The organism is Sphingobacterium lactis, from assembly GCF_051951495.1.
GTDB lineage: Bacteria > Bacteroidota > Bacteroidia > Sphingobacteriales > Sphingobacteriaceae > Sphingobacterium > Sphingobacterium lactis_A.
Genome location: NZ_JBNHAS010000001.1, coordinates 403,700 through 461,370, shown reverse-complemented (window position 1 = coordinate 461,370; position 57,671 = coordinate 403,700). Strand labels below are relative to the sequence as shown.

The following is a 57,671-nucleotide window of genomic DNA, read 5'->3' as shown; positions in this document are numbered from 1 at the left end:
TAATGGCTCATTCAGCTTTTCCAAAGCTTCTAAAGCCTTTTTACTGCGGTTATCTTGGTAGAAAGAAATAGCTGAAACAGCAACTATCGCCACAAACATAAAAGAGGCTTCAGCATAATCACCTATTATTACATAAATGATAGAGATGGCAAAAAGCAATATCAGCATGGGCTCTTTAATTATATCCAATAATAAACTAATCCAATTAGACCGTTTAATGGCCTCCATTTCATTGAGTCCATGTTTCTTTCTAGAAGCTAATACTTCAGCATTAGATAGCCCTATTAAGTTTTCAGGAATATTTAAAGACATAGGTAGTATGGTTTACAAGATTTATAAAAGTACTCATTCTTTTCGTTCAAGTGCTGTTCAATAGTATATTTAGAAGGTTTTAAAAGAAGCTAATCCTCAGCTTTGTTTTTCAATGCCATTAGTAGTGTGTAAGCCCCGGTATTTACTATTTTCTTGTCCTTTAATGCTGTTGTATTTTTAATTTCTGTCCAATTACCAGCTTTATTACCAGTTTCTACCTTTTTCATATGACATCTATATTCTTGTAATTTACCATGTTACAATTAATTAAACATTAATTACATATCCATAAATAGGGTTAATTAAAAAAGAAAAAGAATTGAAAAACAACTTAAATCGTAAGGCTATAAAAAAATGCGTAAATCATTTCCTACTTCTTCTCATGATATACACTCAAGTATGTATTTAATTTATTTTCCATTATTAGGATAATATTTAAATTGTTACGACTTTTTTTGTTAATAAATAATTTTTCTTTTTTAGCTTTACACTTCACCTAAATTTTTCGAATAAAGATTGTGCAAGACCTTCTACCATGCAAACAACCAAGGAACATAAAATCTATATAGGTAATGAAAAGGTATTCAATGAAGTTTACCAACTATTATATAGTCCTTTATATGGTTTTGCTTTAAAATTTGTAGAGAATGAAATCGCTCAAGATCTTATTGCAGAAGTTTTTATTAGTTTATGGAAAAACAAGAAACAATTTAACAGCTTGGATGAAATTCAAAAGTATGCCTTTGTAGCTGTAAAAAATAGAGCTATAAATAGCATAAATAAGCAGAAAAACATTCAATACAATAAACAGCTGCTTTTAAAAGAATTACAAGAGATTGATGAAGATGACATGGAACTAGCCATGTTACAGAATGAAATTCTCACCAAACTATATGAGGAATTAAATAGTTTACCAGAAAAAATGCGTGAAATATTTTTATTGTCTTTTAAGGATGGATTAAAACCTGGGGAAATCGCAAAGATGCTCCATCTGAGTGTACAAACAGTTCGAAACCAAAAAGTCAATGCTATAAAAAAATTGCGAGACAAATTAGGCCAAGACAATCTATTATTACTTTTATTACTTCTAACAAGTCACCAAACCATATTTAAAGTATAAATTGCTTTATTCCTTTATGGCAAGACACCCTCCTAACAAATCACTCCTAAAAATAATTTAAAAATTTCTTGAAATAACATAGTATGTTTTTGGATTCTCTGGTTATCTACATATAAAGCTAATAAAGATGACCAATTACGAAGACGAAATCAAACATATTATTTATCAATCTTTTCTTCGAAAGCTTAATAAACAAGAGAAGGAAACACTTACATTTTGGTTATCTGAATCAGAGAAACGAAGGAAGTGGTATTCAGAATTAACACATGATGCAGCTAAATTATCAGAATATCTTAAACACTATCACGAGGCAATAAACTCCCGAGATAAAACCTGGGAAATAATCAAGAATGGAATTTCACCCAACTATGAGGATTTTAAACCTAACTTGCTGTTGTTTTTTCAACAATATTGGAGAATAGCGGCAAGTATTCTATTAATTATGGGCCTTTCTTTCTATGTGTATACAATAAAAGACTCTGAAAATAAAGCAAGTCTTCTTTATAACGCTAGTATAGACCAATTCAATGGAACGTATTTAACGACCGAAGATGGAAAGAAAATCAACTTAGAAGAACAAGACAAAGATAATCAGGGTAATATGATCAACCTGAGTAGGGCAGAAATGAATCAAATTACGAATTCGACATCAAAAAACAATCTAGAACTACAATCCATTCAAACATCAGCTGGTAAACAAGTTCATTTCGAACTAACAGATGGAACCCTTGTCTGGTTAAACACGAATAGCAGCATCATTTTCCCTAAAAAATTCAACAACAAAGAAAGAAAAGTAAAAATAAAAGGTGAGGTTTATTTTGAAGTAGCATCTGATCCAACTAAGCCCTTTATAGTTGATGTGGATGATAAAAACGACATCAAGGTATTAGGAACTAAATTCAATGTTCAAGCTTATCCAGAAAATCGCAATATTAAAACCTCATTAATTGAAGGCTCTATCCAGTTATCTACCATAAACATGCTGGAAGGACCCATACTCCTAAAACCTGGAAGACAGGCAATTTATCAAGTAGCAAGTAAAACCAAAACGGATAATAAAAGTCCATTTAAGGTTCAATCACTTGTTAACCCTGCTTCTACTATCGCCTGGAAATCCGGAGTATTTAGCTTTGATGACAAAACGCTAAAAGATATTCTTATTGAAATTGGTCGATGGTACCAAATCAATATTTGGATTAAAGGGGAAGTTCCTGATAAGCTGCATCTAAACGGGGAGATTTCCAATGAAATCCAATTACTTGATCTTTTAGATGCTTTGAAACCCTATGGAATTACATATCAACTAAAGAAAAATAACCTAGAGTTAAAGCTTAATACGAGCATTTAACGACTAATCTAATCAATCTATTTAATTACCAATAATTAATTCACATTATGTCAAAAGTAAATGATGGTAAAGACATCAAACCAATTTCAGGTTATGATGAAGATTACCAAACTCTAAGCCCAGGAAAGGAGTATAAGTGGGCTTGGACCAGTCTTTTAGGCTTTAAACAAATATGGGCCATATTACTCACTGTCATACTCATTCAAGTCGCAAATGCTAGTAATGGACAAATTATCCACATGAACGTAAAGCGACAAAACTTGAGTCAGATTTTTAGTCAAATTAAACAACAAACAGGCTATGTTGTATTTGGCGATGAGGGTATTTTGAAAAACAAAAAACTTGTTGATTATTCATTGATCAGGATTGATCTGAATTCATTCCTAAATCTATTAGGAGATGATTTTGATTTCGATTATTCCATCGTTTCAAAAACAATATTTTTAACAAAAGAAAAGAGAGTATCCAGCACTAAAGAAGTAAAAAATCTTGAAAGAGTAAAACAGTCCGTCCTAAAAATACAAATTTTAGATAGCACTAATAATGCTATTCCTGATGCGAGTGTTAGTCTACAGCCAAAAGGAAGTACCGCTGTATTAAAATCATCACAAGTAAAAACAAATTCATCTGGTCAAGCAAGCATTGCAGCAGAATTAAGTGATCGCATATTTGTTAGTTGTATGGGTTATATAACTCGTTCATTTACTGTCACTTCAGAAATATTGAGCAGAGGAACATTCTCATTAATTCTTGCTAAAAGCAATGAAGTAATCGAGGAAATCCAAATAGTAAACACTGGATATCAACAGATCAATAGAGATCGTATGACCGGTTCATTTGTAACTGTAACTGCCAAAGATATTGAAAACAGTATGTTTTCAAGTATAGATCAAGCATTAGAAGGAAAAGTTGCAGGATTATTCTCTTCATCACCTAATGGAGCACCAGGTGCACAAGCAGAAATCAGAATAAGAGGAGACAATTCCATTAATGGAAATAAGGAACCACTGTGGGTTGTAGATGGATTACCATTGCAAGAAGGGGTAGCATCCATTAAAGATTTAACTTATGGTGATGTTCAACAATCTATATTAAATCATGGTATTGGAAACATTGCCCCTACTGATATTGAAACAATTACCGTCTTAAAAGATGCTGCAGCAACAGCAATTTATGGAGCTATGGCTGCAAATGGTGTTATAGTTGTGACAACCAAGAAAGGTGGTGAAGGTCCAGTTTCCATAAATTATCAAAGTAATTTCGCTTATAGTGAGGCACCAAAGTTGACCAATTTTGGCTTTATGAATGCCAAAGAGAAAATTGACTTTGAGATTGATTTAATGGAAGAATTTCTTCAACGTGATCAAATTGGAGGTCAAGGAGCTCGTACTTGGGACAAATGGAAATCTGGAGCCATCACTGATGAAGAATACCACCAGAAAATTGATGAATTAAGTGCTGTGAATGTGAATTGGTTCAATGAAATTTACAGACCTGGTTTTTCTAACAATCACAACATCTCCGCACGAGCTGGAACTAAAAAACTATGGTTTATGGGTTCCTTTAGAGCATCAGATGACCGAGGAGCACTTTTTACTAATCGGTATAATAATTACGGCAGTAATGTTAATGTAGGTTTCCAACCACACCCTAAATTAAAGGTCGATTTTACAGCTAATGGTTCTTATAGACAATCTAAAGACCATAACTCAGCTATTGATCCTTTTAAATATGCGGTTTATGTCAACCCGTATGAAAAACCGTATAATGAAGATGGAAGCTATGCTCCTGATCAATCTTGGCTTAATGACAAAAGCCGTTTATCAATAGGCTTTGCCAATCCGACATTTAACATGATAAGGGAGCTTTCTGAAACCTTTTCGGTTCAAAAAGCATCTGATATCACCACTAGTTTAAATCTTAGGTGGGATGTCATGAAAAACCTAAAAGCTGAATTTTTAGGCCGCCTGGGTTATGCCTTTAGTTCTGGTGAAAGTGGTGCTGGACCAGGTACATATACATCTCAAGTCAACTTTTGGGCTCCTGAAATTTTCAGGGCATCAGATGGGCAAAGACCAGAAATCCCAGCAAGGTACAATGAAGGATTTATATCACCTTATTCTGGAAATTCCAAGACTTTCTCTGGACGTATGGCCTTATCATATGACAAAACCATAAATGAGGATCATTTTTTAGCTGCATTCTTAGGATCAGAAATCAGAAGTGCAGAATCTTGGAACAATAGGTTTAAAATCCCTAAATATGATCCATCTAAATATTTAGGAGGAAATGTAGAATATCCTTGGAATCCAGAACTCAACAAAGAAATCCAGGTTAGCTTTAATCAGCTGGGATCATCTGTATATGGCAACAAAAATAGAGCGGCTAGTTTCTTTGGAACATTGACTTATAGTTTTCAAGACAGATATGTAGTCAATGCCAGTGCACGCTTTGATGGAGCAGGAACCATTGACCCAAAAAACCGATTTACACCACTTTGGTCCTCCAGTGTAAAATGGAATATTCACAATGAATCATTTTTGAAAAATTCCTTCATCAGCGAACTTGCGGTACGTGGTAGCTTTGGCTACACAGGTAATATTGATAAGAATGCACTCCCTTATTCTTGGATAATTTTATCCTCTGCTAAATATGATGATTTGTATGGGGCAAAGAAAATCAACTTCCCAAATCCAAGTATTAAATGGGAGCGAAAAATGGATCAAAATATAGGTCTTGATTTTGGGATTTTAAACAATAAAATTGGCGGTAGTTTCAACTATTACAATAACATTATCCGTGACTTATTAGGAGGGACTTTTACACCTCCATCCTTTGGTAATCCAAGATTGGTGATGAATGGACATGACCTGATCAATAAAGGCTGGGAGTTCAACATCAATATACGAACCATGTTTAATAAGGATTTTCGTTGGATCAACTCCTTTAACATTGCAAGAAACACCAACCGGGTAGAAAACTCCATTACTAGAAATCCAATGGAATTCAATGATCCAAATGTATTAAGTAAATGGACAGGTTTTACAGCTAATGATATTGAACAATATCCAACTGGTACCACCTTCGGTTATCGCTTTGCTGGAGTTAACCCTATGAATGGAGAACCAATGATTTACTTAAGTGATCTAGCTCGACAAACCTATGCCACAGCACATAAAATACCACTCGAGGAAGTACCTGAAATCTGGGAAATGAATAAAAATCCATTAGGTGGCTTGACCTTCAGCCCATGGTTTATGCAATCATTAACTCAAATTGGCAATACACAACCTACTTTCCACGGTGGATTTGCTACAACTGTTGGTTGGAAAGATTTAGAATTTAGAGCTTCTTTTAGCTATGTAACAGGAAAATATTTGAGAACATTTGATGGACGTAATTTCAATTATGCTACTTATGGCACCACCTCAGAGATTTATGGTCCACGTATCAACCAATTGAAGGAAACAGCTAATCGTTGGAGAATTCCTGGAGACATTACTAATATCCCTGTTATAAGCAAAGGAACAAGTCGATATTTTATGATGAATAGTGATGACCGCTTTCAAAATGCAGACTACTTAAGCATTAATGATGTCTCACTTTCCTATACACTCCGAAAACCATTAATTGAAAAGTACGGATTAAGCTATGTTCGATTTGGATTCATTGCTAACAATGTGGCCATTTTCTCCAAGTTTAGAAGTACTGATATCCGAAGCGGATCTGCATTTGGTTATCCACGAACAAGAAAATATGCATTAAATCTTCAAATTTCATTTTAAACCTCATGAAAAATAAGATATTCTTTTTAGCCTCAATCTTTATGCTCCTTTTCATTCTTGGGTGCAAAAAGTTTCTCGATATAAAACCTGTGGGCGCGCAATTCTTAACAGATATTACTACTGTAAAGAATACGATGGGCTCTTGGATGTACAATTTCAGCAAGAATGGACGCTGGACAATTATGGAAGATGCTCCAGAACCTTGGGCACCAATCCAATTCTCTTCAGACAATAGTTTTACTTCCTCCATAGATGTATGGGCTTTTACCAATTGGGATCAAAGCAGCAATACATTGACTCCAGCTCAAAAACGAGTAATTGATAGAGGAACTATTCGTTCTGATTGGACCGTATATTACAACCTAATTGGCCTTATGAACCTAATTATTACAGAGGGGAATCTGGCTACTGGGGATCCACAGACAAAGGACATTGTTGTTGGAGAAGCACTTATTCAACGTTCTTATTATTTCCTTAAGTTATTGCAATATTATGCTCCTTTGGACAATCCACAATTAGGTATTCCTGTATACACTGGCATTCACAATTCTTTAGATGAAGTAGATCTTTCCAGAAAACCGCAGCAAGCTGTATTTGATCAAATCATAGCGGATTTAAATGAAGCAGAGCTTAGAATAAAACGCACGCCATCGAGTAAGACGTTCAATATCATGTACAACATTGATTGTATAAACCGTGTAGCAGCACAGATCTATTATTGGAAAGCACAAACCCTTATTGCAGACGAATCTGATTGGCAGAAAGCGCAAGAATACAGCCAAAAGGCATGTGCAATTCCAAATACAAATCAAACAGTATATCCGTATTCAATTGAAAAATTAAATCAAGAAATTTTTAATTTGACATATTCATCAACCTCTGCTGGTTTGATAAACAATGGTTATCCTGAAGCCTATAAAATTGCAGCCAATTCTAGTACTTTTCTAAACAATACTTTTTCGTATGATATCAACATTTGGAATCAATTGTACAAGGATGGAGATAAGCGTAAAAAATTGTGGTTTTTAGATACACCAAATTATAATAAACCTGCCGATCAAATTACAATTAATGATTTAAGTCCTACCCGTAAGATGAAGGGTAATATCCGATTTTTCCTTTTCAGACTTGCAGAGCAATGGCTAATAAACATTGAAGCAAATGCGCACACTGGTAATATCGCTAAGGCACAATCGATGTTGAAGGAATGGAGAGAACTTCGATATGAACCCTCTGTTATCTCTTCACTTTCCGTACCAAGCACAGTGAAGGAATTTGAAGATGAATTGTACCTAGAAAGAAAGAGGGAATTCCTAGGCGAATCAGATATCCTTTGGCTAGATATGAAACGTAGAAGAGTTTCTGAAACAAGAACGGTACAGTCATTCACCGCCACTCTTCAATCTGATGATTTCAGATACCAATTTTCAATTCCACAAAGTGAAATTGATTACAATCCACAAATTATTGTTAACCCAGGATGGGTAGAATTATATTATTAAGATTATGAATATCAAGAGCATATTATTCCTCTGTATTTTTGCCATAGTTGGGTGTTCGCCAGATGACTTCAATTTTGCGCAAATGGAGTATCAGGTAGATAAGGTTGTTTGCCAAGCAAATGCCAATTATTTTACTACCGATGGGGTTTCCCAATTGGGACTCCAAGTTAAATTATACACCAAATCTGGAACCTATAAAGACGTCAATGGCCAGATTCAAAACCAATATAGTGAAATTCCAAAATCACGTTGGAGGCAACACAATATTAAATTCTTTGACAGAAGTGGTAAGGAATATCCAAGCAATTATACCACTACGGAATTCACTACTTCAACCTTAGATTTTTATGCTGAGGTAGACGGAATAAGATCCAGCAAACCAATTCTCCAAGAATTGGCAGAACATCCCTTAACAGGGAATGCCATTCCTGAAGATCCTAATCCGGTTTATTTCAGAATGAATATTCGTCAGCCTTACCCTACCCCGGCCTTAAAAAAGATTCCAATCGTATTCCATATTGTGGATCTAGAATCCGTTAGGGACAGATCACAAGAACTAAATTCTGATGCCATATATTATGTCATTCAAATGTTTAACAACGTATTTGGAAGAAAAGCTGCCAATGCTTCGAATGGAGCAAATACAAATATTGAATTTGTTCCTGTAATCCGAGATCCTAAAGGAAATATTTTATTTGAAAAAGGAATAAACCGTGTATACTTAACGGATGAGCAACATTTTGAACAGTTCAATGCTGATTATGTATTCAATAATCCTTCGATGTATTGGGATGTTGACAAGTACCTAAATGTATGGATTCTAAATCACAATTCTTGGGCAAACACATCGCAGTCAAATCGTTACTCAAGATCATTACCTTTTGTTTTTGCCAAAGGTAAATATGATGCTTCAGCATTCCCTCTTCCAAAATCCATCGCGATCAAAGAATTACAAAACCAACAAGAGGAAGACAATTGGGAGAAAAAACCAAATTATTTAGAAAATGTGGGTATTGTATTCCATAAAAGCAGTGATGGATTTGCGCAATTATATCCAGCTTATGTATCTCAATTATCCGCCTTTCTAGGCGTAATTCCGAATTCATCTGTAAATGATACCTCAGTACAATTTGGAAGCCCCAAGACATGGGTAGATGATTATTGCGATGACACATTTGCATATAACCAATATTATGCCGGAACCAGTCAAGGAGGTTTGGCCAGCACAGTTTTTGGCAACTCAAGGATAAAATATACCGTAGAAATTAATGCTGCAAAGAATGCTGGCAAACCAGGTTATCCTTGGATTACCTATGAATCAGTTAATACCGGCGAACAATCTTCAGATCAAAGTATTATTACCCAGGATCAAGCCAAAAGAATAGAATGGACATTGAATAATGCTTTTGCTAGACAAATGTGGAAGGATTCTTATGCTATTGCTCCATAATCTTAAAACAAACTTAAAAACAAAAATAACATGAAGTCAACGAAAATATTTGCCGTAATAATTCTATTATTGGTAAATGCTAATTTACTATTTGCTCAAGGGATAAATTTTGAAAATTTATCTTTCCAACAGGCTAAAGACAAAGCCAAATCTGAAAAAAAACTAATCTTTATTGATGTCTACACAGAATGGTGTGGCCCATGTAAAATGATGAGTTCAGAGATATTCACCGATGCTCAAGTTGGTAAATATTTCAATAGCTCCTTTATTAATCTTAAAATAGATGCAGAAAAAGGAGAAGGTATTGAAGTTGCAAAAGAATATCAAGTCAATGCCTTTCCTACTATGCTTATTATGGATTCTGAAGGAAAAGTGTACAAAACACTAGTAGGAAGTAGATCTGTTCAAAGACTCCTTGATGACACGAAAGATGTTCCAATTTTGTTAAAATACGGTGGTATAGATAAAATGAAAGAACAATTCCTTGCAGGAAAAAATGAAACAGAATTTCTACTGGATTTAAATAATCAATTGACTGCAAGAGATCCCCTTAAAGAGAAAATAGCCGTACAATATTTATTATCAGCAGACAAGCAAGACCTTGTATCAGAAGATGAGGACTTATTAAAGCTGAACAATAGCATGATAAATCAACTTTCTCAATTTTACCCAAATGTCTACAATCGGTTATTAGGATTCATTTCTGAAAAGTATAAAGCGACTGGTAAGTTTAGTAATGCATACAGTATGATGGTGATATTTTCCATTGAAGCCAGTATGGGTAAAATCATTGAGAGAAATATCCAATCAAATAATTTAAACGGTTTGAATGAAGCTATTCAATATAAAAACTCTTTTAAGGCTGCAACCAATGGAAAGTTGGATGGAGATCTTAATATTAGCAGCGGTAGAAACCTATTCTTTGCTTCAGACAAATTCATTAAATACAAGTTTCTACAGGTTCATGATGTAGAACGTAAGGACTTTAGAAATAAAATTATCCCGTACATAGATAGCTTAACCCAAGTGGTATCTATGGATAGCTTGAAAAGAAGAAATGTTATTACGGAAAGCATGGCCGAAAGAATGCAAAAGAACCATTTACTTGCTGAAAACGTTCTGACTAGATATACAAGAAAAAATGATTTGACTGTAGAACAGCTATTTAATTGGACCAGGTACTTTTGGAAAATATCCGATAATAGTAAAGAAACAAAAAACAAAGTGGGACAATGGTTATCGTATGCTTTTCAACTTAACCCACTAAATGCAAATCTTGTCCGTCGATCTATTCCAATCCTATTAAAAACGGACAACAAGGATATCGCAGTCCAAATGCTAAAGGATTGTATTACATTCTATAATTACAGCAACACATTCAATAAAGCACAAATAAGCGACTTTAATATTCTTCTTGAAGAAATCAATTTGAATAAAATCTAATTGACTAATCAGATTATTAACTACAAAATCTTTCATAATCAATTTCAATAGGTAGTTTGTTTTGACATGATCCTTTCGAGGATCATGTTTTTTTAACAGCTATCAAATGATTTTTAATGATCCCCATTCTTTAAAATTAAGGTCTATTTGAAAATAGAATGGTATAATTCTCCATTTACCACCTCTAAATCAACATCTTTTCTATTTTTACAAAAAATAAAATTATTGTGAATAAACTCCTATACCTAACCTATTTCTTATTAATAAGCAGCAGTCTTTTTGGGCAGCAGCATCAAATCAAAGGCAAAGTACAAGATTCCATTAGTAAGGAACCCATTGCATACGTCAGTGTTGCAGTATTGGATCAAAAAAACCAAATTATAAATGGTGTTATGACCGATTCATTAGGTGGGTTCAAGATCCCTAACACCAAAAATGGAAACTATGTACTTTTAGTAAAATTCATCGGTTATCAACAAAAACGTATTCCCTTCCAAATACATGGGGAAAAAGAAAAACTATTTTCAACAATATGGCTCTCACCTAGTACAGAATCCATTGAAACAGTTCGTATTTTAGGCGCTGACCCTGCACAGAAACACTTGGCAGATAAACAAGTTTACCAAGCCAATCAATATAAAAATGCTGTCGGAGGTACGGCATTAGATATTGTGAAAAACCTTCCAGCTGCAGCAGTGGATGCCCAAGGAAATATCAGCATTCGTGGAAATGCTGGCTTAATGGTCCTAATTAACGGAAAACCAACGCTGATGGATCCTGCTACCATATTAGGTCAAATTGCCGCAAATGATGTTTCTGAGGTAGAATATATCTCCAATCCCTCAGCACAATTCGACCCGGATGGAAAGGCCGGAATGATCAATATTAAAACAAAAACAAAACAGGTAAATGGTTTCTCCTGGTACATGAATCTACAAGGTGGTTTGCCAAGTATCCACGATTATGACAACCTTGAAAAACAACAACGCTATGGTGCCGATATTGCCTTCCAATTGAAGAAAGATAAATTGGAATTGAATGGCTCAGCCAATTACCTAAGAAATGACAATGCAGGCTTCCGAGATGGCGATGTAAATACCATTATTGGAGATAAACAAACATTCTTTCCATCAAAAGGTGAAAGAAGCTTTGACAAGTATAATTATGGATTACGTTTAAATGGATCTTACCAAGCTTCAGAGAAACATCGATTTGATTTAGGTCTACTTGCTTCAAAACGTTTCCAAGATCGCTTAGCAGATATTTATTACAACAATCGCACGATACAGCCTTCTACAGGAAATGAATTGCATAGACTTGACTACCATAACCCTAACCTTCAAAATAAACAAGGCGAGTTTTATTTGATTGACTTTAATTATCAATATCAAATCAATAAAGCGCATGGATTATCCTTAGGTGCTATTTACGAATATGCCGATATTCATGGTTCAACACTTAACTCCAACATACACGGGCAAGCAGATACGATACAATGGACAAGAAGCACCTATACCAATCCGCTTAAAGGGTTAAGACTTACTGCACAGCATAAATGGAATTGGGAGAACAGTAGCTTAACATCAGGATATCAATTAAGGCAAGATTTGCAAAAAGGCAACTTTGAATATTACGAATCTATTGGAGGAAAAAACAACCCTATTCTCAATACAGAGTTCTCTGGCAAGATGAATGCTGACAATATCGTTCATGCTGTATTTAGCCAATATGAACGTAAAGGCGATAAAACACAATATAGCCTTGGATTACGTTATGAATATTATAATCGAGATTTATTGTTGCTTCATACGAATCAAAAGTTCCCCTACTCCATCCATCAATTATATCCATCGATGAGCCTCATGCACGACTTAGGTCAAGGTTGGTCTTGGAAAGTAGCGGCAGCACGACGGGTACAAAGAACTAACAATTTCGAATTGAACCCCATACCTGAAAGAGAACACTCCGAAACATTGGAGCAAGGCGACCCAGAACTTTTACCAGAATTTATCAGCAATGTAGAAACAGGAGTAGTCAAAACATTCCCTAAAGGATCTGCATTCCTAAATGCTTATTTTCAACACAGCAAGAACCCTATTCAACGTGTAAACTCAGTTTATGCTGATACAATCCTTCATCGTGTATTCAGTAATGCTGATTATGCTAAACGTTGGGGTGTTGAAGCAGGTACAAATACCAAACTATTTCCTTGGCTACAATTTAATTTAGGAGCCAATGTTTATCATTATAAAGTTTCCGGGAAAGTATTGGATTACGAAAATATTCGATCTAACCAAGATTGGGTGTATTCCATCAATTCAGGATTACAAGCAAACCTATCCAAAGGTTGGAGCACCGGCCTACAAGTAAATTACCTATCTGAAAGACCTACTGTCCAGGGGATGGATTCCAAATTCGTAACACCTCATTTTAACCTTAGCAAGCAATTCTTACGAGGTACCCTGACAGCGCAATTGCAATGGCAAAATATTGAACTAGGTAAATGGGGTGTAAATGAACAACGAATCAGTACTTATGCTCCTGATTTTTATACCACGACGAACTATGTATATGAGAAAAACGTATTCTTAGTGAATTTAAACATCAATCTTCAACGATTAAATCAAATCCTGAAATTGCCTAAGAGTGAGTTTGGTGAAAAGGAATTTTAAGGTTTTCATTCCGAAAGTCTTTAGGACTTTGAAGGGTATAACGTTTAAAGTATTTCGAGAAATTTGACTTATCGGAGAAGCCTAAATCAAAGGCTACTTCGGAAATACTTTTACCAGTATAGATCAACAGTCGCTTTGCTTCTTGGATCAAGTAGTCTGCAAGTACATCAGAAGCTGTTTTAGAAGCTTCTCTCTTGCAGGCTGCATTCAAATTCTGTGGGCTGGTATGCAATTTCTCTGCATAGTGAGCAACATGATTTACAGGATGAACATCCGCACGCAGTAATTTTGTGAAACGCTTGTATAAATTATCCGGTAATTCAGCTCGTCTAGGAGAAGTAGAATTGGCTTCCAATAATTTTGCGATTAAAGCCTTAAATAATCCCTCTTGGCAGGTCTTATTTGTTTCATCCATCAATAACTGAAAAATAGTCTCCACCGCTTTAACGTTCAGTATAGGCAGTATGTCCAATTTAACGAGTTGATCCAAAAGCATATTGAGTTCAGGATCATAACTGGCATCTACAAAGTGTCTCTTTAATAACAATACATAGCCTAAGATTGGTTTTTCCAAATCCCAATGATGTACATTATCTTGCCTTATTACCAGTAAGCAAGGCGCTTCAATTTTGACCTCCCTCCCATCAATTACATGTTTACCAGACGTTTTCGTCAATAATACAAGTTCCAAATAGCCATTATGTTTATGTGGCTTTGTATTAGATTTACTTTGGTCAAAAGCTGCTACCTTAAGGCTACGGCTTGGCTCCAACTTATTCTTTACTTGTATTTCTTTTTCCATGCTTTCTCGGGTTGATTATGCTAATGAGTAGACCTTAAATCAGGATAGTGTCTACTTCTAATCATTAGCATTCTAAAATACCGGGTACAGCAAGGTAAAAATTAATAATCAAAAAAATCGCCTTGATTATTAATTTTCGTTTTCAATTTTTGTCTAATATTCTTTCTGTGGGTACGGATAGTCATGACACTACGATGCAACAGTTCTGCAATCTCTTGACTTGACTTACCTTCTTTGATATATTGGTAAATCTCGAGTTCACGATAAGTTAACCCAAAATCATTCACCATCACAGTCACTGAGTTTGAATTCTGTAAAATATCATGGCTATATTGTGTCTGACCAGCATAAACCTTACGAATAACAGCTAATAAATCCACCGAATCCAATTCTTTGGAAATATAACCTTCTACACCTATTTCTTCTAGTTCAGCAGTAAATACGGGGTTCACTTCTAAGGAAAGAATAATTATTTTGGTTTTCGGTCTTATTTTTTTAATCTCTTTAGCTATGGCAATCCCTGACTTTTCATTCAAATACATATCCAAGAGAACCATATCAGGTTCATGCAATTTAAGGCGATCTTTCATGTCCTTGCCATCAGAATACGCCTCTAAAAACAACATATCTTTCTCTTGAGAAATGATAGCTCGAAGCCCGTCACTAAACAATTTATGGTTATCAATGTTTATCAGCTTTATCATCATATCTTATCTACGTTGGTTTTAAACGGAATTATTACCTGAGCACTACAGCCACTTTTTGTTAAATAAAAATCAAATGTCCCACGGTAATAATCTACCCTTGAACGAATACTATGCATCCCTATCCCATGTCCATTTTCAGGTATACATGTTGCGACTCCCTGTCCATTATCGTGAACTAACAAACGAACTTCATGATCATCTATCGCTAAATCCACTTCGATGAGTGTTACGCCTATAGCATGTTTTAAAGCATTCGTTATCAGTTCCTGATATATCCTGAACAAATGTATTTTCATATCAAAAGGCATTATTTTCTCATCCCCAAAACATTGCAATTCAATTTTTGGCACTGATCCATAGGACGAAGCATCATGCTGAATGGAACCACATAAACCAAGACTCTTCAAGTTTTTCGGTGCCAATTGATGAATCAACCGCTTAAAATCGCCATTGATATCTTTAAGCATCTCCTGAACTTTGTTCTTTTGCTGAAGCTGTTCAGCAGATAACAACAATCTTAATCCTTGTAAGGTGCCGCCAATACCATCGTGTATATCTTGTGCTATCCGAGATCTTTCCTTTTCTTGGATCATAACCAATTCAAGAGCCAACTGCCTTCTTTTGTTTTCTGCTACTGCAATATCCTCGACAAAATGATCAAAATCCTGTTTATACTTCACTGTAAATACAATCATGAGGTAGATAATCTCCACTGAAAATGCAAATATGATATTACCAGGTCTGATAAATTGAGGAAAATAGATAATGTCAAATGTATTGAAGAGGTACATGACTACAGAGAGAAATATCAAGCTATTCCCTAATAAATAATGGAAAATATAAGGCGATTTACCTTTAATACAATACCAAATATTGACCAATAAAAAGACTGTTTGAGTCAACAATAGTGCTGCGAAAATTAATTGAAAGACACGTACTAAATGGGTATTACTATTTAATGCCAAGTGCAATAGCAAATAAATCAAAGTGGCTGTTAACACCAATTTATTCAATAGGATCAACTTTTTGCTCAATTTCGGTAAATACTTCTTCTGTTGAACAAAAGTCATAAAGACATACACGTTAAAATAAAGGGCAAGAGCAAGAAATGTGAGTTTAGGGATTTGTGTCCAAACCGCATATAATTCATCAGGTACGACATACACATCGTGCAAGTATTCAATCATATTAAATGCTAGAAGAGATGAAATATAACCAAGCATCATCGCATAAAAGCGTTTTTTTAGAATTAAAAACAAGCAGAGATTAAAAACTATGGCGAAGAAGAAGAAACCAAAATACCGCCCTAACAGAAAAGAAAAGCCAAGTTCATAAATTAGGATATCACTTTTTGTACTGATATCTGTCGGGAAATAAAGGTTTTGCCTTCCAAAAACCTCTGTACGCAACAAGAGGAACTTCTCTTCTCCAGCTTCCATGGGCAATTCAAAGGACACCGGCCGAATAGGAACTTCCCGTTCAGAAAGTCGTTGAAAGTGCGAACCTTGGGCTGTACGAATGATTTTATTTCTTAGGCTATCTAGTTCAAATACATTAAATTTTATTCCATCATTATAAAAGCTCCACAGATATTTCTCCCTGTGTTTAGAATCATTAATAACATGCAAGGCAAACCAATGCACACAATCCGTCACGCCTTTATTCACAACGGTTGCATCTGATAATCTTTTAAACTGTCCGGTTTTCCATTTTAATAGGACCTGCGACGCATTCTCTGAACAACTGCAATCTATATATTCTGATAAATAAGGGATAATACGTATATCATTGGCCCCAGGAAGCCTAAGTGGTTCTGCCCCATAGATCGAGGTGAAACCAAACAAAATCATCCAAATAAATAGATGAAAAATTTTCATGTAATAACTGGTTTGTTAACCAAATATACTAAAAAGAGTAAAATTTAGTGGAGTAAATCATTGATTTTGGAGTATTATTTAATCGTTGATTTAATTTACCCACAACATTATCATTTCCATATTCACATGGAAACTCACGGCATGCATCCGGCGCACAAAAAATAATTTTGTTTTTTTCGGGAATATCTTCAACTCGAGCAACTATAAGTTATAGTAATTACCAAATAGCTATGGATAAATCATTACAAACCATAATCGATAAATATCTAAACCAGGAGGCAGCTTATTAATTCGGGGAAAATAAATAATTACTTATTTCCTATATGCTTTAGGTTTTTCCCTAATGAGTTCCTTAAAATAGGTTTTTAAGGGTTCTATATGTTGGTTTTGAATGGAGAGCACATAATGTTTAGCCTGTGGATTTTCAACAAAATCAGTATATCCTTTTTCATTTATGCTCAATATACCGGGTTTAGATTTGTCCAAAAGGCTGTTTTCTTTTTCACCGATATAATAAACTGAAGTTAAGTCCCAAGTAGGACGATTATAAGGAAAAGGTCGATAGCGTTTATAGGCATCCACTAAGGGGTGATGTGTTGCCCATTGAAAATCCTCTTGGATGCTGGCCCCCGGATAAATGACTTGCTTACCAACTTCAAAAGGAGATAATACTATTTCTCCTGGCCAATTAGCAATAGTATACCTAGCAGCAGGGATATCGTGAATCACATTAAATTCTGCGCGTTTCTTATCACCAAAGGAACCTGCCATGATAGATAGTACCTTAACTTTCTTGGCTACCAAGGCTTTTCCATCCAGTTTACTGTATTTATCAGGTCCGCTTTGCAAGAGCCTAGCAAGGTTGGTAGAAAAACCTACGGAAACTACAGTTACTGATCCATCCGCTTGCTTAGCCAGTATCTTTCGATATAACTCATGCGCAGGGAGCAACTGATCATGCTGCTTGACAGAATATTTATACAGATTGGTAGAATCATTAAGCTGTACCATGTTTTTACTATAATCAGCATAATCATCAATTAAGACTCCATTTTCAATTTTACCTATAGGAACCTTCCCATATCCATACCAAGTGGAAAGCATATCAATTAATCGAGTGGAATAGGCAGAACCTTTATTATTCATAATCCCCAACAACTTAATCTTCCCTTGATCTGCATATTTATACAACATATCCAAAGCAAGAACATCATCAATATCATTTCCCATGTCTGTATCGAAAATAATCAATTCCATTTTCTGTTTTTTCTGTGCTTGAACAGCTGAAAACTGGAAAACTGTAAGGAAGAGAATGAGGTAGGTAGAACGAATAAGGTTTTTCATAAGGTTGACTTTCCTTATGAAATTAGTTATTTATAGCTAAAAAGCGAAATCCAACAGCAGTATTCTTCCATGATTTGTAAAGGTTTGGGTCTAGTCAAGTCTGTATTTGCTTCTAAATTGCTTCGAGACTCTAAAGGATTTTGTAAGCATCTGCTATGGATCTTGTTCGGATCTCGTTCGGTAGGAACCGAACGAGATCCGAACAAGATCCGAAGGAGTTCCGAAGGAGATCCGTTAGAGTCTCGAATCCAACCCATGGAAATAGATGTGAGATATGAGACCACTACGTTATTAGATTTGAGACAAAACACACAGAAACGAAAACAAAAGCAAGTATTAAAAACAAAGAAAACATTAGCCTTGGCATTTGATAGTACAGAACAGAATACGGGAAAATATATATTGTTTTCTTTCTGTAGCAAAGACTTTGGTAATTTCGTTCTAGAGAAAACTAGATTTGAAAACCTATGAAAGGAATTTTACCCATTCGTGCTTTAGGACTTATCCTGGGGCTATTTTTATGCAATCTGACGATTCAAGCACAAGAAAACAAAAATCATCCAATTGAATTTTCCATAGGTATTACACCACTAGCTGAACAAAATGTTGGCCCAAGAGAACGATTAGATGGGGGTATGTCAAAAGATAGCTATTCTTATTTTGCCATAGATGCCAAGATTAAATATAAAATTTCGAGGTTATTCTCCATAAATACCGGCTTAGAATACTCCAAATTTAAGATTGATTTGAGAGGAGCCATCGTTGACCCAAGCAAACCTGTATTTCGGGATAGTATGAACTTAAGCCTATTGGAGGTACCTGTATTATTATCCATGAATCTTGGTAAATACTTTTATGCTCATGCTGGTCCTAATTTTCATTTTCAATTACAAGGAAATGAACAATATGTAGATAAGCAAAATGGTATTGGAGTTTATGCTGGAATTGGGGGAAACTATTACTTCACTTCCAATTTTGGACTATTTGTGGAGCCTTTTGCAAAAGCTAATTCCATCATACTATTTACGGATGGTAATTATCCGGATCGTATTACGGTTTTAGGGATAAAAACGGGATTAAAATGGCGGTTCTAATGTCCAAACTTCTTTTTAAAATCCCCTGCTGTACAGCCGTGGAAGGTTCTAAATTGTTTGGCGAAATAACTTAGGGAACTAAAACCCGTTTTATAGGCCACATCAGAAATACTGAACTCTGGATGTAGCAAAAGATTTGATGCTAAAAGCATGCGCTCCTGCAAAATATAGGCACCTGGAGTTTTGGAGCAATAGCTTTCAAAAAGCCTATGCAAAGTACTTTTACTACAGTTGCCTATTTCCATGAGTTTTTCCAAGCTTAAGTCTTGATCAATATGCTCCTGAATGTATTGCTTTATTTGCAACATGGGATTATTCTTACGGAAGACAGTCTGTTCTTGCACATATTCTCTCTGGGCGTTTAGCAATCTTATAAACAAGGACTTCAACAATACCTCACTTAAAGGAATTTGCAAGCGTTCTTCGCTAGCCAGTTGGAGCAACTCATTAATAGCACGAACAAAAGCAGAATCGTTCTGGAAGTGATAATTAGCAAAATCAAATTGCCAATTACCCTCAGGATATTGCTTTTCCAATTCCATTATTACCCGTTCCACTGTTTCAGCGGGAATCAAGATCGTGGCACATTGTACTGGATTACGTGCGTCTGCCTCTGGAAAATCAGCATAAATCTGTTCCTCTGCAGGAAGTACCAAGGAAGTACCAGGGGTAAATTTAATTTTCCTTCCATCTTTTCCATATACAATCTTATATCCACGAATCATACTGGAAATACTAAGTCCGGCATATTGTATGCGAACCTTGGTGGAGGACTGGAAAGTTTCAAAAATATTGACCTCAAAAAGCCCTCCATCAAATCGTGTTTGATGTTCTAGCCCTTCACGTAGGTGTTCAGGAGTCTGAATTGCTAATAAGTCAATTGTGTGATTCATTGGTTCAACCATAATGGATTCCCTAAAATAGCATAATTCTTCTTTATTCCTTATGAAACTATCCTATTATATATTGAAACGATATTTTCATGCTTTCTGTTTGAAATGAAATAAATTTATGGAATCACAAATAACATAGAACTATGAGTAACATCACATTAGAGGAGGCAAGAAAAGTTATTGATGCCGCATTGAAAAAATCGAATGAATTAGGCGTTAAGATGAACATCGCTGTAGTAGATGCAGGCACCAACTTAGTAGCATTTAATAAAATGGACGATGCTTGGTTAGGTTCGATTGATATCTCCCAGAAAAAAGCTAGAACGGCGAGATATTTCAATATGAACACTGGTGAGATTGGAAAATTATCTCAACCAGGCGGATCCTTGTACAATATTGAACATTCAAACAATGGGCTTATTACCTTTCCTGGAGGTGTTGTACTAAAGAATTCAGCGGGAGACATTATTGGAGCTGTAGGTGTAAGTGGAAGCACCGTTGAAGATGACCATGCAGTAGCAGAAGCAGGCGCATCGGCTATTTAAGGCAATCGCACACTAAAATTAATAAACAAAAATGGGCCATTCTGTCAATCAGAATGGCCTATTTTATTGGAAGGGAAAGTATTTGTTTATGATATGCTTTAAATAGAAATCTCATTATAATCCATTGGTATTTATTGATTTCTAATTACATTTGTTATAGATGAAGATATTTTCAACCATATTAATGCTCTATGTATTGGCTTTACACTTTGTGCCTTGCAGCGACCATTTATACGATGAAAATACAAGTCCAAGCAGTTCCATAAGTCGGCATATTGGACATTCCCATTCTACAGATGCCAATGATCATCATCAGGATCATAACCATGAAAAGGATACTTGTACGGCGTTTTGCACCTGTTCCTGCTGTGGCATTGCTTTATCTGAGTTTCACTTAGATTTCTTAGAATTGGAAAAACCGTTTGAAAGAAACCTCCATATTCCCAAACTGTTTGAAAACACATTAATCAGTTCCATTGACCCAGATTCCATCTGGCTTCCTCCAAAGGTTTAATTTACTGAATTCAAAAACATTACTTATCAATCATTGATTTAGTAATTAAGATTATGCTTTCGTTGCAGCCTTGCAATGAAGGTTCCGTGTGAGTTTTTTAAAAATTAAACAAATAATCGTGCTAGACCGTATTATAAAATTTAGCATCAAGAACAAGATCATTATTGGACTGATGACCTTGGTATTGATCATATGGGGTGTTTGGAGTGCCAGCAAACTTCCAATAGATGCTGTTCCAGATATTACCAACAATCAAGTACAGATATTCACTTCCTGTCCTACACTGGCAGGCCAAGAGGTGGAACAATTAGTTACTTTTCCCATTGAACAAGGTATCGCCAATGTACCGGACATCGAAGAAATCCGTAGTATTTCACGTTTTGGACTATCCGTAATTACCGTTGTATTTAAGGAAGATGTAGATATTTACTTTGCTCGGCAATTAATCAATGAACGTTTAAAGGAGGCGGAGGAAAAAATCCCTGCAGGGATTGGTGTTCCTGAAATGGCTCCGGTAAGTACAGGATTGGGTGAAGTTTACCAGTATATTATACACCCAAAGTCGGGTAGTGAGCATAAATATTCGGCCAAGGAATTACGCGAAATGCAAGACTGGATAGTTGCCAGACAGTTGTATGGAACCCCTGGAGTCGCTGAAGTCAATTCATTTGGTGGTGAGTTAAAGCAATTTGAAGTTGCTGTTAATCCACAGCGCCTTCGTGCCATGAACGTCAATATTCCAGAACTTTTCACTGCTTTGGAAAAGAATAATCAGAACACAGGAGGTGCCTACATCGATAAAAAACCAAATGCCTACTTCATTCGTGGGATAGGTTTAGTGACTTCCATAGAAGATGTCAAACAGATCCCAATTAAAAGCAGTGGCGGTATACCAGTTTTAGTTCAGGATGTTGCCGATGTAAGAATAGGCTCAGCCGTTCGCTATGGTGCACTCACCTATAATGGCGAAGTAGACGCTGTAGGTGGTGTGGTAATGATGCTGAAGGGAGAAAACAGTAATGAGGTTGTAAATCGCGTAAAAGAGAAACTGCCAACCATTCAGAAATCATTACCGGAAGATGTGGTTTTAGAGGCTTATTTAGATCGGACAGACTTGGTGAAGCGTGCCATTAGTACCGTGGAGAAGAACCTTATTGAAGGGGCATTAATCGTTGTCTTTGTGTTGGTTCTTTTCCTTGGCAATTTACGCGCAGGATTGATTGTCGCTTCAGCTATCCCCCTATCACTCTTGTTCGCTTTAGGCATGATGCGTGTGTTTGGTGTAAGCGCCAATTTAATGAGTCTTGGTGCTATAGACTTTGGTTTGATTGTCGATGGGGCAGTCATTGTTGTGGAAGCGACCTTACATCATCTTGGCCTCCGCAAGAGCCAGGAGAAGTTAACGCAAGAAGAAATGGATCAGGAAGTATTTGAATCGGCTTCCAAAATAAGAACGCAGGCCGCATTTGGTGAAATTATCATCCTCATCGTTTATATCCCTATTTTGACTTTAGTGGGGGTTGAAGGTAAAATGTTTACTCCGATGGCAAAAACAGTAGGTTTTGCCATTTTAGGCGCTCTCATCCTATCCTTAACCTACATCCCGATGATGTGTGCTTTGTTTTTACCGAAAAAAGGACATGATAAAAAGACCTTCAGTGACCGGTTCATGGATTTCTTGCACCGTTTTTATGCTCCCTTATTGGAAGGAGCCATCCGACTAAAATACCTGATTATAGGGATTACTGTTGCAATATTTGTATTCGTTATCTTTCTCTTTAATCGAATGGGTGGAGAGTTTATTCCCCAATTACAAGAAGGTGATTACGCATTTCACTGTATTCTCCCACAAGGCACATCTTTAAGTCAGAGCATTGAGACTTCCATGCAGGCATCCCGAATCATCAAAGGTTTTCAGGAGGTCAAAATGGTTGTTGGTAAAACCGGTTCAGCCGAAGTCCCTACAGACCCTATGCCTCCAGAAGCAACCGATATGATGGTGATAATGAAGCCACAAGACGAATGGACCTCAGGTAGAAGTTATGATGAATTAGGGAATGCTATTATGGAGAAACTACAGGTCATTCCAGGTGTATTCTTTGAAAAGAACCAACCTATCCAAATGCGATTTAATGAATTGATGACCGGTATCCGACAAGATGTAGCGGTAAAAATATTTGGAGAAAACTTAGATAGTTTAGCCTTATATGCAAATCAAGTAAGTGCCGTAATCCAATCCGTGCAAGGCACAACAGCACCTCAAGTGGAGCAAGTAACAGGTTTACCTCAAATCAATGTTACTTATGATCGAATAAGAATGTCAAACTATGGACTCAATATTGAAGATGTCAATGATATTCTCTCCACCGCATTCGCTGGTAAAAGCACCGGCTTATTATATGAAAATGAGAGGCGTTTTGATTTGGTGGTTCGTCTAGACAGTACGCATAGGCAGAGCATAGAAGATGTGAATAATTTATTGATACCAACTGCTAAGGGAGATCAGATTCCGCTAGATCAGGTAGCCAATATTGAATATAAATTAGGACCAGCTCAAATAAGCCGGGAGGCTGGAAAAAGACGAATTGTAGTTGGGTTTAATGTGGCTGATCGGGACGTTCAGTCCGTTGTCCGTGATATCCAACAGCAATTAGCGCAAAAGGTAAAATTGCCAACTGGCTATTATTTTACCTATGGTGGGCAATTTGAGAATTTACAACAGGCGAGCAATCGTTTAATGGTCGCTGTTCCCGTATCGCTATTATTGATCTTTCTATTGTTGTATTTCACCTTCCATTCCATCAAACAAGCCCTTTTAATCTTTACAGCAATTCCTATGAGTGCTATAGGAGGTGTTTTTGCTTTGCTAATTCGTGACATGCCATTCTCCATTAGTGCCGGAATAGGCTTTATAGCGCTGTTTGGTGTGGCTGTCTTGAATGGAATTGTACTCATCGGGAAGTTCAACCAATTGGAAAAAGAAGGCATGCAAGATGTATTGGAACGCGTTCGAGTCGGAACTCAAATTCGATTAAGGCCCGTTTTAATGACCGCCACAGTAGCTTCATTAGGCTTTTTACCAATGGCAATCAGCACCAGTGCAGGTGCGGAAGTACAGAAGCCTTTAGCAACAGTCGTCATTGGCGGCTTAGTAACGGCTACTTTCCTTACCCTATTTGTTCTCCCCTTATTATATATATTATTTAGTGGATCTAATCGTAGATCAATAAATCATACCATGAAAAAAGCAATCAGTGTTACCCTCTTAATATTTTCCTTTGGAGCCCTTTCAGAGGCGCAGGAGCGACTAACGATGGAACAGGCTATAGATATAGCCCTTCGGAACAATCCGGAGCTTAAATCAAAGGAAATGGCGGTGCAATCCCAAGAAGCACTTCGGAAATCTAGTGCTGAATTGCCAAAAACAGCAGTAACTTTTCAATATGGAAATAATGATGGATTTGAAAAGAACGACGGATTAACCATATCCCAAGAAATCCCATTCCCTTCGGTATTCAAAGCTCGTCGAAATGTCATAGATCAACAAGTAAAAGCTAGAAAGGCATTAATGGACATCAGTGTAAACGAGTTAAAAAAACAGGTCCGAACTTACTATTATCAAATAGCTTTCTTAGAAAATAATACCAAAGAACTTAAGGTTTTAGATAGTATATATCAAGATTTTGTTCGGGTAGCCGAGCTTCGCTATCGTACCGGTGACACTAAAAAGGTTGACATCAGTACAGCACAAACCAAACGTGGTGAGATTAACATGTTATACAAACAAAATGAGGTGTTAAAATCGCAGGCATACAACCAACTTCAAAACTTGCTTCAGATTACAAATTTTAGAATTGCATTGGATTCAGAATACCAGCCTTTGAAAATTGCTAACCTGACGGATAGTACGCAACTGAATAAGCATCCTCAAATTCAATATTTGCTTCAAGAGGCTGAGGTTGCAAACAAGAGCAAGGCTTTAGAAAAGGCAAATGGCCTACCTGACTTCACGATTGGTTACACGAATGCATCGTTGATTGGCAATCATGAAAAAGATGGTGTAGAGAAGTTTTATGGGCGAGGACAACGCTTTAGCTACTTTGATATAGGTATCTCAATTCCATTAACCTATGGCGCTACAAGAGCAAAAATAAGATCCCTAGATTATCAACGTGCTTCCAATGAAATGGCTGCTAATTGGGCAAAATCACAATTGAAAACCCAACTGGAAAACGAGTATCAACAATACCAGCAATACTTGGAACAATACGAATATTTCAAGACTCAGGCACTACCGAATGCCAAGGAGATAATAGAGGCGGCTAAACTTGGCTACTCTTCAGGAGATAGTTCCTATGTAGAATACCTAATGGCATTACAAACCAGTACGGATAGCTATTTAAACTATTTGAAAAGCATTCAAGAAGTCAACAATTCTGTAATCCGTATTAATTCTTTACTAAATCAATAATCCATGTCAACTATAATCAAAAATACATCCCTTTTCCTTAGCATGATTATGCTTTGCATGTCTATCATATCTTGTGGAAATAAATCTTCCAAAGCTTCTGATGAACATGAGCACGAAGCAGAGGCTCATGTAGAAGGCGATCAAACCATAGCATCCCTCACTGCAGAACAAATCAAATCTGTAGGTATACAATTGGGAGAGATAGAAAATAAAAACCTGACATCGAATATCAAGGCGAACGGTTTCCTACGCGTTCCAAATAACAATCGAGCTAACGCGAGTTCGCTCTATGCTGGCTTGGTTAAAACATTGAATGTTCAACTTGGTGATTACGTTCGCAAAGGACAGATAATAGCGAATTTACAAAATCCACAATTTGTTCAACTACAAGAAGATTACTTAAATAGTGTCAATGAGTTACAATTAGCTGAATTGGAACTGGAAAGGCAAAAGGAATTAAACGCAGGAAACGCGGGCACTAAGAGAAACTTACAAAATGCAAGCAGTCAGGTAAACATTTTAAGAACAAAAAGAGCATCACTCCAACAGCAGTTACAACTATTAGGAGTTAATCCGCATCAGTTAAGCGCTGGGAACTTAAGGAGCAATATAGTCGTTGTTAGCCCCATCAGCGGTGTTGTGAGCAATGTATTTGTGAAAATCGGAACCTATGTAGATGTGTCTACTGCCCTGCTAGAAGTTGTAGATAACAACTTGTTGCACCTGGACTTACAGGTATTTGAAAGAGATTTACCAAAAATAAAAATCGGTCAATCCATCACTTTCAACCTAACGAACAATCCGGAAAAGACCTATTCGGCTAAAGTTTCTCGTATAGGTGCATCCTTTGAGAACGACAGCAAGTCTGTGGCGGTACATTGTTTGGTGATTGGAGACAAGACTGGATTAATCGATGGAATGAATATAACGGGAACAATTAGTTTGAGCGAGGTAAGCACCGCAGCAGTACCTAATGAAGCTATTGTAGAATCTAAAGGCAAATATTACATTTTCACTCAAACCGATAAGGAGGCTGAAGAAGAGCACGAAGATCATGATCATGAAGGTCATAGCCATGGTACAGAAACAGCAACGGAACATGATCATGAACATGAAGGAGAACATCAACATGAAGAAGGGCATGAACACGGAGAGACCAAAGCTTCAATCAATTTTGAAAAAATCGAGGTCATAAAGGGAGTAAGCCACCAAGGTTATACCGCTATCACTCCAGTTCAAGAAATTCCCAAGGGAAGAAAAATCGTTGTAAAAGGAGCCTTTTTCATCAATGCAAAACTTACAGGAACCGTTGGACATTCACATTAAATAACAGCTTTATTATATTCATTTACAATAAAATATAATATTCACATCATAAAAGACTCATCTTTTGGCTGAATAATTGAATTTGTAAAAGGAATCTATTAAATTAATAAGGTTCATGTATGCGGTTCGCAGCATAAGCTTAAACAGATGTATAATTGCCGAATGGCAAAACGATACAAGTCATACTAAACATCTATTAAAAGGGGATTAATATATGAAGGATAAAAACGATCAAAAATTAAAAAATGAAGATTCATGCTGCGAAATCAGTGATCGAATAAATAATACCGCCAGTGGCAAAGAAAAAGCAGGAAACACTGATGATCATATACATAGCGAAGATGATGGTCACAACCATGAACATATCGAAGGCTCCAAATTGGATCTCTTTAAGTGGCCAGCCATATCACTAGTGCTATTATTGACAGGGCTAGCATTTGACTATCTGATTCCTCAAGCATGGTTTAAGGACTATATACGTTTTGGTTGGTATCTGTTAGCCTACATACCCGTAGGCTTTCCTGTGCTAAAAGAAGCTTGGGAAAGCATCAAAAAAGGTGATGTATTTTCTGAATTCTTCTTAATGGGCATTGCTACCATAGGTGCATTTGCCATTAAAGAATATCCTGAAGGCGTAGCCGTGATGTTATTCTATGCTGTTGGAGAGGTTTTTCAAACCTTAGCGGTTAGTCGGGCAAAAGGGAATATTAAAGCATTATTAGATCAAAGGCCGGATGAAGTTACCGTCTTAATCGATAAAACACCCAAAATCATGAAAGCTGCTCAAGTGAGTATCGGAGATGTGATTTTACTTAAACCCGGAGAAAAGCTAGGTTTAGATGGACAGTTATTAAGCGAACAAGCCTCCTTTAATACCGCAGCATTAACTGGTGAGAGCAAACCTGATAGCAAATATACTGGCGATACGGTTCTGGCGGGAATGATCAACTTACAAAGTGTTGCAGAGGTTAAAGTTACAGCAGCTTATGAGGACAGTAAATTGAGTAAGATATTGGAAATGGTGCAGCATGCTAGTTCTCAGAAAGCTCCTACCGAATTATTTATTAGAAAGTTTGCTAAGGTATACACTCCGATCGTGGTATTCCTAGCCATTGGAATTTGCTTATTACCGGCCTTGTTTGTAAAAGATTACGTATTTACAGATTGGCTCTATCGATCTTTAATTTTCTTGGTTATCTCCTGCCCTTGTGCCTTGGTTATTTCTATTCCATTAGGATATTTTGGCGGTATTGGTGCGGCAAGTCGAAATGGTATATTATTTAAAGGATCTAATTTCTTAGATAGTCTTGCCAATATTCAACATGTGGTCATGGATAAGACTGGGACAATGACAGAAGGTGTTTTCAAAGTCCAGGAAGTACATTTTAATTCCAAATTTGATCAAAATAAGATATTAAGCTATGTCAATGGATTAGAAAGCCATAGCACACACCCTGTTGCAACTGCAATTCATGAATATGTTGGTGAAATTGATCATCAACTTAATTTACAGCAAATCGAAGAAATAGCAGGACATGGACTAAAGGCAGTTATTGGAGGGAAAGAACTCCTTGTAGGGAATTTCAAGCTTATGGATAAGTTTGGAATTAACTATGATGTGGACCAAAAGAGCATTGTTTATACGACCATTGCTGTGGCTTTCGGAGGTGAATTTGTAGGTTATCTGACCATTGCAGACAGCATCAAAACAGATGCTGCAAAAACAATTCAGGATTTACATCGGATGAATGTAAAGGCAACTATGCTAAGTGGAGATAAGTCAACTGTCGTTGATGCCGTAGCTAAAGAATTGGGAATTGATCAAGCATACGGCGATCTATTACCAGAGGATAAAGTAAATAAAATCAAGGAAATAAAAGCAAATAACCAACGTGTTGCTTTTGTTGGAGACGGTGTGAATGATGCTCCAGTTGTTGCGCTCAGTGACGTGGGTATGGCGATGGGTGGACTAGGTTCTGATGCCACTATAGAAACAGCAGATGTGGTTATCCAAGATGATAGACCTTCAAGAATACCCATGGCTATTCGTATTGGAAAACAAACCAAGAAGATTGTTTGGCAGAATATTGCATTAGCTTTTGTGGTAAAAGCCATCGTATTAATTCTAGGTGCTGGAGGCTTAGCCAATATGTGGGAAGCTGTTTTCGCTGATGTAGGTGTATCCCTATTAGCAATTCTAAATGCCGTTCGAATACAAAGAATGAATTTTCAACAATAAAATAACGAAACCCCTATTCCATTCATAAAATAGGGGTTTCTTTTATTACATAACATCAGATATTTCAACCTATTAATTGAACCTTTTAGCCAATCGGTATAGGTCAAACCAAACAATATTTCATTTAGAATTATTGAAATCGGAATATTCAATAGCATCCAACTTAAGTTACAGCTATTAACAAAATAAAATATCAAACTACATTTAAATGACCGTATAATATTTTTATAAATTTAATTTTTGTTATTTTTGCAGCCATAAAACTCAGAATAACAACACAATAATTTGACAAACGCTATTTACGGGAAGATTTTACCATTTTTAAAATTAGAGTCCAGTCAGGATGCATTAAGGAATATATTAGTTATCCTTCTTCCAAGTGTATTTTTATTCTTTTTTTATGATTCCCACTTTGCTATTGCCTTTGCAGTAGGTATCTTATTGTCCGCTTTGACAGACCTTCCTGGCAACAAAAGGGATAAAGTAAAAACCAGTTTATTCTGTATTCCTATATTCTTTATTACCGCAATTTCGATTTCAACCGCTCTACATGCTCATTCTTGGATTATAATCCCCTTATTGGGCTTATTTGGTTTTATATATACTTTAATTGCTTTATTAGGGTTTCGGATTAATGTCGTTGGAAATTTAGGATTGATAGTTGCCAGTTTCACTATTGGCTTACGTCCTGAAGACCCTTGGGCATTTACAATAGCGGTTACAGCAGGTGCCATCTTCTTTTTTGCTGTTAGCTTAATACAAGTATATAGTTTCCCATTTCGATCTTTACGTTTTGCGGTTGCTGGCGGAATCCAACAAATGGCGAATCTTATCCGATTAAAGGTAGATTGTTATGATGAACAAGTACCATTAGCGCAGACGTATAAAAACCTTTCTGCTTTGCACACTAAGGTAAGTGATCAATTGGAATCAGTAAGATCCCTCCTATTACGAGATAAAAAGCTGTTTTCAGAAAAAGATCAAGCTAGTAAGTTGTGGTTGGCTAAATTATATCAACTTATTGATCTGTACGAATTACTCATGGCAGTGGACAACGATTATGAGCAGGTTCGTGAGGTCCTCAAAGGAGATGAAACACTAGCTATCGTTCGCAGGTCCTTAGTTTTATTGTCTGAGGAGACAGCTCAATTATCTTTATGGAAGCGTAGTTCCGAAGTCTGTTTCCCAAAGAGGCAAGAATTGGATGGATTACTACAACAACTGGAATCAAAGAAACATGAGGGAAATTTTGAGAAACAGGAGTTGATTCAATCCATCTGCAAACAATTACGTCAAGTTTCCGCTATTTTACTGCAATTAGAAGCTAAAGTGGTACAATCTGACCAAAGCTGGTTGGAAAGCAAGAATTTCAAGGATTTCGTTGCGCCTAAGGCAGGATTAGGAACTATATGGAATAATCTTACCTTCAAGTCGGCAATCTTCTCATACGCCGTTAGAATGGCTATATTATTAATGCTCGGTGGACTTATCGGCTATTATTTGCCTGAATTCCGCTATGCTTCCTGGATCTTGTTAACCATTATCTTAGTAGCAAGACCAAGTTACAACAATACACAGAAACGCAACTACCAACGGATAATAGGTTCATTAATCGGTATTGGACTAAGTTTTTTAATCTTGTACTTGATTACTGATCCCATTAGCTTACTGGTCATAGCCATTGTCTGTTTATACTTATTTCTACTATTCAACCGTCCTAATTACTTGGTTTGTGTGATTTTCATTACCATAACCATTCTTCTAGGGCAGCATATGTACGAGGGCAAATTAGTTGATATATTGGGTAGTCGGGTTGCATTTACTCTTTTGGGCTCTATATTCGCAGTATTAGGATGTTTAGCTATCCCAATCAATCATTACCGTTCGATTCAGCAGAATACCCATTCCTTAGTGGAGCATTTTAGAACTTATCTCCAAAAAATACAAGAAGGCTATGCCTCACAAAACTTGAATTATTACGATTTACGTTTAATGCGAAAGTTCACGCAAGCTTCTTTAGCGCAATCTTATGATGCGTTGGAGGAATTTGCCAAAGACCCAATTAGTGGCAAATACCATAAAAAGGACGTTGTGCACTTGCAGACCCTTGCTTATAGAATTAATGCGCTATTGGTTGGTTTATCCATTCAAATGACCAAATTAGGTTTTCAGATCCATCCTAAGTTGATGGAAGAAAGGATGAATTATGTGGAAGGGCTTATTGAAGAGACAGAGGAGATATCGGAAAGATTGCAGAGTAAAAAGCCTTTGTTTATAGGCGGAAAGACCGGGAAGGTCTGGAGGTAAAAGGAGATACTCTTTAGATTTTGCACTGATCTAAAATTAAAAAAAACAGCCCTAACATTTTCAGAAAGGGCTATTTTAATAAAACTAAACAACAAAATTCGATTACTTGCGCTTCCTTCTACGTAAGATCACAGCTGCAATAATTGCTATAGAAATAGGAGCTACAATGAGCAATAATAGTCTTTGGAAATTAATGCTTTTTCTGTCTGCTTTTATGATGACATCAGTTGCCTTCTCTTTTTTACCAGAAACAGGAAATTTCCCATTCGTAAAGGATTTAAATATCCGAGAAATCACATTGAAGTTCATGGAGTTAATATTAAATCGTGTTACTTCTGAGTTACTCATATAATCGGCATCTGCAAATACATAAATCAATTGATCATTAGCATTTGTTTTTCTTTTCAAACGAACGGCAGTTGGTACTTTCACCCTTTTATCGGAGATCGGATTGAATAGCACTTTTTCTAAAGCGAGGTCATACTTTTCTGTTTTATTCCAGGTGTCTTTAGGATCGGTTTCCATTAATACTGTTCGTTCAAATCCATTATTATTTTGATCGAATTGAATACCGACAGCACCTTTCATTACTGAAATTGCACCATCATAAAAATCAAAACCGTTTTTGGAAGCATCAGGAGCAAATTTTATTCTTAATAAATCAGGATCGAAATCCTCACTTTCCTGCATCAATGTACCATCCATAAATTTCAAGCCGAGCTTATTTACAATCGGTTGTAAGAAAGCAGAACTTGCAGGGTCAGTCAAAAGAAAAACATTTCCACCTGCATCGATATACTGGAAAATCGCGGCTAATTCTTCCTTAGAATAAGGTTTTGCAGGGTCAGCGATAATGATTCCTACCCCCTGAAATTGAGCTAAGGAATCTATTTTTATAGGTAAAATTTCAAAACCTTGATTAATCATAGATGATCTGGTGGATTTTCCATTAAGCGCGAAGCTATATGCTTTTTCTGAAAAGTCTATAGCATTCCTTTCGCCATTACTACTTAGAATTCCTAATTTAGCAGGCCCTTCCAAGAGTCTCAATAAAGCAGCTGATATTTCTCCTTCACGAGGATATCTAAACATATCATCATACATACGAAGTGCTTCCCTCTTTCCATTGTATTCAAAAAAACGGACAAACATCTTTGACTCTTTAGCAATGAATGGCATTTTTTTTATGTCCTGTGGAGTCAGCAACTTTTTAAAATTAAGATTTAAAGCATCTGCCGCTTTCTCTGCCTTACTAAGAAAAGTCTCGTTTGAATCCAATCGCAAATATGGAATGCTATCATAATAGGCTATATATTCCATTTTCAACTGTGGAATTTCCCTAAAATAAAAGTCAAAACTAGACATATCAGCAATTCGATTAACGGGGTCTCCATATGCTGCATTTTGGTCAAGCACATTCACATAAGATACTAACTCAATGGGTTCTGTAAATCTTTTTGCAAGCGATATACCATTTGGAGAGATCGTACGATCATTAATTCTGGTCGTGTCGTAGTAGGCAATATATTTGGGGTTTGCAGAAATAAAACCAAACAAAAACAGAACAGCAATTAAAGCAGCATATTGGCCTATACGCTTCAAAACACTGCTTCCCTCCCTTAATTGCACCATTCTAAGTATGGTGATGCTGAGGAAGAACACAATGACCAAAATAAAGTAAGCGATTTCTCTACTGGTCAATAACCCATTGACTATTTCTTCTGCTCTACCTGAAATAGACAGCCAATTGGTTATTTCTCGCAATCCATCGTATTTAGCACCCAAGAGGGGGGCATAATTAAGAAAAGCTAAAAATGCAAGGGTACTAATGGCCGCTACAATTTGATAAGAAGTTAAGCTGGACATAAATAGGCCAACTGCAGAATATGTACAGATCAACAAAAATATTCCCAATAAGCCACAAAGGACAAATGTTAAATCCATTTGGTCTATGGAGAAGTATGCTGATAAAACAAATGGCGACATCATCAATACCGCTATTAGCGCATAAACAACAATTGAAAGGTACTTTCCTAACACAATTTGAGTGGTGGTAACAGGCGAAGATTGCAGCAATTTAATAGAGCCACTGGTATATTCACGACTGAAGACACCCATTGTCAATAAAGGGATATAGAGATAGAGGTATTCAATAATGGAAGAAAGCATACCCTTTTCCCCTGCAAACATAACTCGAGTTAGGACAGTTAAAGGACGTTCCAATTGCTGTTGAGTCTCCTGACTGTATAACATATCGAAATAGGCCAATCCTGCTTGAAGGAACAGAACAACTAAAATTATCCATGCAATTGGCGAATAAAAGAGGACGCTTAATTCTAAGCGTGCTATTTTTATTATTTTACGCATCTTATTTCCTTCCTTTAGAGTTAGCAGATAATTGTGCAAAAATGCCATCTAGAGAACTTTTCTCTAGGTAAATCTCTGATAAACCCCATTGGCGTTCTGAACATATCGCAATTAATTTTTGCGTGATTTGATTTGGGTTATCAAAGGTTAATCTAAATTGTCCATGATTAATAACTTCCACCTGACTAATCTGATCCAAGGATTCCAATTCGGCAAGACTTGGCGGATTATCTAAATGTAAGACTAAGGAATTTGGCTCAATGTAATTGTTAAATGCATTCATGGTATCTGCAAATACCACTTCACCATGTTCAATCATAATAATTCGGTCACATGTTGCTTGAACCTCACTGAGGATGTGGGTTGATAGGATGACAGACCGTTCCTCTCCTATTTCCTTTATGAGTTTTCTAACCTCTAATATTTGATTTGGATCTAAACCGTTAGTAGGTTCATCTAATACAACAAGTTTTGGATTATGGATGATTGCTTGGGCTATACCAACACGTTGTTGGTATCCGCCAGAGAGGTTGCTTAATAATCGATTACTAAAATGGCTAATTCCACATTTTGCTTTAGCAACTTCCAACGCTTTAGGGATATCAGCTGAAGGGATATCCCTAAGATTAGCACAGTAGGTTAAATATTCATCTACTGTTAATTCAAAATGTAAGGGGGCTTTTTGAGGCAAAAAGCCAATTAAACGCTTTGCTTCTACAGGATTCTTCCGGATATTAATTCCATCGATTAAAGCCTCCCCTTCGGTTTGGTTGATAACGCCACAAAGGATATTCATGGTGGTCGATTTCCCCGCACCATTGGAGCCTAACAGCCCTAAAATACCCTTTTCCGTCACCTCAAAATTAATATTTCTAATTGCCCAATCTCTAGAATATTTATGGGACAATGCTTTTATTGTTGCTATACTTGTGCTCATTTGCTTTATTTTCTTTTTCTACTAATTAATAAAAATGCTCCACCAAAGGCTATCAAAAGCGGGAAAATACCGGTCCAAGTGTACTTGATGTTTTTAAGTGTATTTGCCTTCACTAAGATTTTGTTATCAATTGATTCTGGACGCTCTGTATCAACTGGGAATTGCCCATAGGTAAACCATTTGAATAATTGAATGGTAAAATCTGCATTGACATTCCGTACATTAAAACGGTTTAACTCAACATTGCTCATAAAATCTGCATCAGCGATCAACATGATTCTTTGCTCTTTGTTCTTGATTTTCCTTGTAAAGGTCTGAGCGAGACTATAAGCCATAGAATCCGCATGGGTATAAGCTGTATCAACAGTAAGCTTACCTTTCCAGACATTTTTAAGATCAGAACTTATTATGTTCTGTGTTTGAAAACCTTTCAAGTCCTCCTTTAATAGGATGGCAGAGCTACCAGCAAGCGTTACGATTTGATTTTTGTTTTTCGTAAATTTTAAATCAATAGCTGTTGAAGTTGGTCTTCCCAAGAGTACATCTGGTTCAACATCCTTGGTATGTTGGTAAAGTTGAAAATTTGAAAATTCAGCAGGAATGTCCTTTAATAATGGATTCAAATAAACTTCTTTTCCAGGTTCAGCAGCGATTAAAAGATTACCCCCATTTTTTAAATAGTTATGGATGGCATTTTGCTCATCAATGGAATAGTTTTGAAATGGATCAGCAATAACCAGAACAGCCAGTTTATCCGATAGGCTATCTAGCTCCAATGCGCTTAAGGTCTTGATGTCGAAACCATTGTTCACCAATGCAGGTCTAGATTGAATATCTGTGGTAATTTTTTGGTATCCCTTATCGCCTATTTTGTAGACGCTACGTTCATCCCTACCCTCTAATATTCCGATCACAGGTACTTTTGTATATAACCTTTTCAATGCAGAAGTAATTTCAGATTCTGTAGGATAACCGGTAGCATCAAGAAACATACGGAGGACTACACTGTCTTTTCCATGATGGACAAAACGAACATATGCATTCTTTTCAGTTGATAAATCGATCTGTTTTTTAATTTCCTCTGGTGAAAGCAATTGACTGAAGTCTAGGTCATGTGCCAAAGCCGCCTTTTGTGCCTTCTCCAACAAGTTAACTGAACTATCAGCATATACAGGAACGTAATCATAAAAATAGATGTATTCCATTTCCATTTCAGGTATATACCGGGTATATTGATCGAATTGTTTAAGGTCAAACTTCCTCCATTTCGGTGTTCCTAATCGGCCTAATGGATGTAGAATATTGACATAATTTTTTATTTTCAATGGCTGATTTAAATGGCTTATTACCTCCTTACTATTGGGTGTCAAGGTATTCGCTTGGAAACGACTTAAATCCCAAAAGTGCCAATTTTTAGGCATAGAAGTTACAAATCCTAGGATTAGGATGAGTGCAATAAAGCCGATGTATTTTAATGTTTTTTGGATTTCAGATTGGATAACCCGACCATCGTTTAATCGCATGATGGTTAATCCAATAAACAGGATAATGACAAGGAGAAAATAGGCAATATTCTGAGAGGAGAGCATTCCATAGATAAAATGATCTGTTCGTCCTTGTATGGAAAGCCAATAGGTAATTTCTCGGATGATTTCATTCCCTTTACCAATTTCTCCAATAAAGTTGAGTGCTGCAAAAATTGCTAATGTGCTAATTGCTGCAACGACTTGATAAGAAGTGAGGCTAGACATGAACAAACCGATAGCAGAATAAGCCGCAATCAATAAATAAACCCCAATTATTCCAGCAAGTACAAATCCCCAATCAAAATTCTCGATTAGTAGACTTGCCGTAAAGGATATTCCTATAAGAACAAAAACGAAATATAGACCAAACGTTAATAGTGCAATATATTTCCCTAAAACTACCTGGAAATTGGTAACTGGCGATGATTGCAGCAATTTAATGGATCCTGAGCTAAGTTCCCTGCTCATAATCCCCATGGTCAACAATGGAATGTACAGGTAGGTGTACTTCAAGACAGAACGAAAGAAACCTTTATTACCTGAAAAAACATCAACCGTAATCGACTGAATCACTCTGTCCAATTGCTGACTACTTTCTTTTTCTTGAATCAGATCCATTATGGAAATTCCACATTGGATCATAAAGATGATCATAACAACCCAGGCTACAGGTGAGTAAAAGAGTATACTCAACTCGAGCCTGGCAATCTTTATAATTTTCCTCATAGTTTGTGTGTTGAAAGTTCCTTAATCATTTATGACTAAGGAACTATCTCTAATTATAATTGTGTAGTAGTGAATAATATTTTTCCGAAACCTGTATAGGTTTTAATATTGGCTTGGTCAATTGTTCCGACACCTTCATTAATTATCGGCAATACATGGACCTTACCTTCTGTTCCATTATAGGTACCGAGGATAAGTTGTTTCCCATTTTTAGAAAAGAAATCACGACTTACCAAAGGATAATCAGCTTGATAATACATTTTTAAAGATGTAATCTCCTCATTTGCTGCTGCAGTATATCTTAAGCCAAAACTTGGATTTGTAGCGGCATAGATAACTGCATATATCTTAGTTTTTGTCGCATAGAAAAATGTCTGCTGATTATCCAAAAATGCAAATTGAGTCGCTTGGTCAATTTCAGGCGCATTACTTAAATCAACATATTTTTTTGGATTTGAGGGAGTGATCACCCAATTTTCGCTATCATAACCTCCAGCACTTAAAATCCAAAGACCATATTTATTGGTGGTTTTATCCTTTAAAAGGTGTAAAAAATCTCCTTGATTATTTACACTTGCTGCAATATTCTTTTTATTTGGCACTTGGTTGGGATTAAAAACACCAGCACTTGAAGGAACAGGACGCATGGTACGGTCTCCGAAAGAAGCAAATGAAGATTGGTATGCAAAATGCCCCTTATCCTCGCTATAAAAATTCAGTACAATATTGGGATAATCATACCTACTATTTATTGCAATGATATTTGGGATTGTATAATTATTTGCATTTGGAAGACCAAATTTTGAGATTTCAAGCCAGTTAGAATATATCTTTCCTTCACTCACATAAATATCATTTTGGACCACCTTACCTAGGAATCCTGTACTGTAGCTACTCTGTGGCGCATAAAATAAATTTTCCCTTTGATCACCGGCAGAATAATCTAAAGTTTTAATACTTAAAAGATTATTATTTGTTCCTGCTAACAGGACATTATTAGAGCGTAATTTCGTATAAACCATGCTATTTACCAATCCTGAAATAGGAGCTCCATTTACGGATGAATAAATTTTATAACGGATTTTATCCAGGTTAAAATCAGGCGTTACTAATGGAGACATGATATGGCTGATGTCCGTATTGGTATTATCATATGTTTCAACCACAACAATACCTTCCCCAATTCCATTACGTATTTGTAATGGCCAGTCTTGGATATATTCGATACCTGATTTTTCATCTGTTATTTTCAATACCAATTGATGTGGTCTATCGATGGATGTAGGCACAAAAGAAACTTGGTAGTCCAGCTTTTTCTGATTTCCAATAACAATGTATTCCGTTGAGGATGGTTCTATATTAATTGTCCATTCGTATTTGAATGTACGGTCATTTATAGTCTCAAGGTTTACTTTAGGATCTAATGTCAATTTATCAAATTGGAACACGGTAAGTTTACTATTTCCAACTGTATCTACTATAACATTTGGTAGTTTATTCGTATCAAGAGAACTTAAATCATCCTTACAGGCATAAAAGAGAACCAGAAAGAGAGAGACAAGTCCATATAGATATTTAAATTTGATAGTTTTCATATTTTAAATATTTGTTTGATAATGGGATCGTTTAATATCTAGGCACAATTGGTTTTCCCATTTGTGTTCCATCATCATGGGTTAGCACATTTTGTGGATTTGCAGCATTCCAAGCACGGATATAATCACCGAATTTCTTCCCTAAAACTTCTGCTCCTGCTTGACCATAGTTTCGGAAATCTGCTGCTGCAAAATTGGTTAAACCAGTAGTTTCCACAAATATGCGATATGCTCTGGTACTTCCAGCAGACGAAATAAAGGTTCTAAAATAAACACCCCATGTAGGCATTATAGCCTTATTGCTCCAGGACACTTTGTAGAATTGTCTTTCAACAATCCCCTTATCGAAATCTGAATTGGCTTTTACCCTTAAGTATAAATGTAAAACCTCATTATCTAATTTGGCCGTTTTAGGAACTTCAATAAAAAGAGTGTCCTGAACTTTTTCGGCATGGATAATACCTGGTTTAATGACATAATCTCCTTCTGAAGCGGTTGTAATTGAATCGGTGATCACTTCTACTTCGAATGGTCGGTCTTCCTTAGTGGGGAATCCGTTTATATACATTGGTACCTTGATTACACCGATTGGATTTGTCTTACCAAGGAATGAAAAAGTTGTAGAATTTACTGGTGCTCCTCGTCCATAATCAAAAGTTATTGCAGATTTGGAATTAAAAGCAAGGGGTTCGGATTTTTCACACCCTACCATTAAGAATAACACTATTATCCCTAATAGTTTAATTTGATTTTTTTTCATATCAAATGTTTTAATTTCAACCATTATTGTACTCGATTACCAAATTCAACTTCAGATGCTGGGAAAGGCAACATATATACCTTATCATCCAGGTCAACAGCGCTGGAATAATTTGGCAATTGCTTAAATCCCTGACGTTTATAGAAAAAGAATAATTGACCTTCAGCTACATATTCTTTCCTATATTCCTTTACCAACTCATTATTATAACTTGCTAAATCCAAAGTGGCAGGAAGTGCTTGAACGATTCTTCTGCTGACACGTACTTTCTCTAAAAGAGAGATAGCTTTGGTCATATTGTTTTGACTATAATATTCAGAAGCTATATAATACATTTCAGGAATCTTCATAAGAGGAATAGTATTAGCATCAATATCATATAAAGACTGTTTTTTTAACTTAAGGCTCACATATCCATACTGTTCATTATTCAATAATTGAATAAATCGAATATCTGAAGCTCCAATCTCTGGAATATCAACTTCATATAAATCTTCAGTAGGGGCATGAAGTAATCTTAAACCATTGTAATTGGTGTTGTTTGTCCCTTCAAAATACATAGAAGCTGTGGTTTGAAGGTCTTGAACTTTTAAACCAAATAAATGTTCCTTTTTAATGGTTCGATCATTACTCAATTGATCATTATTATTAAACAGTTCAATAGGAGAATTGGCTATGACATCTTCTGCAGCATCAGCAGCAAGTTTCATTTTGTCACCTCCTTGCCATGCATATACACGTGCAAGTAAGGCTTCTGCTGCATAATAATTCATTCTATTAAAACGGTTATCATAAAATCCGTCACGATTGATGTTCATCATGATCTCGGAGGTGATCAGTGAATTTTTAAAAATAGGATCATACTTCAGCAATTCCATCGCTTGCTTAATATCCGCCTCCATCTGTTTGAACGTTTCAGTATAGGTCAATTGAGGAGGATAGTCCTTACTATAAATCGTAGAATATGGAATAGCTAATTTGGAAGCTAACTCAGGTCTTTGAGCATAATTAGCGTGTCCAAAAAAACGCATGAGGTCAAAATGTAGGAAAGCTCTAAGTGCCAATAATTCACCTCGAATAATTTCCTTCTCTCCTTTATACCAAGCAAAGGATGATTTGTCCATTTGATTTAAGGCGCTATTGACATTAGCAATTACAAAGTAATACTTATCCCAAACCCTTTTAATTTGACTTTCTGCCTTTGGATTTTGGTATCTATAGTTTTGAAAATCGTAATAAAAAGCGAGAGATGAAGTAAAAGGCGCATATTGCTGGCTAAGTACATCTACCATCGTAAAGGACGTATTTGATAAATATAAATTAGCATCACCCATTCCTAAATAGACACCCATGAGCGCATCTTTAAAACCGTCCACAGAAGAAAATTGATCTTCTGCTTTGATCTGGTTATTAGCTGTTACATCAAACCATTTTTCACATGATTGATTTAAAAACAACACACTAAAACACAGACTATATAATGTTATGAATCTTTTCATGTCTTAAAATGTAGCGTTTAATGAAAATGATACTGTCCTAGAGAATGGATATGTTAAACCACGCTCAATTTCTATTGATGAGAACTTCACGGCATCATTCATATTGAATGACGCACGAAGTCTTTGCAGTTTTGCTTTTTTTAACCAAGACTGCTTATAGAAATCGTAGTACAGGTTTATAGCTGCTATATCCAATTCTTTCCTGTCTTGCACGAAACGTGTCGTAGCCCGAGTAAGTTCCTGGGCAGGAGAACTTGTACCGTCTCCATTGTCAATGGAATATTCACCTAGTCGTTTATATAATGCATTTTGACCCGGTTCTAACCATCTACCAGTTAATACTCTTTTATCCACATTGTAAACCATATCTACATTTTCGACACGATCAACAAGAGTTTGGTTGTACATTTGTCCGCCACCTAAATATCGAGCTGTAACAGATAAACCAATACCTTGATATTCTGCTTGAACACCGAATGTTCCTTGATATTTTGGCCTTGCAATACCTGCCATGATCATATCGTTGGCATTCCAAGCATATGTCGTTGTTCCATCTTGCTTAACATAGATTTCATTACCTGAAGCAGGGTCAATACCTAGTGAAGGAACTGCCCAAATGGCATCCATAGGCATACCGTCTTGGAATTTCTTGATAGGTTTGCTGTTACCTCTATCAGCTGCTAATGCATCCATACGATCATTATAGGATTTCATAGAATTTGACAGCTCTACGATTTTATTGGTATTCGTTTCAATACCGAATTGAAGACTTACAAAGTTTCGTTGCTTCTGCCAAACCTGATAGTTTGCATAGAGTTCCAAACCTTCATTCTTGATTTTCCCTAAATTATCTTTGAAGATTTCAAATCCTGTAGAGCTTGGTAAAGTGATATCAGCAATAAGGTTCTCTGTAAATCTTTGATAATAATCTGCGCGTAAACCAAATGGACCAATTTTTAAATCGACACCTCCATTATAATCAAATGAAGACTCCCACTGTAAGCCTGGATTAACCATATTAAATAATTGAGAACCAGGGAAACCATTATAATAAGCTTGTAAAGCGTATTCGTAAGTAGCGATTGAGGCATTCGAATTAAAGTTTTGATTTCCTGTTGCACCGACTGAACCTCTGATTCTGAACATATCAACATAATTCAATTTTTTGAAAAACTGTTCATTATGTAAGTTCCAACCTAAACCTACAGACCAAAAGGATGCCCATCTACGGTCAGCACCAAATTGGGATGAGGCATTGGCACGGTAAGTAAAATCAGATATAAACCGATTATCCCACATATAAGAAAATGCTCCTAAAAAACCCATATCCCTAGTAATACCATCTAAACCAGCAGGGCGAGTGTCCAAAGCATAGCTTCGAGCAAAAATGATATCCTGAAGGCGATCACTAGGGAATCCTTCAGCAAAATATACCCGCTCTGAGAACTTGCGTTCACTAACATTGTATCCAATATTTCCAAACAAATAATGTTTATCTAACTGTTTGCTATAATTAACATTTAAATCTCCGGATAAGTAAGCGCTTTTGCCATTATTGACTTGATAAGAACCTCTTCTATTTATGTCATTAGGTTGATATAAATCAAATCTGGTATGTTTTCCTGGGTAAAATTCATCGGCATCAGAAGTTTTTGTATCTATACCAATACGCATCGTTCCTCTCAATCCATCTATTGGCATCCATTCCATATACAGGTTATTTGTAAAATTCAAATAGCTCTCTGCGATCTTGCTGTTTAAGGTCGAATTATATAGTGGGTTTGTAACACGAGAATTACCGGATAGTTCTGCATAATATGGTATTGAACCATCTTCATTTGTAGCTCTCCAATATGGATTCATTTGCACATATTCAGAAAACTCACCATAAGGCGATTCTTTCCCTTTATTCGAGTTAAAAGAAGCTACATTTCTAAATAAGAACTTATTCAAACGATAAGATGCAGATATATTCCCTCCAATATTCTGCCTTCCGGAGCCAATCATAGCTCCTGTCACTTGGTTATATGTAAAATCAGTGAGCACTCTTAGGTCCTCTGAGCCAAGTTCAGCACTTAAGGAATGTCTATGTCCAACTCCATTCTGCACCGGTTTAGCTAGCCAGTAGGTATCTAAACCTTCCTCTACTAGTTTTTTACGAGCATTATATGTCTTTAATCGTTGAATATAATCTGCCGAAGGGTCATAGCCCGGCCTTGGCAAATACATTCCATCGATTACCTCTGCCTCAAGCTTTTCTCTTGAATTTGTTAAATTATAAGAGGTTAAATCTGGTAATTCAACATTTAGACTCATGTTATAACTAATAATCGGTTTAGATCCCGATATTTTGGTTGTCTCAATAACGATGACACCATTCGCAGCTTTGGAGCCGTAAATCGCTTTGGATGCAGCATCTTTTAAGATTGTCACACTCTCAATACGATTGATATCCAAATCAAATATCCGTTCTACCGAAGCCTCAAAACCATCTAAAATAAATAATGGTTGAGTAGGGTCTTTCAAATAATTTCCTTTGAGTCCAGCTGCTAAATTACCATTATCAACAGGAAGGCTACCACTTCCACGTATTTGTAGATCCGGTAATGTATTTGGATTAGAACCCATAGCTAGATTATCCAAAAACATACTTGGCGATATATTCTTTAACGATTGGAAAACATTTGTGCTACCCATTCTTTTGATATCTTCATTCTTAATGGTCATTGAAGACCCAGTAAAACTTTCTGCTTTACGCTCATAAATACCTGTGATAACAACATCTTCCAATTCCTGAACTTTTTGTTTCATCACAACCTCTATATGCGTTTTTCCATTTAATGGAATTACTCTTTCTTCGTATCCAATGGAAGAAAAAGTAAGGGTATCATTAAGAGTAGATACGATTATTGTAAAGGTTCCGTTTGCCGAAGATTGTCCACCAACAGTTTTAGACTTCGTAGCCCTATTTATAGCTGTAATAGATATATTTTGTAAGGGTTCTCCTTTTTGGTTAGTAATCCGTCCTGTAATTTTTTGTTGCTGAATTGCTTTTGGACTAAGTGTAACAATCCCATCTTTAATACTATATGTTAAGTTGGTATTCTCCAAAAGCTTACGCATAGCATTATCCAAGCTTTCATTATTAAGTTTTAGATCTTTGGGACCTTCCTTAAGAAGATCAGCCTTGTTGTAAAAGAAATCTATATTTGATTGCCTTCTAAGTTCAATCAAAACATCCTCAATCTTGGCATTTTTTTTATCCATGTGAATCTGTAATGCAGACCCATATGTGTTATTAGCCAAGGCTATTAAGAGTAATAGGACACAGTAATTTAAAATCTTAATCCATTGTTTTGGTGTATGGATGTCCATTTTACCCTTTGTTAATTTTAGGAGTATATTCAATTCCATGAATTAATTTGGTTAGTTGAGTAAAATAATTAGGTTATTAAGTAAGTATTTCAAAATTTATGGTTTTATCTTTTTGATGTGGACCTCCTTTCCTTTTATTTCAAATTTTAAGTTTTCTTTTTCTTCTAGTAATTCTAATACAGTTGAGAGTTTTTTATTTCTTGATATTATTCCACCATAACTTGATGTTTCTGATGGTTCAAAATCATACACGAATTTCACATCATACCATCTGGAAATTATGGCAAGTACCTCTTCTAAATTGTCTCCATCAAAATAAAATTCTCCACTTTGCCAAGCTCTTTCCTTATTGATATCTGAAACTTGGACAATTAGCTTTTTGCCTTTACCATTGATGGCCATATCTCCTGGATTCAAAATGAATTCATTATGGTCATTTTCTAATTTGGATTTAACTTTCAATTTTCCTGATACCAAAGCCGTGATTGTTTTGGACTCTTCAGGATAAGATTTCACATTAAATTCAGTACCTAGTACTTCGACCTCTTGGAATCCGGCATTTACAATGAATTTTCTATGCACATCTCTTTTTACTCTAAAAAATGCCTCTCCGCTCAAAGTCACCCTTCTCTCATCTGTAAATCTTTCTGGAAAATAAATGATCGAGTTTGCATTTAATTTCACTTCACTTCCATCAGGAAGCACAACTGTAAATTGTCCTGCGTTTGGTGTTTTAATCGATTGATATATTTTTCCTGATACTTCACTATTCTCCAAAGGGATAATAAATATTTTTCCAGACTTAAAATCAACATTAAGACCTGTTAACTCCTTAAGGTTTTTGTTCTCCTCTGTCAACTCAACCTCCCTTCCATCTGGAAGTACTAATGTCGCTTGGTTTCGACCGGGAAGAACATCATTAAGTAAAGGACGTGTTGCGATTTTTGAAATGGTTGGTTCATTATTTAAAAATTGATAGATCCCAGCAGCAAAAACCAATAGAATTGCAGCAACGCTCGGTAATAACCATCTTTTCCATTGAATTATTTTAACATTATCCTTTTCAATCTCCTTAACTATCTTTTGATATAATCTTTCTTTATCATAAGATAGCTCTTCATTATTTGTGGTGAACATTTGATTTTTTTCAAACCAAGTCTTCACCATATTTTGTTCTTCTTTTGTAGCAGTTCCTATTTGAAATTTCTTAAGGATGGAAGCTGCCTTACTTCTAAAATTTTCATCCATTTTTAGGTAGAGGTTTATTAGGTCTCTTTAGGTTATGACACATAACCTAAAGTTTGAGGGTACAAAAAATTTTAAAAAAAATTATAAATTGTTAAGAATAGTAATAAAAACCAGGATATGGATATGCTTCCTAATGGTTTTTAAAGCTCTTTTCATTTGGGTAGATACTGTATGTATTGAGATTTCTAATTTATCTGCTATCTCTTGGTTACTTAAGCCTTTAAAATAACGCAATTCAAAAATTAAGCGCATTTTAGAAGGTAATTTCATCAATGCTTGGTTAATTGCCTGTTCCTGATCCTCTTCAGGATTTAGATCTTCTTGATAAGAATGATGTTTGGATAAGTATATCGCAAAAGATTGAATATATTCTTCCCTTATTTTATCCCTGCGGAATGTATTTAAGCTTTTGTTTAAGGCAGTCTTAAATAGGTATGATGAAATAGATTCGATGTGTTTTATTTTATTTCTATCGGTCCAGATAGCAACAAATATTTCCTGAACAATGTCTTCGCTCTCCGCTATGTCACCAATCCTTTGATTTACAAATTGGAATAGACCATCCACATAACGGGTGTAAAACTCATTAAACGCCAATAGATCATCAGATGCTATTGCTTCTAATAATTCATTTTCGTCCAGGTTTGTGTAGTTTCGCATTGATTCTCATAACAAATATATTAAATTATCAAATGCGTTGTTTGTAACTCCTGTTAAACTTTCCACGTAGGAAAGTTTTAAACAAAAATTTCCAAATAAATTACTTTTATCGATTAAATAAAGCATAACAGGCAGATTATAAATTTAATTTGCCTGATTTTTCCTATTAAATACACTAGGAGAATTACTATTCCTACTTGCTTTGAGAGGTCAAAGACGAATACCTTTAAAGTGAAGGTAGTTTAAACTAAAAACTAGCCTAAGAAATTATAAACAACATGGATTTCTAATTCTTTGGATTCGCTTTTTTAGCATATTCAAACAAAGAAGGGTCAATATGACAATAACCGTTAGGATTTTTATCTAGGTAATCTTGATGATATCCTTCAGCATCATAGAAGTTCTGAATCTTTGATACTTCCACTTGAATTTTAGCGCTATAGTTTTTAGCGATATCTTTAAGCTTGCTTTTAATAATAGCTTCATCCTTAGGATCTGTAAAATAAACACCGGTTCTATATTGCGTCCCAATATCATTACCCTGCTTATTCAAACTCGTTGGATCTATAGTTTTCAAATAAAGATCCATCAGTATATTTAAACTGACTGTTTTTGGATCATATACGACTTTTACAGTCTCCGTAAATCCAGTATTCCCAGTAGTCACTTGTCTATAGCTTGGATTTTCAACATGCCCATTGGCATAGCCAACTTCAGTGGAGATTACACCCCTTACCTGCTTAAAGAAATGTTCTGTGCCCCAAAAACAACCACCAGCAAAATAAATTGTATGCTTATCTTTTTGATCACCTACTAATTCCTGTTTCTTCTCTGTATTGTTGGAATCAGAATTATTTGTAAATCCTGTTATGTTCATCAACAACACGGTCAATATAATTCCTGCCATAATAATATAGATCTTTTTTATCGGACGAATCCTTAATGTTTCCTTATGTAAATTTACATAGAATATTAAAGACGAAACCGACAACCTATAGAAAATAGCATTCTTTTGACAAGGGATAATGTATGATGTGCTGATTTTAATATGGAAAACATCATTTTATCGCCAAACATGCACATGTTGAACTGTGCTATCGTCACTAAGGTGATTGGCTAATGCTTTTACTTTAGATTGAATTAGTAATCGTCGTCCTGCAATACTTCGGGTAAAAAACAACTCGCACTTTCCAACTTCCTTTTCCCAATGCTTTGCAAAACTATTGGCTAGTGCTGCTTTTTTACCCAGTAGCTCTGGTACAGCATGAAAATCAAGTTGATGAATTATTTTAAACATCTTACTCTTACGAATAATGATATATCTAGGATTTCCTATAGGATCTACGATTTCCTGTATCATTTCCACAAACATGGACTTTTCAAAAGAAGTACCTCCATCTAAGTGGCAATAAACCGAACCCTGGTCGTTAGCATAGGTTAAAACCTTCAAATCCTTAATGGGTGTGGTAAACAGCTTGCATTCTACCAATGTCTTCGTTAAAGCATTCCCAATATGATAAATATCTAAGCTAATATCTCGGTAAAGGGTATAGTATTTAAAGGTTCTAAATGTTCTTCTGGCAAAAAATACAGTCCCTACTCCTAACATACCCATAATTGCCGTAGAACTATGTACACCTACGAACTTACTAAGGTTTGCAATAGCTTGAGTAGACCATTCCAAATATAAGGCAATGGCACCAGTACAGGTAGCCACCATATTTCGAACGGTCTTTTGCATTTCTGCTGCCTTTACTTGATTGTATTGTTCAGGTTCAAATATTGGGAGTTTAATCTCTTCTATTAACTGTGTTCCTTGTTTAATCGAAGTCTTCCATTGTTCCGACAAACGGGTTCTTTGTTCTGCTAAGGCAAGAGTATTTTTATTTATTTCAGTACCGTTATGGAGCTCCATATCCTCTGGGATACCCAATCGAGAGAACCCATTCTCTATTCCTCCATTCTCTTGTTCAGAAATACCCACAAAATTTCGAAATCTCCTTCTAATTAGATCCAGTTCAGCTCCTCCAGTACTTGAAGTTGGATCAATTGTCGCCAAATGCCAAATATTACTTGTCTTATCTGGTATCTTCAGATTTGTCCGAATAGCTCTCCCTCGCATTTGATTGGAAGAAACAAAAGAACCGATAACTGAAGCAAGTATTAGACTGTTGATTGATGGAGCATCCCACCCTTCTCCCAACAAGGCCTTTGTTCCAACAAGTATTTCAATTTCTCCAAGTTCAAATAATTTGGTTACTAAAAGAACGATAGCATCCCTATTCTGGTCATTGACTCGTATAACTTGAAATTTAGCATCTGCAGGTAAAGTCGACTGAACATACTCTACAACTCGCCCCATATGGAGACATAACTTGTTAAATGTATCCATCGCGGAATCTGGGAGTATAACCAGCGTCCCGGTTAATACTCCTAGTAGTTTATGATTATCATTATTTCGTCTTAACTGTTCAAATATCGGAACGACCCCAATCTTTTGTAGTTCGACATTGCTTTCTGTGATGGTATCAAGATATTCTTTTCGAACATAGTCTGTCAAGATCACCTGTCTAAGCTCCTTCCTTAATGTTTGATATTCAAAATCAACAATTTGGTTAATGGAAGATAATTTAGCATTGCTATTGCTTAAATACTTGAGGATATCTTTTTGTTTTTCAAACCCAATACGTTTTCTTTCTAATATTCCAGCTCTTCGAAGCTTTCTTTGCCAGGTATCTTGGAGTTCTTTATACTTGATGGCAAAATAGCCTTTTTCATCAAAAAGAACTTGCTTTAGAAGCTCCTCCATCCATTCATAATCCAATTCAGGTAACTGCAATTGGCCTTCTTCCTTTGGTCTTCCCAATAACTCAAAATGCTGTTGATCTAATTCTTGTTGATGGAAAGAAAGGAAGATAAGACAGGCAGAATAAAATGCTAGGTTTTCATGTATTTGAAAATCATGCTCTAATGGATTCAACATAAATGGATGTTCCTTTATCGCCTGTAGCAAAGTTTGGTCCTGTGTTATCTCATTAAAAAAAGTCCTTCCTTGAGAACGAATATGTCGAATTTTCTCTGTTTCAACAGATCCTAAAGATGAAAAGTAAACAAAGTCTTGATGAGGACAAAGATCACCCGCTTTTATCAATTCAGGCACAGATATTTCAGCATCAATAGGACCATTCATGGCCATATAACGCATCCATTCCATCGGACTGACATCATAAGGTGGAGTAGCTGTTAATCCTACTATTTTAGGATTTAATTCTTTCTTGATTTGATCAAGAGTCAACCACCATTCATTTTTCAAATGATGTGCTTCATCTAATATCAATGTTTTAATACCTACCTTTTTAAGATTACTAACGATTTGTGGCAGTAAGAAATAGTTTGATTTTTTCTTCTCAACAACGTCAGTTTCATGCTTAAAATCTATAATGATACTTTCAGCCTGGTTATCATGGCACGCAGCATGTAATCCTTGATAGGTTACTACTGTTAACAACTTAGGATTTCGAATATCTCTGGATATCCAATCTGGTTCTTGGTCCGACTGGATAAATAACTCTACAAACCTTTCGATCCATTGGTTTCTAATAGCTAATGTAGGAGCTAAAATCAAGGTTCCATTTCCTATCCTAAGCATGACTTCCAAGCCTAAGACAGTTTTTCCAGAACCTGGAGGGGCAATAACGTGCAAATGGTCATCTTTAAGATGTGCCGCTAAGTCATTTAAAACACGTTGTTGATAATTTCGCCAAGGATATTTAAATGCAATATCAGATGAAAAAATAGACATTAGTTATTAAAAAAGTTAATTCTTCGAATTAATTGAAGAGGAATGTTTGTACGAATCACGGTTTTGATTACAAATTAAAATTAAAGCTAATACATTTTTGAAAAAAAATGCAACATTTTTAATTTAATTAGGCACAGTTATACATTATGGTTAAAAATTAATAATGTTAATAGCTATTTTCAATCAAAACATTCACTAAAAATTATCTTTTATGAGTCCAACTACCTATTACATTATTGGCAGAGTAGCCGTTTTATTTATTATTTACATGATTATTTTAAGCAAAAATGCCAACAAAGGAAAAGCTGCAGCAATGAATAAGTTTAGGATGGGAAAAATCTAAGATTTTCGAGAATTTAGATTTTTTATTTTTAAATCCCCCTATTATTTAAAGATTTTTCTCAATTAACCCCTCTAACTCCTCTCTGATGGCTGAACTATAACCTGCAAAGCCTTTTATTATAGCCCCTTGTTTATCTATTAAATAAAAAACAGGATACGCTGAAATATGAAAAGCTTCTAAATCTTTACTCGTCACAGAACTATGGGGATAAGAAGAATACTTAACTCCAAATCTCTCATTCATTTCTTTCACATCCTCTCTTTTATCAAGAGGATAAATCGAAACAATGCTCAATTGACCGGACGTATACTTTTCATTCAATTTATTCAACATCTCAATGGAGAGGATACAATGGGGACAACCAACCCAACTGACATTTAATAAAATCAATTTGCCTTTCATATCCTGGATATTTATTGGCTTTCCAGAATGATCCAGAATACGCAGCATTGGAACTGCTGTACCCTTCTCCAATAAAGGTTTTCTATCCTTTTTTACTTCTAAGGTAAAGTCAGAAGGGACTTGTAGTCTTTTTAAATCTGGAAAATTCTGTTGATCGAAACTGATCTTTTTAATATCATGTTCTTCCCAATAGGTAACATGAAGATCACTATTATCTAAGAATCCCTCACTCCTCATACGAATAAACACTGGTAGACTGCTATTTTTATCTATTAAAATCTTGGTTTGTTTAAAAACACGTTTTTCTCGATCCAAAGAATCAAAAACTGTAATTAAATACGATTTATAAGCCTGTCCATTTATTGCAGAATCTTTTTCCAACTTTACTTCCTTAGCTTTTTTCAATTCATTCTCCAGCTTAACCATCAAATTTGGTAAGGAATTCCAAATTGTTGGCGATAGATAAGATGGCTCTTTAATAGCATAAGTTTTATAAGGAACTTGAATGGATATCAGCTTTTCAGTATCGCGCCAAGCCTCATATCTCGGCATTTTAACTTGAATTAAACTATCTTTTGAGGAATAATCAAAATACCCATTAATAGTATCCGTATTAATCTCCTGACTAAAAATATCCGTGTATTTGACATGATCTATGAAGTGCAGCGTTTTAAAGCTCTTGAATTTCTGAATAGCATCTTGTAGTTCTTGTCCTAAAACAAATACTGGAAGAAGAAAAACAATAAGAAGTGGAAGTCTTCGATTCATAAGAAGGCTATTTCATATAAGAGTAAAACTAACAGTAATTTCCATAAAAAAACTTCAGTTTTCACTGAAGTTCTTTTATTTCTAATCAAAATCAAAGAAATCTGATAAAAATGATTTCTTCTTTTTAGGGTATCGATGACCATCCTTTCCATAATGCCCGTCATATCTTCTATCCCGATCATCATATCGATCGGAGCGATCATGACGTTCTTGATAATCGTTATTTCTTCTTTCATAAGAATCATCTCCTCTTGATTGACTTGCTGTACTTGATGCGGCAAAGTCCAAAAGCTTATCTAACTCCCCTCTATCTAACCAAATACCTCTACATTTTGGACAATAATCTATTTCCACATTTTGACGATTTGTTATTAATAATGTTTCATTGCAATTCGGACATTTCATAGTTTTTGTGTTGATGTGCCATCAAAATAGTGAAATATGAATAAATACAAGCCCTTTCACCACCTTTTTGACATTTTTTAACGAAATAAACAAAGGAGAATAAATCTCCTTCGTTTATTAATTACTTGGAATTACTTTGCCATCCTAACAATTTTTGGTGTAAATGTACCGAGGACATCTACTAATTCCTCCTGAAGCTTCATGACGGTATGTATGTCCTTATAAGCCATAGGAGCTTCATCAACAGCACCGCCTATTAATTCAATCCCTGCATCTGCAATCACTTTTTCCATTTGGCTTTTACTGATTTTCTCCTTACACGCGCCACGAGACATCAGTCGTCCTGCTCCATGAGAAGCCGAGTTAATACTGTCTTCTTGCCCCTTGCCTACTACAATAAATCCAGGAGTAGTCATAGAACCGGGTATTATCCCTAGTGTCCCTTTAGAAGCAGGTGTAGCACCTTTACGATGAACAATAACTTCTTCTCCATTCAATACCTCTTTCCAAGCAAAGTTATGGTGGTTTTCAATATTGAGCCGTACTCTTGCTCCCAATGCTTTAGCTAGGCGACGGTGAATATCATCGTGACAAGCCTTGGCATATTCACCTGCTAAATTCATTGCTAACCAATATTCCTGACCATCATGCGTGTCCATATCTAACCAAGCCAAGTGTTGTACTTGCTTAGGCAATGGACATTGCTTTGTTGCCAAATTGCTATAATGCTTCGCAATATTAGCTCCTAATCCACGAGAACCGCTATGGGATAAAACAGCAAAATATGTCCCTTTTCCAAGCTTCCAACCTGGATAATCTTCAAATAATTCCACCACCCCAAATTCTACGAAGTGATTCCCAGTACCTGAAGATCCCAATTGCTTATACGCTTTATCTTTTAAGGATTTCAGTAAGGGTATATCCCTAAATGCAGCATGATCCAGAATTGCGTGATCAGAGCGATTAGTTTGCGATTCATTTAATCCAAAAGCAGTATTATCCTTTAGGATATTTCGCAATTGAAATTCACGACCTTTAACATGTGATGCAGGAAGATCAAAAACTGATAAGCTCATTCTACAACCAATATCCACCCCTACTCCATAAGGAATAACGGCATTATTTGTTGCCAAGACTCCACCAATTGGCAATCCATATCCGGAATGTGCATCAGGCATCAAGGCTCCTTGAATAGCAACTGGAAGTTTTAAAGCATCATATAATTGACGCTTCGCTACCTCATCAATTTCATTTTCTCCATATATCTGAAAGGGCACTCGATGATTTAATAATTCCTGTTTTCTCACCTCTACCGGTTTAATCAATCCCTCTGCTACTTTACCCCAAGTATCATGCCCTAGGTACTTATCTGGTGATAGCAGGACATCCTTTGCCTCCAGTAATATGTGGTCTTTCTTGTCACCCTTTCGATAACGTGATATTTGCCCTAAGGCTATGTTTATTGTATTATTTTGTGGAAAGCCTAACTTGATTAGGTCTTTTCCTGAAAGTTTATTTCCCATTGATTTTCTATATTTTTTATTAATTGGGTCATTATGATTTGACCCCTTAGATTAATCCGGGCAAATATTTTAGGTTTTTTGGAGATTTGTATACTCCCTTAGGAAAACATAAAAAAAGCCCGAATATTCTTCGAGCTTTCTGTATTTATCAATTGTTGATTTTATGATAAAGTATAAGCACGAAGAGGTCTTTCAGCAAATTCTTTTGCTAACAGACTGCTGTTTTGGGTAGTAACGAGTACAAACATATCTCTGTCGTGTTAAAAGATTAAACAATATTTATCGGCAACAAAAATAAATGATAGTCAGCAGATTTCAAAATTCCAGCATAAATTATAGAATAATGCGCTACATATAGGCAGGATAGATTTGCGATAATCCGCTATTTTTTTAACTTTATGTCAATAATCACACTACCTGCGAATGGCAAAAAACATTAAAGCTTTAAAATGCCCTCATTGTGGATCTGTAAAAAAACAGGCCATCAAAGAGGATCATTATTTATGCAATAATTGCGGAACTGAATATTATTTGGACAACGATGATATCAACATTAATATAAAGCATAATTATAATAGACCTAATACTTGGCAATGGAATGATTCAAATAAAAAAAACCTAGTCATTCTATTTATTTTCGTGGCTGCCATTATTCTAGTCCCCTTGTTTGTTAACTTGTTCAGCAATACGAATCAAACAGTAATTAGCCCTGTTATTCCGGAAACTCCAATAGAGAAAGAGAAAGGTTATCGCGACTATGTATCTGACTTTATTTTTAACAGCAACCTAGCCAAGGATAATGTCATTATATTGATGCGAATGCAAAGACGATTTGATAATAGGGACTTACAAAAAGAACAAAGTTTTATCCGTTTTTACGATTGGAATACTGGAAAAGTACTTTCAGATATTCAAATGAAGAACTGGAGTGAGGGAAATTATCTTCGCTATAGAACATTTGATAATGGTAAAACCTATATCATTCCTGATAAAATTAATCGAATATATGAAGCCAACTTTGATAAACAAACCATTACTGATGTAACGGAACAACTGTTTAATAACGTGCCTGAATTCTCATCTGGAATTGCCACTATGGAATTCTTTTATGTAAATGAAGGGGATGGTTTTAAAATAATGACCAATGATGGTAAGGAGTTTTTCTACTTTCCAGGACCAGATTTAATATTTAAAGAATATTCGGCTGTTCGAAAGATAAACAAAGGAAAAAACACTTTAAAACCAAATGCTGTTGAAGTTCCAAAATACATCTTCTCGATTAAAAGTTCAGATTACCCAGACGAGAAAATTCAATTACTAAAGTATTGGTACAGATATAACTTGGGCTATCCATATGAAAAGCCATATCGTTTACAATGGAAGAAAGAATACCAATATCCAAAAGGTTCAGGTATTTTTATAGGTACATTCCCTTACAAGAAAAAGCTATTCACGGATACTCGTATTAGAAAATTTATTGACCTGACACCAGATCGATTATATTTTGATCCTAAAATTGAATACCAAGACAGTACCGAATTAATTATTTCCGGTTTTCCTAATGCAAACCCTGAGAGCAATCGTTTTATCCAAAAAATAGATACCAACGATGGCAAGGTTTTATGGACATTTAATGCTCATCCTGAAGGAAAGTATCGTTTGGATGATGAGCTCATACCTTTCAAAGGTGGAATAATCATGCATTTATTCTTATCAAACAGCAGTTCGAACAATCGAATCGTTCAAATAGACCAAAATGGTAAAATTGTAAAGGAAGTCGATGTAATAAAAATTATAGAAAATAACACCCCATAAAATCAATTGATTATGAGTTTATTTGATTTTTTTAAGAAACAACTGCAGACTGTTATAGAATGGCAACCGCAGCAAAGTGATTTATTAATCTGGAAATATCCAGCAGCGACAGATGAAATAAAAAATGCCAGTAAATTAATTGTCTCACCAGGGCAAGGATGTATACTTGTAAAAGAAGGAAAGGTTACTGATGTCTTCACGGAACAAGGTACTTTCTCCTTAAGCACAGATAACTTCCCTTTTATCACCAATGTGCTAAAGGCAGTACAGTTATTCGAAAGTGAACATAAAGTTGGATTATATTATTTCCGCTCTGCTGATGTATTGAACCAAGGATGGGGAACCAGCAGCCCTATCAAATACATGGATAGCCAATATAACATCCCTATTCAGCTAGCTGCACATGGAAATTTCTCCTATCGACTACATGATCCAGAAAAATTATTTACTCAGTTAGTAGGAACGGTACGCCAATATTCCACGCAAGAGTTTAGAGATGTTGCACAGTCAAGAATCTTGCAGATCCTCACTTCTCATTTCTCAAAGGCTCAATTACCCTTCAATAAAATTGACTCCCAATTGAATGAAATCAGCAAGCAGGTAAAGGAGGAATTAAACAATGAATTTGAAATACTCGGCATGCAATTAATAGATTTCCGTATTGAAGGCAATTTCTTTGATGAGGAAACGGAGAAAAGAATAGGTCGAATTGCCGATATCACTTCCGATAGTTTAGCGGCAGCTGAAGGTGGTCTCTCCTACGCTGAACTAGAAAAACTAAAAGCTTTGCGTGATGCTGCTAAAAATGAAGGTGGCCTTGCAGCTGTTGGAGCATCTTTAGGGGCTGGGGTTAGCTTAAGTCAAATCTTTACCGACAAAGTAGATGAGGTAAGTAAAGGTGATCCTTCAGATGATCCGCTTAAAAGGCTTCAGAAGCTCAAAATTCTATTGGATAAGAACATTATTACCCAAGAAGAATTTGATGCCAAGAAAAAGGAGATACTAAAGGAAATATAAAGCCTATTAGAAAACCTTTATATTAATCAAAACATTGAAGCCATCGATTACTTAGAGAATAGCCGATGGCTTCCTCAAAATATTCCGATCTTTTGTATTCATTACTTCAGAAGTGATCAAATCATAAAGATTATTCACAGCATTAAAAAAGCCCTGAACGGCCTCAGGGCTTATATCAAATAATAAACAACTTAAATAATATCTTAATATAAGTAAAGGTCTACCAGGTACCGCAAAACTTCGGTATCACTACTGAATTTATCAAGTAATTTTCTCCAGCTTTCTTCATTAAATTGAATTTCATTTCTCTTACTATCATTATACCACCATTTCCCAGAATTATCCTTTTCCAAACTTGCTGAATCACCATTGTTTTTATATTCCAAACCTTGATCGTTCCTTCGTATAGAAATGTTCACCGACCTATTATCGCCTTCATTAACATGATCACGATTGTTCCTAATATTTGATGTTCTTTCGCTGTCTCTATTCTCTTTGACGATTTCCGTTCCTAAAATATCGACTTCAAAGCTTGCCTTATAATCCCTTTCACCATAATTCTCGCGAATTAACCGACGAAATAAGCGACTCTTTAAACTCTTCTCATCAGGATCACCCGTGAAATACAGGTCTATATATTTCTTATCAAATTTAACCTCATTCCCTTGATTATCACTAAAAACCAATCCGTTAAAAATGTCCTTTTTTAGTTTGGCATCATATTTCCCATCCTGAGAAGTAAATTCCAAGTCTCCGAATATATTGGTTCTTGTTTTACCGGCTTGTGCAAATAATTGTTGACTAAACAATAATAAAGTAATGAATGTGGCAAATAATTTCATGATTATGATTTTTTATATTGGAGCTAAAAATCTCGAAAAGGATTAATTTTAAATGTCCTAATTTTTCAAAAAATGTCCAGCTAGTTTTTCTTTAAGATTACCGATGCTAATTAGGTCGTTTCATATTAAAGAATGCCTCCAATATTAACTTAACCTCATCATAATATTTCTTCCTATCAGGCATGCCAAGCTCCTCTTCTTGATGTCCCAATTCTACAGTATGCTCCAAATTAACAAGGTATATCTGTATATCAACCCGCTGCCTTTGTTCTCCTAGGTCACTTACCAAGAAATTAATGGTCATTCGGAA

The 57,671-nt window shown here is 35.8% G+C and carries 40 protein-coding genes (2 of these 40 running past the window's edge); 17 read left to right on the top strand and 23 right to left on the bottom strand.

All coding sequences use genetic code 11. The features are described 5' to 3' along the window. Positions 1–312: the 5' end (the start) of a cation-translocating P-type ATPase gene (locus ACP6L2_RS01910; RefSeq protein WP_440507624.1), read on the bottom strand. Its footprint begins 2,199 nt before the window's first position; 312 of the gene's 2,511 nt are visible here — the first part of the coding sequence; the start codon lies at positions 310–312; its stop codon lies beyond the left edge, outside the window. An 89-nt stretch (positions 313–401) separates the two neighbouring features. Continuing rightward, the gene (locus ACP6L2_RS01905) at positions 402–539 is read right to left on the bottom strand and encodes a hypothetical protein (protein ID WP_440507623.1); all 138 of its coding nucleotides are present in this window, start codon (positions 537–539) and stop codon (positions 402–404) included. Between the two features lie 308 nt (positions 540–847). Between ACP6L2_RS01905 and ACP6L2_RS01900 the strand changes: the two genes are divergently transcribed. The 7 genes from ACP6L2_RS01900 (at position 848) to ACP6L2_RS01870 (ending at position 13,632) form a co-directional block, all read left to right on the top strand. Beyond that, a complete protein-coding gene (locus ACP6L2_RS01900; RefSeq protein WP_440507622.1) occupies positions 848–1,432 on the top strand; it encodes an RNA polymerase sigma factor in 585 nt (194 codons plus the stop codon). 127 nt (positions 1,433–1,559) lie between these two features. Further along, a complete protein-coding gene (locus tag ACP6L2_RS01895; RefSeq protein ID WP_440507621.1) occupies positions 1,560–2,780 on the top strand; it encodes a FecR family protein in 1,221 nt (406 codons plus the stop codon). 47 nt (positions 2,781–2,827) lie between these two features. Next, positions 2,828–6,565, top strand: coding sequence for a SusC/RagA family TonB-linked outer membrane protein (locus tag ACP6L2_RS01890; protein ID WP_440507620.1), 3,738 nt, complete (start codon positions 2,828–2,830; stop codon positions 6,563–6,565). Positions 6,566–6,570: 5 nt separating this feature from the next. Next, positions 6,571–8,067 (top strand): RagB/SusD family nutrient uptake outer membrane protein, encoded by a 1,497-nt coding sequence (locus ACP6L2_RS01885; RefSeq protein WP_440507619.1) that lies wholly within the window; start codon positions 6,571–6,573, stop codon positions 8,065–8,067. Positions 8,068–8,071: 4 nt separating this feature from the next. Next, positions 8,072–9,517 carry a hypothetical protein gene (locus ACP6L2_RS01880; RefSeq protein ID WP_440507618.1) on the top strand — a complete coding sequence of 482 codons (1,446 nt, stop codon included), beginning with the start codon at positions 8,072–8,074 and terminating at the stop codon, positions 9,515–9,517. Positions 9,518–9,547: 30 nt separating this feature from the next. Next, positions 9,548–10,960: a thioredoxin family protein gene (locus ACP6L2_RS01875; RefSeq protein ID WP_440507617.1), complete on the top strand. Its 1,413-nt coding sequence runs from the start codon at positions 9,548–9,550 to the stop codon at positions 10,958–10,960. Positions 10,961–11,187: 227 nt separating this feature from the next. Continuing rightward, entirely contained in the window at positions 11,188–13,632 is a 2,445-nt protein-coding gene (locus tag ACP6L2_RS01870) for a TonB-dependent receptor domain-containing protein (protein ID WP_440507616.1), read from the top strand. Here ACP6L2_RS01870 and ACP6L2_RS01865 read toward each other — a convergent pair. From ACP6L2_RS01865 to ACP6L2_RS01850, 4 genes are all read right to left on the bottom strand, one after another. Beyond that, complete coding sequence (locus ACP6L2_RS01865; RefSeq protein ID WP_440507615.1) at positions 13,601–14,434, bottom strand: helix-turn-helix domain-containing protein; 834 nt, start codon at positions 14,432–14,434, stop codon at positions 13,601–13,603. The two genes, ACP6L2_RS01870 and ACP6L2_RS01865, sit on opposite strands and share 32 nt — an antisense overlap. 101 nt (positions 14,435–14,535) lie before the next feature. After that, on the bottom strand, positions 14,536–15,141 hold the full coding sequence (locus ACP6L2_RS01860; RefSeq protein WP_440507614.1) for a response regulator: 606 nt from the start codon (positions 15,139–15,141) through the stop codon (positions 14,536–14,538). Beyond that, complete coding sequence (locus tag ACP6L2_RS01855) at positions 15,138–17,018, bottom strand: ATP-binding protein (RefSeq protein WP_440507613.1); 1,881 nt, start codon at positions 17,016–17,018, stop codon at positions 15,138–15,140. The genes ACP6L2_RS01860 and ACP6L2_RS01855 overlap by 4 nt, the downstream gene beginning before the upstream one ends. 312 nt (positions 17,019–17,330) lie before the next feature. After that, positions 17,331–18,362, bottom strand: coding sequence for a nucleoside hydrolase (locus ACP6L2_RS01850; RefSeq protein WP_440507612.1), 1,032 nt, complete (start codon positions 18,360–18,362; stop codon positions 17,331–17,333). A gap of 69 nt (positions 18,363–18,431) precedes the next feature. Here ACP6L2_RS01850 and ACP6L2_RS01845 point away from each other — a divergent pair, with 69 nt between their 5' ends. After that, positions 18,432–18,833 carry a hypothetical protein gene (locus ACP6L2_RS01845; RefSeq protein ID WP_440507611.1) on the top strand — a complete coding sequence of 134 codons (402 nt, stop codon included), beginning with the start codon at positions 18,432–18,434 and terminating at the stop codon, positions 18,831–18,833. After that, a complete protein-coding gene (locus ACP6L2_RS01840) occupies positions 18,830–19,456 on the top strand; it encodes an outer membrane beta-barrel protein (protein ID WP_440507610.1) in 627 nt (208 codons plus the stop codon). Before ACP6L2_RS01845 ends, ACP6L2_RS01840 begins: the two co-directional genes overlap by 4 nt. Here ACP6L2_RS01840 and ACP6L2_RS01835 read toward each other — a convergent pair. Next, entirely contained in the window at positions 19,453–20,349 is an 897-nt protein-coding gene (locus tag ACP6L2_RS01835) for a helix-turn-helix domain-containing protein (protein WP_440507609.1), read from the bottom strand. The genes ACP6L2_RS01840 and ACP6L2_RS01835 overlap by 4 nt on opposite strands. Positions 20,350–20,492: 143 nt before the next feature. On the opposite strand from ACP6L2_RS01835, the gene ACP6L2_RS01830 reads away from it, so the two are divergent. The 6 genes from ACP6L2_RS01830 to ACP6L2_RS01805 all read left to right on the top strand — a co-directional run bounded on the left by ACP6L2_RS01830 (position 20,493) and on the right by ACP6L2_RS01805 (position 31,751). After that, on the top strand, positions 20,493–20,894 hold the full coding sequence (locus ACP6L2_RS01830; RefSeq protein WP_440507608.1) for a GlcG/HbpS family heme-binding protein: 402 nt from the start codon (positions 20,493–20,495) through the stop codon (positions 20,892–20,894). Positions 20,895–21,054: 160 nt separating this feature from the next. After that, positions 21,055–21,408 carry a hypothetical protein gene (locus ACP6L2_RS01825; RefSeq protein ID WP_440507607.1) on the top strand — a complete coding sequence of 118 codons (354 nt, stop codon included), beginning with the start codon at positions 21,055–21,057 and terminating at the stop codon, positions 21,406–21,408. A gap of 118 nt (positions 21,409–21,526) precedes the next feature. Continuing rightward, positions 21,527–25,879, top strand: a complete 4,353-nt coding sequence (locus ACP6L2_RS01820; RefSeq protein ID WP_440507606.1) for a CusA/CzcA family heavy metal efflux RND transporter — start codon at positions 21,527–21,529, stop codon at positions 25,877–25,879. Positions 25,880–25,936: 57 nt separating this feature from the next. Continuing rightward, on the top strand, positions 25,937–27,205 hold the full coding sequence (locus ACP6L2_RS01815; protein WP_440507605.1) for an efflux RND transporter periplasmic adaptor subunit: 1,269 nt from the start codon (positions 25,937–25,939) through the stop codon (positions 27,203–27,205). Between the two features lie 214 nt (positions 27,206–27,419). Then, positions 27,420–29,444, top strand: a complete 2,025-nt coding sequence (locus ACP6L2_RS01810) for a heavy metal translocating P-type ATPase (protein WP_440507604.1) — start codon at positions 27,420–27,422, stop codon at positions 29,442–29,444. 285 nt (positions 29,445–29,729) lie between these two features. Beyond that, complete coding sequence (locus tag ACP6L2_RS01805) at positions 29,730–31,751, top strand: FUSC family membrane protein (RefSeq protein WP_440507603.1); 2,022 nt, start codon at positions 29,730–29,732, stop codon at positions 31,749–31,751. 102 nt (positions 31,752–31,853) lie between these two features. On the opposite strand, the gene ACP6L2_RS01800 is transcribed toward ACP6L2_RS01805, so the two are convergent. The 14 genes from ACP6L2_RS01800 to ACP6L2_RS01735 form a co-directional block, all read right to left on the bottom strand. After that, entirely contained in the window at positions 31,854–34,118 is a 2,265-nt protein-coding gene (locus ACP6L2_RS01800) for a Gldg family protein (RefSeq protein ID WP_440507602.1), read from the bottom strand. 1 nt (position 34,119) lies between these two features. Further along, on the bottom strand, positions 34,120–35,055 hold the full coding sequence (locus ACP6L2_RS01795) for an ABC transporter ATP-binding protein (RefSeq protein WP_440507601.1): 936 nt from the start codon (positions 35,053–35,055) through the stop codon (positions 34,120–34,122). 5 nt (positions 35,056–35,060) lie between these two features. Continuing rightward, positions 35,061–37,307 carry a Gldg family protein gene (locus ACP6L2_RS01790; RefSeq protein ID WP_440507600.1) on the bottom strand — a complete coding sequence of 749 codons (2,247 nt, stop codon included), beginning with the start codon at positions 37,305–37,307 and terminating at the stop codon, positions 35,061–35,063. Between the two features lie 53 nt (positions 37,308–37,360). Continuing rightward, complete coding sequence (locus ACP6L2_RS01785) at positions 37,361–38,902, bottom strand: PKD-like family lipoprotein (protein ID WP_440507599.1); 1,542 nt, start codon at positions 38,900–38,902, stop codon at positions 37,361–37,363. Positions 38,903–38,933: 31 nt separating this feature from the next. Then, the gene (locus ACP6L2_RS01780; RefSeq protein ID WP_440507598.1) at positions 38,934–39,662 is read right to left on the bottom strand and encodes a DUF4843 domain-containing protein; all 729 of its coding nucleotides are present in this window, start codon (positions 39,660–39,662) and stop codon (positions 38,934–38,936) included. Between the two features lie 23 nt (positions 39,663–39,685). Continuing rightward, positions 39,686–41,161: a RagB/SusD family nutrient uptake outer membrane protein gene (locus ACP6L2_RS01775; RefSeq protein WP_440507597.1), complete on the bottom strand. Its 1,476-nt coding sequence runs from the start codon at positions 41,159–41,161 to the stop codon at positions 39,686–39,688. A gap of 3 nt (positions 41,162–41,164) precedes the next feature. Continuing rightward, a complete protein-coding gene (locus tag ACP6L2_RS01770) occupies positions 41,165–44,575 on the bottom strand; it encodes a SusC/RagA family TonB-linked outer membrane protein (RefSeq protein WP_440507596.1) in 3,411 nt (1,136 codons plus the stop codon). A 57-nt stretch (positions 44,576–44,632) separates the two neighbouring features. Continuing rightward, entirely contained in the window at positions 44,633–45,784 is a 1,152-nt protein-coding gene (locus ACP6L2_RS01765) for a FecR domain-containing protein (protein ID WP_440507595.1), read from the bottom strand. Between the two features lie 81 nt (positions 45,785–45,865). Continuing rightward, positions 45,866–46,444 carry an RNA polymerase sigma factor gene (locus tag ACP6L2_RS01760; RefSeq protein WP_440507594.1) on the bottom strand — a complete coding sequence of 193 codons (579 nt, stop codon included), beginning with the start codon at positions 46,442–46,444 and terminating at the stop codon, positions 45,866–45,868. Between the two features lie 286 nt (positions 46,445–46,730). After that, positions 46,731–47,351 carry a peptide-methionine (S)-S-oxide reductase MsrA gene (msrA, locus tag ACP6L2_RS01755; RefSeq protein ID WP_440507593.1) on the bottom strand — a complete coding sequence of 207 codons (621 nt, stop codon included), beginning with the start codon at positions 47,349–47,351 and terminating at the stop codon, positions 46,731–46,733. A gap of 156 nt (positions 47,352–47,507) precedes the next feature. After that, positions 47,508–50,246, bottom strand: a complete 2,739-nt coding sequence (locus tag ACP6L2_RS01750) for a DEAD/DEAH box helicase family protein (RefSeq protein ID WP_440507592.1) — start codon at positions 50,244–50,246, stop codon at positions 47,508–47,510. Positions 50,247–50,634: 388 nt separating this feature from the next. After that, positions 50,635–51,759: a TlpA family protein disulfide reductase gene (locus ACP6L2_RS01745; protein WP_440507591.1), complete on the bottom strand. Its 1,125-nt coding sequence runs from the start codon at positions 51,757–51,759 to the stop codon at positions 50,635–50,637. Between the two features lie 81 nt (positions 51,760–51,840). Continuing rightward, a complete protein-coding gene (locus ACP6L2_RS01740) occupies positions 51,841–52,164 on the bottom strand; it encodes a zf-TFIIB domain-containing protein (RefSeq protein WP_440507590.1) in 324 nt (107 codons plus the stop codon). Positions 52,165–52,295: 131 nt separating this feature from the next. Next, complete coding sequence (locus ACP6L2_RS01735) at positions 52,296–53,687, bottom strand: RtcB family protein (RefSeq protein WP_440507589.1); 1,392 nt, start codon at positions 53,685–53,687, stop codon at positions 52,296–52,298. A 423-nt stretch (positions 53,688–54,110) separates the two neighbouring features. Here ACP6L2_RS01735 and ACP6L2_RS01730 point away from each other — a divergent pair, with 423 nt between their 5' ends. After that, positions 54,111–55,502, top strand: a complete 1,392-nt coding sequence (locus ACP6L2_RS01730) for a hypothetical protein (protein WP_440507588.1) — start codon at positions 54,111–54,113, stop codon at positions 55,500–55,502. Positions 55,503–55,514: 12 nt separating this feature from the next. Beyond that, positions 55,515–56,519: an SPFH domain-containing protein gene (locus tag ACP6L2_RS01725; protein WP_440507587.1), complete on the top strand. Its 1,005-nt coding sequence runs from the start codon at positions 55,515–55,517 to the stop codon at positions 56,517–56,519. Between the two features lie 203 nt (positions 56,520–56,722). Here ACP6L2_RS01725 and ACP6L2_RS01720 read toward each other — a convergent pair whose 3' ends face one another. After that, the gene (locus ACP6L2_RS01720) at positions 56,723–57,361 is read right to left on the bottom strand and encodes a hypothetical protein (protein WP_440507586.1); all 639 of its coding nucleotides are present in this window, start codon (positions 57,359–57,361) and stop codon (positions 56,723–56,725) included. Between the two features lie 106 nt (positions 57,362–57,467). Then, positions 57,468–57,671, bottom strand: the 3' end of a protein-coding gene (locus tag ACP6L2_RS01715; protein ID WP_440507585.1) for a hypothetical protein. 237 nt of this gene lie beyond the right edge of the window; 204 of the gene's 441 nt are visible here — the last part of the coding sequence; the start codon falls outside the window, past its right edge; it ends in the stop codon at positions 57,468–57,470.

Bases quoted from the DNA above. Each gene is read 5' to 3' on its own strand.
- ACP6L2_RS01860 (WP_440507614.1), bottom strand. From the start codon at position 15,141: ATGATGATAAAGCTGATAAACATTGATAACCATAAATTGTTTAGTGAC.
- ACP6L2_RS01790 (WP_440507600.1), bottom strand. From the start codon at position 37,307: ATGAGGAAAATTATAAAGATTGCCAGGCTCGAGTTGAGTATACTCTTT.
- ACP6L2_RS01865 (WP_440507615.1), bottom strand. From the start codon at position 14,434: ATGGAAAAAGAAATACAAGTAAAGAATAAGTTGGAGCCAAGCCGTAGC.
- msrA (WP_440507593.1), bottom strand. From the start codon at position 47,351: ATGGCAGGAATTATATTGACCGTGTTGTTGATGAACATAACAGGATTT.
- ACP6L2_RS01800 (WP_440507602.1), bottom strand. From the start codon at position 34,118: ATGCGTAAAATAATAAAAATAGCACGCTTAGAATTAAGCGTCCTCTTT.
- ACP6L2_RS01890 (WP_440507620.1), top strand. From the start codon at position 2,828: ATGTCAAAAGTAAATGATGGTAAAGACATCAAACCAATTTCAGGTTAT.
- ACP6L2_RS01720 (WP_440507586.1), bottom strand. From the start codon at position 57,361: ATGAAATTATTTGCCACATTCATTACTTTATTATTGTTTAGTCAACAA.
- ACP6L2_RS01855 (WP_440507613.1), bottom strand. From the start codon at position 17,018: ATGAAAATTTTTCATCTATTTATTTGGATGATTTTGTTTGGTTTCACC.
- ACP6L2_RS01830 (WP_440507608.1), top strand. From the start codon at position 20,493: ATGAGTAACATCACATTAGAGGAGGCAAGAAAAGTTATTGATGCCGCA.
- ACP6L2_RS01875 (WP_440507617.1), top strand. From the start codon at position 9,548: ATGAAGTCAACGAAAATATTTGCCGTAATAATTCTATTATTGGTAAAT.
- ACP6L2_RS01850 (WP_440507612.1), bottom strand. From the start codon at position 18,362: ATGAAAAACCTTATTCGTTCTACCTACCTCATTCTCTTCCTTACAGTT.
- ACP6L2_RS01880 (WP_440507618.1), top strand. From the start codon at position 8,072: ATGAATATCAAGAGCATATTATTCCTCTGTATTTTTGCCATAGTTGGG.
- ACP6L2_RS01760 (WP_440507594.1), bottom strand. From the start codon at position 46,444: ATGCGAAACTACACAAACCTGGACGAAAATGAATTATTAGAAGCAATA.
- ACP6L2_RS01825 (WP_440507607.1), top strand. From the start codon at position 21,055: ATGAAGATATTTTCAACCATATTAATGCTCTATGTATTGGCTTTACAC.
- ACP6L2_RS01725 (WP_440507587.1), top strand. From the start codon at position 55,515: ATGAGTTTATTTGATTTTTTTAAGAAACAACTGCAGACTGTTATAGAA.
- ACP6L2_RS01780 (WP_440507598.1), bottom strand. From the start codon at position 39,662: ATGAAAAAAAATCAAATTAAACTATTAGGGATAATAGTGTTATTCTTA.
- ACP6L2_RS01905 (WP_440507623.1), bottom strand. From the start codon at position 539: ATGAAAAAGGTAGAAACTGGTAATAAAGCTGGTAATTGGACAGAAATT.
- ACP6L2_RS01770 (WP_440507596.1), bottom strand. From the start codon at position 44,575: ATGGAATTGAATATACTCCTAAAATTAACAAAGGGTAAAATGGACATC.
- ACP6L2_RS01745 (WP_440507591.1), bottom strand. From the start codon at position 51,759: ATGAATCGAAGACTTCCACTTCTTATTGTTTTTCTTCTTCCAGTATTT.
- ACP6L2_RS01835 (WP_440507609.1), bottom strand. From the start codon at position 20,349: ATGAATCACACAATTGACTTATTAGCAATTCAGACTCCTGAACACCTA.
- ACP6L2_RS01900 (WP_440507622.1), top strand. From the start codon at position 848: ATGCAAACAACCAAGGAACATAAAATCTATATAGGTAATGAAAAGGTA.
- ACP6L2_RS01840 (WP_440507610.1), top strand. From the start codon at position 18,830: ATGAAAGGAATTTTACCCATTCGTGCTTTAGGACTTATCCTGGGGCTA.
- ACP6L2_RS01885 (WP_440507619.1), top strand. From the start codon at position 6,571: ATGAAAAATAAGATATTCTTTTTAGCCTCAATCTTTATGCTCCTTTTC.
- ACP6L2_RS01895 (WP_440507621.1), top strand. From the start codon at position 1,560: ATGACCAATTACGAAGACGAAATCAAACATATTATTTATCAATCTTTT.
- ACP6L2_RS01795 (WP_440507601.1), bottom strand. From the start codon at position 35,055: ATGAGCACAAGTATAGCAACAATAAAAGCATTGTCCCATAAATATTCT.
- ACP6L2_RS01750 (WP_440507592.1), bottom strand. From the start codon at position 50,246: ATGTCTATTTTTTCATCTGATATTGCATTTAAATATCCTTGGCGAAAT.
- ACP6L2_RS01815 (WP_440507605.1), top strand. From the start codon at position 25,937: ATGTCTATCATATCTTGTGGAAATAAATCTTCCAAAGCTTCTGATGAA.
- ACP6L2_RS01810 (WP_440507604.1), top strand. From the start codon at position 27,420: ATGAAGGATAAAAACGATCAAAAATTAAAAAATGAAGATTCATGCTGC.
- ACP6L2_RS01845 (WP_440507611.1), top strand. From the start codon at position 18,432: ATGATTTGTAAAGGTTTGGGTCTAGTCAAGTCTGTATTTGCTTCTAAA.
- ACP6L2_RS01765 (WP_440507595.1), bottom strand. From the start codon at position 45,784: ATGGATGAAAATTTTAGAAGTAAGGCAGCTTCCATCCTTAAGAAATTT.
- ACP6L2_RS01775 (WP_440507597.1), bottom strand. From the start codon at position 41,161: ATGAAAAGATTCATAACATTATATAGTCTGTGTTTTAGTGTGTTGTTT.
- ACP6L2_RS01735 (WP_440507589.1), bottom strand. From the start codon at position 53,687: ATGGGAAATAAACTTTCAGGAAAAGACCTAATCAAGTTAGGCTTTCCA.
- ACP6L2_RS01740 (WP_440507590.1), bottom strand. From the start codon at position 52,164: ATGAAATGTCCGAATTGCAATGAAACATTATTAATAACAAATCGTCAA.
- ACP6L2_RS01730 (WP_440507588.1), top strand. From the start codon at position 54,111: ATGGCAAAAAACATTAAAGCTTTAAAATGCCCTCATTGTGGATCTGTA.
- ACP6L2_RS01785 (WP_440507599.1), bottom strand. From the start codon at position 38,902: ATGAAAACTATCAAATTTAAATATCTATATGGACTTGTCTCTCTCTTT.